The 55,417-nt window shown below is 66.4% G+C and carries 54 protein-coding genes, 1 tRNA gene and 1 pseudogene (2 of these 56 only partly in view); 30 read left to right on the top strand and 26 right to left on the bottom strand.

The features are described 5' to 3' along the window. The 3 genes in view from BMZ02_RS00570 to BMZ02_RS00560 are tightly spaced (each overlapping or abutting the next) and all read left to right on the top strand, a layout consistent with a single transcriptional unit that may run on beyond the window. Positions 1–107, top strand: partial view of a YaiO family outer membrane beta-barrel protein gene (locus tag BMZ02_RS00570; protein ID WP_091639018.1) — the end only. 1,048 nt of this gene lie to the left of the window's left edge; the window shows 107 of its 1,155 coding nt (coding positions 1,049–1,155); the start codon falls outside the window, past its left edge; it ends in the stop codon at positions 105–107. Next, positions 85–1,149 carry a HEAT repeat domain-containing protein gene (locus BMZ02_RS00565; RefSeq protein ID WP_091639017.1) on the top strand — a complete coding sequence of 355 codons (1,065 nt, stop codon included), beginning with the start codon at positions 85–87 and terminating at the stop codon, positions 1,147–1,149. The genes BMZ02_RS00570 and BMZ02_RS00565 overlap by 23 nt, the downstream gene beginning before the upstream one ends. Continuing rightward, positions 1,146–2,546, top strand: a complete 1,401-nt coding sequence (locus tag BMZ02_RS00560) for a glycosyltransferase family 2 protein (RefSeq protein ID WP_091639015.1) — start codon at positions 1,146–1,148, stop codon at positions 2,544–2,546. The genes BMZ02_RS00565 and BMZ02_RS00560 overlap by 4 nt, the downstream gene beginning before the upstream one ends. A gap of 9 nt (positions 2,547–2,555) precedes the next feature. Here the strand turns inward: BMZ02_RS00560 and BMZ02_RS00555 are convergent, their stop codons facing one another. The 6 genes from BMZ02_RS00555 to gloA form a co-directional block, all read right to left on the bottom strand. Beyond that, positions 2,556–4,040, bottom strand: coding sequence for an RsmB/NOP family class I SAM-dependent RNA methyltransferase (locus BMZ02_RS00555; RefSeq protein ID WP_171909750.1), 1,485 nt, complete (start codon positions 4,038–4,040; stop codon positions 2,556–2,558). Positions 4,041–4,093: 53 nt separating this feature from the next. Then, on the bottom strand, positions 4,094–4,918 hold the full coding sequence (locus tag BMZ02_RS00550) for a hypothetical protein (protein WP_091639012.1): 825 nt from the start codon (positions 4,916–4,918) through the stop codon (positions 4,094–4,096). Continuing rightward, the gene (locus BMZ02_RS00545; RefSeq protein WP_171909749.1) at positions 4,915–5,805 is read right to left on the bottom strand and encodes an alpha/beta hydrolase; all 891 of its coding nucleotides are present in this window, start codon (positions 5,803–5,805) and stop codon (positions 4,915–4,917) included. Before BMZ02_RS00545 ends, BMZ02_RS00550 begins: the two co-directional genes overlap by 4 nt. Next, positions 5,792–7,699 (bottom strand): Lnb N-terminal periplasmic domain-containing protein, encoded by a 1,908-nt coding sequence (locus tag BMZ02_RS00540; RefSeq protein WP_091639008.1) that lies wholly within the window; start codon positions 7,697–7,699, stop codon positions 5,792–5,794. The genes BMZ02_RS00545 and BMZ02_RS00540 overlap by 14 nt, the downstream gene beginning before the upstream one ends. Before the next feature lie 140 nt (positions 7,700–7,839). Continuing rightward, positions 7,840–8,319, bottom strand: a complete 480-nt coding sequence (locus BMZ02_RS00535) for a DUF3015 domain-containing protein (protein ID WP_091639006.1) — start codon at positions 8,317–8,319, stop codon at positions 7,840–7,842. A gap of 183 nt (positions 8,320–8,502) precedes the next feature. Then, a complete protein-coding gene (gloA, locus tag BMZ02_RS00530; protein WP_091639005.1) occupies positions 8,503–9,039 on the bottom strand; it encodes a lactoylglutathione lyase in 537 nt (178 codons plus the stop codon). Positions 9,040–9,231: 192 nt separating this feature from the next. Between gloA and BMZ02_RS00525 the strand changes: the two genes are divergently transcribed. Further along, complete coding sequence (locus BMZ02_RS00525; protein WP_091639003.1) at positions 9,232–10,311, top strand: TRAP transporter substrate-binding protein; 1,080 nt, start codon at positions 9,232–9,234, stop codon at positions 10,309–10,311. A 71-nt stretch (positions 10,312–10,382) separates the two neighbouring features. Here the strand turns inward: BMZ02_RS00525 and BMZ02_RS00520 are convergent, their stop codons facing one another. The 3 genes from BMZ02_RS00520 to BMZ02_RS00510 form a co-directional block, all read right to left on the bottom strand. After that, entirely contained in the window at positions 10,383–11,750 is a 1,368-nt protein-coding gene (locus BMZ02_RS00520) for a TRAP transporter large permease (protein WP_091639002.1), read from the bottom strand. Beyond that, complete coding sequence (locus tag BMZ02_RS00515) at positions 11,750–12,328, bottom strand: TRAP transporter small permease subunit (RefSeq protein ID WP_091639000.1); 579 nt, start codon at positions 12,326–12,328, stop codon at positions 11,750–11,752. Before BMZ02_RS00515 ends, BMZ02_RS00520 begins: the two co-directional genes overlap by 1 nt. 91 nt (positions 12,329–12,419) lie before the next feature. Further along, complete coding sequence (locus BMZ02_RS00510) at positions 12,420–12,752, bottom strand: hypothetical protein (protein WP_091638998.1); 333 nt, start codon at positions 12,750–12,752, stop codon at positions 12,420–12,422. A 316-nt stretch (positions 12,753–13,068) separates the two neighbouring features. On the opposite strand from BMZ02_RS00510, the gene BMZ02_RS00505 reads away from it, so the two are divergent. Further along, entirely contained in the window at positions 13,069–14,265 is a 1,197-nt protein-coding gene (locus BMZ02_RS00505; protein WP_091638997.1) for a lytic murein transglycosylase, read from the top strand. 15 nt (positions 14,266–14,280) lie between these two features. Next, complete coding sequence (locus BMZ02_RS00500) at positions 14,281–15,258, top strand: hypothetical protein (protein ID WP_091638995.1); 978 nt, start codon at positions 14,281–14,283, stop codon at positions 15,256–15,258. Here the strand turns inward: BMZ02_RS00500 and BMZ02_RS00495 are convergent. Further along, positions 15,228–16,001, bottom strand: coding sequence for a helix-turn-helix domain-containing protein (locus BMZ02_RS00495; protein WP_091638994.1), 774 nt, complete (start codon positions 15,999–16,001; stop codon positions 15,228–15,230). The two genes, BMZ02_RS00500 and BMZ02_RS00495, sit on opposite strands and share 31 nt — an antisense overlap. A gap of 95 nt (positions 16,002–16,096) precedes the next feature. Beyond that, the gene (locus BMZ02_RS00490) at positions 16,097–16,510 is read right to left on the bottom strand and encodes a PA2779 family protein (protein WP_091638992.1); all 414 of its coding nucleotides are present in this window, start codon (positions 16,508–16,510) and stop codon (positions 16,097–16,099) included. 221 nt (positions 16,511–16,731) lie between these two features. Here BMZ02_RS00490 and BMZ02_RS00485 point away from each other — a divergent pair, with 221 nt between their 5' ends. The 3 genes from BMZ02_RS00485 to BMZ02_RS00475 are packed head-to-tail and all read left to right on the top strand — an operon-like array spanning position 16,732 to position 18,530. After that, positions 16,732–17,487 (top strand): NUDIX hydrolase, encoded by a 756-nt coding sequence (locus BMZ02_RS00485; protein ID WP_091638990.1) that lies wholly within the window; start codon positions 16,732–16,734, stop codon positions 17,485–17,487. A 37-nt stretch (positions 17,488–17,524) separates the two neighbouring features. After that, positions 17,525–18,037 carry a cupin domain-containing protein gene (locus BMZ02_RS00480; RefSeq protein WP_091638989.1) on the top strand — a complete coding sequence of 171 codons (513 nt, stop codon included), beginning with the start codon at positions 17,525–17,527 and terminating at the stop codon, positions 18,035–18,037. 10 nt (positions 18,038–18,047) lie between these two features. Beyond that, the gene (locus tag BMZ02_RS00475) at positions 18,048–18,530 is read left to right on the top strand and encodes a CDP-archaeol synthase (protein ID WP_091638987.1); all 483 of its coding nucleotides are present in this window, start codon (positions 18,048–18,050) and stop codon (positions 18,528–18,530) included. Here the strand turns inward: BMZ02_RS00475 and BMZ02_RS00470 are convergent. Together BMZ02_RS00470 and BMZ02_RS00465 are read right to left on the bottom strand one after the other, a co-directional pair. After that, positions 18,527–19,477: a metallophosphoesterase gene (locus tag BMZ02_RS00470; RefSeq protein ID WP_091638985.1), complete on the bottom strand. Its 951-nt coding sequence runs from the start codon at positions 19,475–19,477 to the stop codon at positions 18,527–18,529. The two genes, BMZ02_RS00475 and BMZ02_RS00470, sit on opposite strands and share 4 nt — an antisense overlap. A gap of 101 nt (positions 19,478–19,578) precedes the next feature. Continuing rightward, a complete protein-coding gene (locus BMZ02_RS00465; RefSeq protein WP_091638983.1) occupies positions 19,579–20,055 on the bottom strand; it encodes a magnesium transporter MgtE N-terminal domain-containing protein in 477 nt (158 codons plus the stop codon). A gap of 302 nt (positions 20,056–20,357) precedes the next feature. Here BMZ02_RS00465 and BMZ02_RS00460 point away from each other — a divergent pair, with 302 nt between their 5' ends. The 9 genes and pseudogenes from BMZ02_RS00460 (at position 20,358) to cynS (ending at position 27,326) form a co-directional block, all read left to right on the top strand. After that, positions 20,358–21,215 (top strand): undecaprenyl-diphosphate phosphatase, encoded by an 858-nt coding sequence (locus BMZ02_RS00460; RefSeq protein WP_091638982.1) that lies wholly within the window; start codon positions 20,358–20,360, stop codon positions 21,213–21,215. A 5-nt stretch (positions 21,216–21,220) separates the two neighbouring features. Continuing rightward, positions 21,221–21,616, top strand: a complete 396-nt coding sequence (locus BMZ02_RS00455) for a fluoride efflux transporter FluC (protein WP_091638980.1) — start codon at positions 21,221–21,223, stop codon at positions 21,614–21,616. Then, positions 21,613–22,023, top strand: coding sequence for a fluoride efflux transporter FluC (locus BMZ02_RS00450; protein ID WP_091638978.1), 411 nt, complete (start codon positions 21,613–21,615; stop codon positions 22,021–22,023). Before BMZ02_RS00455 ends, BMZ02_RS00450 begins: the two co-directional genes overlap by 4 nt. A 66-nt stretch (positions 22,024–22,089) precedes the next feature. Beyond that, entirely contained in the window at positions 22,090–22,662 is a 573-nt protein-coding gene (locus BMZ02_RS00445; protein ID WP_091638977.1) for an outer membrane beta-barrel protein, read from the top strand. Positions 22,663–22,839: 177 nt separating this feature from the next. Further along, a complete protein-coding gene (locus BMZ02_RS00440) occupies positions 22,840–23,415 on the top strand; it encodes an ANTAR domain-containing response regulator (protein WP_171909748.1) in 576 nt (191 codons plus the stop codon). Between the two features lie 284 nt (positions 23,416–23,699). Continuing rightward, positions 23,700–25,121 (top strand): CmpA/NrtA family ABC transporter substrate-binding protein, encoded by a 1,422-nt coding sequence (locus tag BMZ02_RS00435; protein WP_091638974.1) that lies wholly within the window; start codon positions 23,700–23,702, stop codon positions 25,119–25,121. Between the two features lie 3 nt (positions 25,122–25,124). Further along, positions 25,125–25,964, top strand: a complete 840-nt coding sequence (gene ntrB, locus BMZ02_RS00430) for a nitrate ABC transporter permease (protein WP_091638972.1) — start codon at positions 25,125–25,127, stop codon at positions 25,962–25,964. A 10-nt stretch (positions 25,965–25,974) separates the two neighbouring features. Next, positions 25,975–26,851: pseudogene (locus tag BMZ02_RS00425) on the top strand (ABC transporter ATP-binding protein); the annotation flags it as partial. Between the two features lie 31 nt (positions 26,852–26,882). Further along, the gene (gene cynS / locus BMZ02_RS00420; RefSeq protein WP_091638971.1) at positions 26,883–27,326 is read left to right on the top strand and encodes a cyanase; all 444 of its coding nucleotides are present in this window, start codon (positions 26,883–26,885) and stop codon (positions 27,324–27,326) included. 83 nt (positions 27,327–27,409) lie between these two features. Here the strand turns inward: cynS and BMZ02_RS00415 are convergent, their stop codons facing one another. From BMZ02_RS00415 to BMZ02_RS00400, 4 genes are all read right to left on the bottom strand, one after another. Beyond that, complete coding sequence (locus BMZ02_RS00415) at positions 27,410–27,844, bottom strand: PAS domain-containing protein (RefSeq protein WP_091638969.1); 435 nt, start codon at positions 27,842–27,844, stop codon at positions 27,410–27,412. A gap of 8 nt (positions 27,845–27,852) precedes the next feature. Continuing rightward, positions 27,853–28,740, bottom strand: coding sequence for a DMT family transporter (locus tag BMZ02_RS00410; protein ID WP_216110631.1), 888 nt, complete (start codon positions 28,738–28,740; stop codon positions 27,853–27,855). Positions 28,741–28,844: 104 nt separating this feature from the next. Continuing rightward, positions 28,845–29,171, bottom strand: a complete 327-nt coding sequence (gene trxA / locus BMZ02_RS00405; RefSeq protein ID WP_091638968.1) for a thioredoxin TrxA — start codon at positions 29,169–29,171, stop codon at positions 28,845–28,847. A 96-nt stretch (positions 29,172–29,267) separates the two neighbouring features. Beyond that, positions 29,268–29,954 carry a GntR family transcriptional regulator gene (locus BMZ02_RS00400; RefSeq protein ID WP_091638966.1) on the bottom strand — a complete coding sequence of 229 codons (687 nt, stop codon included), beginning with the start codon at positions 29,952–29,954 and terminating at the stop codon, positions 29,268–29,270. 135 nt (positions 29,955–30,089) lie between these two features. On the opposite strand from BMZ02_RS00400, the gene fadI reads away from it, so the two are divergent. Both fadI and fadJ read left to right on the top strand, forming a co-directional pair. Beyond that, entirely contained in the window at positions 30,090–31,400 is a 1,311-nt protein-coding gene (fadI, locus tag BMZ02_RS00395) for an acetyl-CoA C-acyltransferase FadI (protein ID WP_091638965.1), read from the top strand. Continuing rightward, positions 31,400–33,571, top strand: a complete 2,172-nt coding sequence (fadJ, locus tag BMZ02_RS00390) for a fatty acid oxidation complex subunit alpha FadJ (RefSeq protein ID WP_091638963.1) — start codon at positions 31,400–31,402, stop codon at positions 33,569–33,571. Before fadI ends, fadJ begins: the two co-directional genes overlap by 1 nt. 52 nt (positions 33,572–33,623) lie before the next feature. On the opposite strand, the gene BMZ02_RS00385 is transcribed toward fadJ, so the two are convergent. Then, positions 33,624–34,643: a CobW family GTP-binding protein gene (locus tag BMZ02_RS00385; protein WP_091638961.1), complete on the bottom strand. Its 1,020-nt coding sequence runs from the start codon at positions 34,641–34,643 to the stop codon at positions 33,624–33,626. Positions 34,644–34,744: 101 nt separating this feature from the next. Here BMZ02_RS00385 and BMZ02_RS00380 point away from each other — a divergent pair, with 101 nt between their 5' ends. From BMZ02_RS00380 to BMZ02_RS00370, 3 genes are read left to right on the top strand one after another with little or no spacing between them, the layout of a single operon-like run. Continuing rightward, positions 34,745–35,383 (top strand): ABC transporter ATP-binding protein, encoded by a 639-nt coding sequence (locus tag BMZ02_RS00380; protein ID WP_091638959.1) that lies wholly within the window; start codon positions 34,745–34,747, stop codon positions 35,381–35,383. Next, complete coding sequence (locus BMZ02_RS00375) at positions 35,380–36,594, top strand: ABC transporter permease (protein WP_091638957.1); 1,215 nt, start codon at positions 35,380–35,382, stop codon at positions 36,592–36,594. The genes BMZ02_RS00380 and BMZ02_RS00375 overlap by 4 nt, the downstream gene beginning before the upstream one ends. A gap of 25 nt (positions 36,595–36,619) precedes the next feature. Further along, positions 36,620–37,468, top strand: coding sequence for a DUF3299 domain-containing protein (locus tag BMZ02_RS00370; RefSeq protein ID WP_091638956.1), 849 nt, complete (start codon positions 36,620–36,622; stop codon positions 37,466–37,468). Here the strand turns inward: BMZ02_RS00370 and BMZ02_RS00365 are convergent. Then, entirely contained in the window at positions 37,456–38,436 is a 981-nt protein-coding gene (locus BMZ02_RS00365) for an NAD(P)/FAD-dependent oxidoreductase (protein ID WP_091638954.1), read from the bottom strand. The genes BMZ02_RS00370 and BMZ02_RS00365 overlap by 13 nt on opposite strands. A 229-nt stretch (positions 38,437–38,665) precedes the next feature. Here BMZ02_RS00365 and BMZ02_RS00360 point away from each other — a divergent pair, with 229 nt between their 5' ends. The 3 genes from BMZ02_RS00360 to BMZ02_RS00350 all read left to right on the top strand — a co-directional run bounded on the left by BMZ02_RS00360 (position 38,666) and on the right by BMZ02_RS00350 (position 41,792). Further along, positions 38,666–39,238, top strand: a complete 573-nt coding sequence (locus tag BMZ02_RS00360) for a hypothetical protein (protein ID WP_091638953.1) — start codon at positions 38,666–38,668, stop codon at positions 39,236–39,238. 148 nt (positions 39,239–39,386) lie between these two features. Continuing rightward, a complete protein-coding gene (locus BMZ02_RS00355) occupies positions 39,387–40,457 on the top strand; it encodes an SMP-30/gluconolactonase/LRE family protein (protein ID WP_091638951.1) in 1,071 nt (356 codons plus the stop codon). 108 nt (positions 40,458–40,565) lie between these two features. Then, a complete protein-coding gene (locus tag BMZ02_RS00350) occupies positions 40,566–41,792 on the top strand; it encodes an ATP-grasp domain-containing protein (RefSeq protein ID WP_091638949.1) in 1,227 nt (408 codons plus the stop codon). A gap of 70 nt (positions 41,793–41,862) precedes the next feature. Here the strand turns inward: BMZ02_RS00350 and BMZ02_RS00345 are convergent, their stop codons facing one another. The 3 genes from BMZ02_RS00345 to BMZ02_RS00335 form a co-directional block, all read right to left on the bottom strand. Next, positions 41,863–43,848: a hypothetical protein gene (locus BMZ02_RS00345; protein WP_091638948.1), complete on the bottom strand. Its 1,986-nt coding sequence runs from the start codon at positions 43,846–43,848 to the stop codon at positions 41,863–41,865. Between the two features lie 95 nt (positions 43,849–43,943). Beyond that, entirely contained in the window at positions 43,944–45,965 is a 2,022-nt protein-coding gene (locus tag BMZ02_RS00340) for a CocE/NonD family hydrolase (protein WP_425425059.1), read from the bottom strand. Between the two features lie 75 nt (positions 45,966–46,040). Then, positions 46,041–46,610: an outer membrane beta-barrel protein gene (locus BMZ02_RS00335; protein WP_091638945.1), complete on the bottom strand. Its 570-nt coding sequence runs from the start codon at positions 46,608–46,610 to the stop codon at positions 46,041–46,043. Positions 46,611–46,778: 168 nt separating this feature from the next. On the opposite strand from BMZ02_RS00335, the gene BMZ02_RS00330 reads away from it, so the two are divergent. Beyond that, the gene (locus BMZ02_RS00330; RefSeq protein WP_091638943.1) at positions 46,779–47,666 is read left to right on the top strand and encodes an AEC family transporter; all 888 of its coding nucleotides are present in this window, start codon (positions 46,779–46,781) and stop codon (positions 47,664–47,666) included. Between the two features lie 173 nt (positions 47,667–47,839). Here BMZ02_RS00330 and BMZ02_RS00325 read toward each other — a convergent pair. Beyond that, positions 47,840–47,927, bottom strand: a tRNA-Ser gene (locus BMZ02_RS00325). 69 nt (positions 47,928–47,996) lie between these two features. Here BMZ02_RS00325 and mltF point away from each other — a divergent pair. Then, a complete protein-coding gene (mltF, locus tag BMZ02_RS00320; protein ID WP_091638941.1) occupies positions 47,997–49,475 on the top strand; it encodes a membrane-bound lytic murein transglycosylase MltF in 1,479 nt (492 codons plus the stop codon). A gap of 8 nt (positions 49,476–49,483) precedes the next feature. On the opposite strand, the gene tadA is transcribed toward mltF, so the two are convergent. From tadA to guaB, 3 genes are all read right to left on the bottom strand, one after another. Then, positions 49,484–49,972, bottom strand: coding sequence for a tRNA adenosine(34) deaminase TadA (tadA, locus tag BMZ02_RS00315; RefSeq protein ID WP_091638939.1), 489 nt, complete (start codon positions 49,970–49,972; stop codon positions 49,484–49,486). A 25-nt stretch (positions 49,973–49,997) separates the two neighbouring features. Next, on the bottom strand, positions 49,998–51,575 hold the full coding sequence (guaA, locus tag BMZ02_RS00310) for a glutamine-hydrolyzing GMP synthase (RefSeq protein ID WP_091638938.1): 1,578 nt from the start codon (positions 51,573–51,575) through the stop codon (positions 49,998–50,000). A 70-nt stretch (positions 51,576–51,645) separates the two neighbouring features. After that, a complete protein-coding gene (guaB, locus tag BMZ02_RS00305) occupies positions 51,646–53,109 on the bottom strand; it encodes an IMP dehydrogenase (protein ID WP_091638936.1) in 1,464 nt (487 codons plus the stop codon). A gap of 137 nt (positions 53,110–53,246) precedes the next feature. Between guaB and xseA the strand changes: the two genes are divergently transcribed. Further along, positions 53,247–54,626, top strand: coding sequence for an exodeoxyribonuclease VII large subunit (gene xseA, locus BMZ02_RS00300; RefSeq protein WP_091638934.1), 1,380 nt, complete (start codon positions 53,247–53,249; stop codon positions 54,624–54,626). After that, positions 54,623–55,417, top strand: the 5' portion of a protein-coding gene (locus BMZ02_RS00295) for a M23 family metallopeptidase (RefSeq protein ID WP_216110629.1). It continues 48 nt past the right edge of the window; the window shows 795 of its 843 coding nt (coding positions 1–795); its start codon is at positions 54,623–54,625; its stop codon lies beyond the right edge, outside the window. The genes xseA and BMZ02_RS00295 overlap by 4 nt, the downstream gene beginning before the upstream one ends.

The following is a 55,417-nucleotide window of genomic DNA, read 5'->3' as shown; positions in this document are numbered from 1 at the left end:
ACTGGTTCGCCCCCGCATGGGCCGTCTCCTGGGAAGCGGGCTATCACGAGGTCGACGACGCTTACGAGCGCTGGGGTGTAAGGCTTGGACTCCGTCATTCATTCTGACGCGGTCGTCCAGGCTGCCATACTGACCGGCCTGGTCCTGTTCGCGCTGACCATGGCGATCATGGCGCAGGTTCTGTGGCTGGGCATCAGTGCGCGCGCCAGTGAGAAACGCCAGGCCCGGTTCCTGGAGACATGGCGCCCGATCATGGCCGCCGCGGCACTCGGGGACGTCCAGCAGGTCCTGCCCGCCATTCACTGGAAGGACCAGCTCCGCTTTCTGCTGCTCTGGAACCGCGTCCAGCAATCGGTGCGGGGCCAGGCCCACACGGCATTGAACCAGCTGCTCTACGCCACCGGGATGCACACGGTCACCCGCCTCTATCTGGAGGCTGGCTCGCCACGGGCCCGCATGGTTGCCATTACCACCATGCGCTATCTGGCGCCACCCGGCGCCAACCGCCGACTGCTGCTCATGGCGCGCCGGGCACCGGGCCCCGTGTCCGTGGCGGCGGCGCGCACCCTCGTCACGATCGACCCGGAGCGCAACATGCCGCAGTTGCTGCCCATACTGCTGGCGCGCAGGGACTGGTCCACACCCCATTGTATCGACATCGTCAACACAGCGGGGCCGGAGGCGGCTAACGCCACCCTGCTTCCGGCGTTCCGCGAAGGGACGTTCGCGGAGCGCGAACGACTCCTGCCCCTGCTGGAAAGCACCCACATCAGTCAACGCACGCGCGCGCTCCGCGAATTCCTGGATGAGCACCCCGACGACAGCCTCACCGCGCAAGCGCTGGATCTGCTGGCCGTCGCCCGGAACCCGTACGACACCGAGCGCATGCGCGCTCTGCTCGACCACCCTCAGCCACGGGTGCGCGCCATCGCGGCACAGGCCCTCGGGCACACGGGCGCGGGCACGGATGACCTGCAACGCCTGCAGCCATTGCTCGCGGACGCCAGCTGGTATGTCCGCCAGGCGGCGGCCGGCGGGATCGTCGCATTGCACGGCCTGGCACCGGAGGCAGTCGAGGAACTGAGCCACACCTTCCCTGACGACTATGGCCGACAGGCCCTGCAGCGGGCACTGGAGGCCAGGCCATGACGGGCGACATCCTGGTGATTGCGCAACTGGTCTTCCTGGCCTACTTCATAGGCCTGAACGGGGGCTATCTCACGCTGAACCTGCTGGCCCTCGCCTCGCTGCGGCGGAGCCTGCGCTACCGGACCGATGGCGAGACCGGCGTCCCTTACCTCGGGATCGAGCCCGGCACATCCCTGCTGGTGCCTGCCTACAACGAGGAGACCACCATCGTCGCGTCGATCCGCTCCATGCTCCAGCTGGAGTATCCGGACTTCGAGATCATCGTGATCAACGACGGCTCCCGCGACGAGACCCTGGACGCCCTGAAGCGCGCCTTCGATCTCCAACCGCAGCTGGACCCGGCGCTGCGGGTCGTACCCTGCGCGCCGGTGCGCGGCGTTTTCCGTTCGCGCAACCACCCGGAGCTGACCGTGGTGGACAAGGCCAACGGCGGCAAGGCCGACGCACTCAACGCCGGCCTCAACTACGCATCGAAGCCGCTGTTCTGCGCCGTGGACGCCGACTCCATCCTGCAGCGGGACAGCCTCCTGCGGGTGGTGCAGCCATTCATGGACGATGAACGCACGATCGCCGCCGGCGGCACGGTGCGTGTCGCCAACGGCTCCGACGTCCAGGGCGGATTCCTGGTCAGCGCCGGCCTGCCCCGGAGCCTGCTGGCGCGGTTGCAGATCGTGGAGTACCTGCGTGCGTTCCTGTTCGGCCGGCTGGGGTGGTCGCCCCTGAACGCGCTGCTGATCATTTCCGGCGCCTTTGGCCTGTTCGACCGCGACCGCGTGATCGCCGCGGGGGGTTACCGCACGGACTGCGTCGGCGAAGACATGGAGCTGGTGGTCCGCCTGCATCAGTACCACCGTGAACGCCGCATTCCTTACCGTATCCGCTACGTGCCGGACCCGATCTGCTGGACCGAGGTCCCGGAGGACATGGGCACCCTCCATCGGCAGCGAACCCGCTGGCAGCGTGGCCTGGCGGAGAGTCTCACCAGCAACTGGCGGCTGGCCGCCAACCCGCGCGGCGGCATGCCGGGACGCGTCGCCTGGCCCTTCATGGCCATATTCGAGTGGCTGGGCCCACTGATCGAGCTGGCCGGCTATCTGTTCATGGTGACCGGATTCGCCATGGGCTTCGTCTCCGGCCCCGCGCTGCTGGCGTTCATGCTGGTCGCCGTGGGCTTCGGCATGGTGCTGTCGGTCACCGCCCTGCTTCTGGAGGCGCTTTCGTTCCGCGTCTACACCCGCCGCACGGACATGCTGCGGCTGTTTCTGGCGGCCCTGGTCGAGAACCTGGGTTACCGCCAGCTCAACACCCTGTGGCGCTGCCAGGGGCTCTGGCAGTGGCTGCGGGGCAAGCGCCACGAATGGGGAGAAATGCGCCGGGTCGGCACCTGGAGCTCCTGAGCGGCAGGCTCAGCCCTCCTCCGGCGTCATCAGCGCGGCCCCGTCACGCAACCAGGCCTTGGGCATCAGGCTCTCCACGTGCGCAGTCCCGGTATCACGGTCGAAGATGAGCTGCCCCAGGCCCAGGGTGTACCCGCGGTAGCGCAACACCACGTAACCGGCCGACGTGCAGGCGGCCAGCTGCTCCGTGGACAGCCCGTGAACCGGATGGCGTTCCAGGTAGCGCCGGGTCTGGGCAGTCTCCAGCGTGATCACGTTGCGGGTGGCCTCCGGCCCGTAGAGCATGGCCGCCGCCGTGGTCGGTTTCACGGGCAGACTGCGGCGCCGCACCGCCGGCAGCCCGAGCATCTCGGGTGCCGGCGCTTCCGGGTAGCGGTGGTCCACCGGCGCAAGATGCAGGTGCTTGTTGCCCCGCTTCACCGGAACCGCGCCGTCGAATGCCGCCCACGGGATGCCGAAGCGCTCGGTGAGCGGCTCAAGCCAGCTCCGGGGCTCCTCCGGGGGCGTAAACCAGCGCGGCTCCTCAACGCGGGTGGCGTCGGCACTGCGCTCGAGCACCGCCACGAAGAAACCGCCGGTGTCGTTGTGGTGTGGCCAGACTCTCAGGGTATCGGCCACGGCCGGATCGTACCGGCGCCCTTCCCATTCGGTGATACCCGGGGTGGCCTGCAATCCGGGCACGTTCGCCGGCACCACCCTCAGTTCACCCGGGTAGCGGTCCAGCAGCGTGTCAATCACCGCCTCGTTCTCCTCCGGGGCCAGGGTGCAGGTGGAGTAGACCAGCCGCCCACCCGGCCGGGTGAGCCGCATGGCCCGTTCCAGCAAGCGCACCTGGACGGCGGCCAGGCGGGAGCGGAACGCGGCCGTGCTGATGGTGGGCACGCGCACCTTGCGGAACGTCCCCTCACAGCTGCACGGGGCATCCACCAGCACCCGATCGAACTGGCCGGCGCGGGCGCCGATGGACTGCCCGTCCTGCGCCGTGATGGCCACATTCATGAGCCCGAGGCGCTTGACGGTCTGGCGCAGCGCCGCCAGCCGCCCCTTGCGCAGGTCGTTGGCCATGACCGTGCCCCGGTTGGCCATGGCCATGGCGATCTGGGCGGTCTTGTTGCCGGGGGCGGCACAGAGATCCAGAACCCGCTCACCGGGCTGCGGCTCCAGCAACGCCACCGGCAGCATGGAGACTTCCTCCTGCACCTGGAAGAGCCCGGCCATGAACCCCCAGTGCCGCCCGGGACGGGCGTCCGGATCAAGCCGCACGCCCTGGCGCGACCACGCCATGGGGGTGGCGGCGATCCCGTCGGCACGCAGCACCTCCAGGAGGTCGTCGCGGGACAGCCGCCGGGGATTCGCCCACACGGTGGTGGGCAACGGGCGCAATAACGACTGAACCAGTGCCTCGGAGTCATCGACAATCCCCTCATAGCGCGCGCAGAGCCTGCGCGCGAGGGTCTCGCGGTCGGGCGCGACGGGGTGTTCCGCGGCGGTCACGGGCAGTCCTCCAGGGCGGATGCAACGGGGCGCGTATGCTACCCGATCCACGGTCAGCCGTGCGAACCCTCGCCCAGTTCGTCGTCGACGGCAATGCCTTCCGGGGCGTCCGACTCACTGCCCAGGAACACGTCCCGGTAGCCGACGTACAACAGCGCACCGAAGAACGGCAGCAGCGCAATGAGAATCCACCCGACGGTGACCAGCAGCAGTGCCGCGGCCAGCATCAGCAGACCGGTGACTCCCATCATGGGCGCCGGATTGAGTGGATAGGCGCGCGCACTGGCCGCCATGGCGGGCGGCAGCGGCGGGTTGTGCAGGGCCATCATGGGCAGCAGAAACCACTGCCCGAACGCCAGCAGCATGAGCAGCATCCCCACCAGCGCCACGCCGAACAGCCCACCGGGAACGAGCACGGGACCCAGGAGCGTGTGCCGCAGGGGAGGTTGCGCGGGCAGCCCGTCCGCCTGCACGGGGCTCCACAGGCCCAGCTGCTGCACCATGCCCACGAAACCGTCTGCCAGCGGGGCGGTGACCGTGGCAAGGCCCCCGTGCAGCGCCATGGCAGCGGCGGCACACCCGACCGAGAGCAATAGCTCGCCGTTCCCGGGTAGCAGTTGCGACGGCCATGGACGGCGGCTGTGATCCGCGTACCACGCCAGCCGGATGAAGACCATCAACGCCAGCGGCAGGCAGAGCAGCATGAGGAAGACGCGCACGGGCCCCCACTCGACCAGATGCACGGCATAAAAGATGACCAGCACCAGCGCGAGCACCACCACTGTCAGCGCCGGCCGGTGCAGGAGCAGCCGGAGGGCTTCCCTGGCCCACTCGCCCCATGCGTCCGGCTCGACCTCGCGCGGGCCGAGGGCGCTCATTCGCCCTCCTCGCCGGCGTCATCACCACCAACGGGCCCGAGCACCCCGTCAAGCCAGGCCACCAGGCGACGGCGCACATTGTCCCGCGCCACGGCCTGGGTATGACCCACCCCCCGGTAATGCCAGGCGTCCTTCGGCGGCTGCGCGGCGGCGTAGAGGTCCTGGCTGTGGTGGGACGGCACCACCCGGTCGTCGTCACCGGCAATCAGCAGCAGCGGGATCGGGCTCACGGATGCGACGTGATCAATGGGCGCATGATCATCGTCGATGGTCAGGCTCAGGGGCCACTGAAACGGCCAGGTCAACCACAGCTCGCCGAACTTCTCCCGGGCAATGCCACGGTAACTGGAAAAGGGGCTGTCGGCGATCAGTCCGCGCACGCCGTGGGCCGCACCGTGGTTGGCGACGGTGGTAATGGCCACGGAGGCGCCCAGGCTCTGGCCGAAGACGACGATGCGCTCCGGGTCAACGCGACGGTGGCGAGCGACGCGGGCCAGCGCGGCGGCGGCGTCCATGTGAACGCCGTCGAAATCGGGTGTCCCCGCAGACAGGCCGAACCCGCGGTAGTCGAGGAGAAAGACATTGTAGCCCTGCCCGGGCAGCCAGTAGACGGCGCCGATGTGCGTACTGATGTTCTCGGCGTTGCCGTGCAGGAAGAGAATCGTGCCGCGCGGCTCGTCGGCCGGCAGGAACCAGCCGTGCAGCGGGGTGCCGTCCAGGCTGTCGAACCAGATATTCTCGTAGTCGATACCGGCCTGGGCCGGATCCCAGCGATGCCCCGGCTCGGGAAGAAAGAAAAAGCGGCTGCAACCGGCGATCAGCATCGCGGCGACCACCAGCAGGCCCAGCCACAGGCAGCGCCTGCCGCGGTGGTCAGAAATAGCCATACAGGGTCGCCTGTACCGCATTCTCGTGAACATCGAAATCGTGCTCCCGCGTCACACCCACCCGTAGCGAGACGTTCCGGAAAGCGGTGAACGACTGCTCCGCGCTCACGCGCCAGGCGGGGCGGCTGGTATCGGTCTGCCACGCGGTCTCGGCCCGCAGCCGTGTGCGCAGTGACGCGCCGGTCCAGAGCAGATCCAGGCGCGGCCCCGCGCCGGCGCGGACGCTGTCGTCCAGACGCTCGGAGCCCCACGCATCCGCCTGTACACCGGCATAGGCCCACAGTGGCGTGTCGCCGGCCTGCCAGGTGAACCCGCCGCCGCCATCAACGCCGCCCATGAGCGACCGCCTGCCGTCGGGGCGCAGCCGCTGCTCGGCCCCGGCCCGGATGTTCCAGGACCAGGGGCGGAAGAGCTGATCCCGGGGATTCAGGGACTCGATGTCGATCACCATCAGCCGCTCGAGCTCGATGCGATCGCGGCCTTCGTCGTAGCGGACCTCCACATCACCGTAGCTGATGTGGGCACCGGGGATGTAGCCCTCCGGCGGGTCGAGCATGTCATGGTAGGCGGGCCGCCAGTGCAGGCTGCCGAATGTGGCGTCACCCCGTTCGCCACCCCCGGCGCCAAGGCGCAACGTACGATGCCCCTGGTCCGGGCGTGTATCCGGTTTCGGCGGACGCTCGGCGCCGGGCACCCCCGAGAGCTGGCTCCGGGCGATCAGGAGTTCACGCATGCGCTCGCGCTGATCCCCTTCCATATCACCCGAGTGCCGGAGAAAGTTCAGGTAGTCGTAGGCCGTCTCCAGGACCAGGCCCCGCTGCTCGCGCTCGATGTCGTCCACCGCGTCGGGGCTGCGTTCGCCGCGGGCCAGGGCCACGGTGACATCGAGCAGTTCAGGCGGCATGATCGCGATCTGATGGTCAAGCCGGGTCCGCTCCGCCGGCCGGTACACCACCTCCCGCAGCATGTCCTCCTCGCGCAGTACCTCGCGCACGGTATCCGTCGGGATTGCCCACCAGTTGAAGCGGTCGGAGAGGTTCATGCCCGGGCGGGCCACATCCAGAAGCTCCAGCAGGCGGTAGGAACAGTTCTGATAGAGGAAGTAATAGGGGAACGGCGTATCGCGCAGCTCCCAGGTGTGCTGCATCAGCCGCTCCACCTCGTGGGGCTCGAGGTTGAGGCGATACTCCCAGAGATCACGGCTCTCCAGGCTGTTGTACTCACGCACCTTGTCGTAGTACGGCATGATGGAGAACAGTCCGGGGTAACCGCCGGTCAGCCCCCGCACGGCGAAGACCAGCCCGCTGCTCTCCTCCGTGGCCGCTGCGTGGTTGATCACGTAGGACAGCAGCCGCGTGTCTTCGTCCTGATCGGGCGGATCCACCCGCAGCAGCGTATGCCCGTACATGGAGGCGGGGTTGCCCAGATAGGCCGCCGCGAACACCAGGGTGATCTCGTGCGGGTCGATACCCTCGTACCACTCCTCGAACCGTTGACACGCCACTGCGGGGAAGACGTCCGGGTCCAGCTCCAGCCGCTCCTTCAACCACGCGCGGCGCGCGGGAAACCGGCACTGGGGATGCTGTTCGTCACCGTCGACCGTGTCGGGATCACGGAAGAACGCGGCAATGGTGGCGTCCAGCTCCGCTTCCGGGTCCCGCCACCCGTCGTCCGCATTGAAAAACCCGGAATCCCGGCTCTCGCTGCGCCGCCCCGGCAGAAACCGGCGTTCACGGTAGTGCAGCAGGTCCTGCCATTCACGCTCCCCGGCAAGCCCCTGTTCGCGGGCCGTCTCCTGCAGGTCGGCCATCGGCGTTTGGGTCGTCGGAGCGGCGGCAACACTGCCCGAGGCGAGGACGAAAGCAACCGGCGCCAGATAACGCGTCACATCCATGGATGCCTTACCAAGACAAGGGGACCCCGGTGGGCAAGGTCACCCATCAGCCGGGAAGCGCCCGGGCTACATTGAGCCCGGGTCCATACACAAAGAGGCCGCCTCCACCTGGAGGCAGCCTCTTGAGCAACGCGTTGCGCTCAGACCGAGTAGCCGGCCAGACGCTCGTCGTTTTCCACCGTCTGGTTGATGCCGGAGATGACATCGTCAGCGGTGACGTCACTGGAGGAGAAAATGGAACCGTAGTTCTCCTGCAGGGCAGTGAAGAAGTGATCGCGGTCCTCGGCGTCCACGCCCATGACCTCGGCCAGGCCGTGCAGGGATTCGCCGTCGCCCACGGACATGTCACGCGCCAGGGCGTCCATGTTCGAGCCGGTGTACATGCCCAGCCGCTCGGAGGACTCGATGACGCCGTCCTGTTCGCATCCCAGCGTACCGGAGGTGATACCGAAGGTCTGGTTGCCCGACGTGCCGTTGGTGGTCACTGCCAGCACCTGCGGTGCGATGCCCTGCTGGCCGTCCCACACCATGGTGCCCAGGCCACAGCCGGTGCTGTCGGCGTGCGCGGACGTGGCGTAGACGGTGCCAAGCAGTGCTGCAGCAAACAGTTTCTTCTTCATTGGTAAACTCCTATTGTGTTGGCGAAGTCTAAAGACTCCGTTGGGTGTTCGGCCTTATCCCGACCGAACTTCCGGGCGAATCCACTGCCCGACTCGGAGTAGTACCATATCCGGCCGTCGCTACGCCATGCCCGACGCGGCCTGGAGCCGAGTGGACCACCGCTGCCCCGGCCCCCGGACGGATCACAGTCCGCCCATGCGATCTGCCTGGAAAATCTCGATCCAGTAGCCATCCGGGTCCTTGATGAAGGCAATTCCCTTCATCTTGCCGTCATCGGGCCGCTTGACGAACTCCACGCCCTGCTCCTCGAAGCGGGCACACGCCGCCTCCACATCCGGCACCCCGAACCCGATGTGCCCGAACCCCTTGGGTTCCTCGTTGCCGCTGTGGTAGCTGACGTCGGGATCATTCTCGTCACCCCAGTTGTGGGTGAGCTCCAGTACCGCTTCCCGGCCGAAGGTGTACTCCGTGCGGGCGGCATCGTCCGTGGGTACTTCGTCCGCACGCTCTTCGGGCACCATGGCCAGGAAGTACAACGTAAACTCCATGGCGGGAAACTCGAGGCGGCGCAGCAACCGCATCCCCAGCACGCGGGTGTAGAAGTCCAGGCTGCGGCGTGGTTCCTTGATGCGCATCATGGTCTGGTTGAACACGAAGGCATCGGTCTGGGGATCGGGCTGCTCACAAAGCCCCTCAGCCTGATCGAAATGACGCGACATATCGCCACTCTCCTGTGGTTACCTGAAAAACCGACACGATACCCGCTTCCCGGCACGCCGGGGAAGCGCCCGGACTCGCATCACGCCGCGACGCGCGTTATCGTTAGGCGGCAACCGGCCGTCCGTCGCCGGCGGGCGCTCCGGCGCGATGAACAACTGAAGCAAACAACAAAGATCCGAGGGAGAAGCCCCATGAAACGTCGTCATTTCCTAACGGCAGGCGGCGCTGCCGCCGTCGCCGCGAGCACCGTCTATTCCCCGAACGTCATCGCCAGCAACCGGCGTTTCCGCCTGGAGATGCCCACCTCCTGGCCGGCGGCGCTGGAGAACCTCTACGGGACTGCCGAGTACTTCGCCCGGCGCATCGGCGAGATGACCGACGGCGACGTGGAGGTGCGCACCTACCCGGGCGGCGACCAGATCGGCCCGCTGGAGGTCTACGGTGCCGTGGCGAGCGGTGCGTTCCCCTGCTGCCACACGGCGCCCTACTATTTCATCGGCGAGTCTCCGGCCCACGGGTTCTTCACCGCCATTCCGTTCGGCATGACCCTGGACGAGCAGAACGCGTGGATGATGGCCGGCGGCGGCCAGGAACTCTGGGACGAGCTCAACGCCAAGGACAACATGATCGCCTTCCCCGGCGGCAACACCAGCGCCCAGACCGGCGGCTGGTTCAACAAGCGCATCGAGTCACCGGACGATCTGCGCGGCCTGCGCATGCGCTTCCCGGGCCACGGCGGGCGCGTGATGGCCAAGGCCGGCGTCAACATCCAGCAGCTGCCCGGCGGCGAGGTCTACACCGCCATGGACCGCGGGGCGCTGGATGCCGCCGAATGGGTTGGTCCCGCGGACGACAAGACCCTCGCCATGCACGAGGTCGCCCAGTACTACTACATGCCCAGTTGGGCCGAGCCCAGCGCCATGCTCGGTTTCTACTTCAACCTGGATACCTGGAACGAGTTCCCGGCCGACATCCAGGCCCAGATCAAGGCGTGCTCCCATGAAGCCAACATGTGGATGGCGGCCCAGTACCTGGCCACCAACCCGGTGGCTCTCGAGACGCTGCAGGACGAGCACGGAATCGAGGTGCTGGACTTCCCCGAGTCGGTAATGGATGCTTTCCGCGAGGGCGCACGCGAGGTGCACGAGGAAGACATGAACGACTCCGACTACGCCAGGATCCACGGCGAGTGGGAAGCCTTCATGAAGAAGGTCCGCGGCTGGAACGAGCGCACCACCTACCAGTACCAGAGCTACATCTTCGACCGCTAGGCGTTACGGCCGATGGGCGGGTTCTCCGCCCATCGGCCGGCAGTGAGGCGCCGCCGCCGGCCCTGCCGGGGTCAGTGCCTGGAGACCTCGGGCAGCCAGAGCACCAGGTCGGGGAACGCGACGATGATCCCCAGCATCAACAGTTGAATCGTGATGAAGGGAACGATCCCGCGGTAGATGTCGCGCGTGCGCACGCTGGGCGGCGCCGCTCCACGGAGGTAGAACAGCGCAAACCCGAACGGCGGCGTCAGGAACGATGCCTGGAGATTCATCGCGATCAGGACGCCGAACCACACCGGATCGAAGCCGAACATCACGGCAACCGGAGTCACCAGCGGCACCACGATGAACGTGATCTCGATGAAGTCCAGGAAGAAGCCCAGGATGAAGATCGTCAGCATCACGAACAGCAGGAAACCCCATTCCCCGCCGGGCAGATCCGCAAGAAACCCTTCCACCATCCAGTGACCGCCCAGCGCGTTGAACACCATTGCAAACGCGGTAGCCCCCACCAGGATGATGAACACCATGCTGGTCAGCCGCACGGTCTGCTCGTTGACCGCGCGGATGTTGGTCAGGGTCAGGCGCCCGTTGAGCAGCGCCAGAATGGTGGCGCCGAAAGCACCCATGGCGCCTGCTTCCGTGGGTGTGGCGATCCCCATGAAGATGGTGCCCAACACCACGCCCACGAGAATCAACGGCGGCAGCAGGCTGCGGATCACGGCGGCCGCGAGGTTCCTGGTGGCGAACTCCGCGGCGACAGCCGGCATGGCCGGCGCCTGATCCCGGTTGTAGAACGCGAACACGGCGATCCAGATCATGTACAGCCCGGCCAGAAGCAACCCCGGCAGCAGCGCCCCCATGAACAGGTCACCGACGTTCACCCCGGACATCTGATCCGCCAGGATGATGAGCACCACGCTCGGAGGGATGATCTGGCCCAGGGTGCCGCTGGCGGCGATGGTGCCCGTGGCGAGCCCCTTGTCGTAGCCATACTTGAGCATGACCGGGAGCGCCAGCACGGTCATGGTCACCACCGAGGCACCAACCACACCGGTGGAGGCGGCCAGCAGCGCCCCGACAGCCACCACCGAGATGGCAAGCCCGCCGCGCATGCGCCCGAACAGCCGGCCCATGGTCTGCAGCAGATCCTCCGCAAGCCCGGAGCGTTCGAGCATCACGCCCATGAACACGAAGAAGGGCACGGCCACCAGGGTGTAGTTGTCCATGATGGAGCCGAAGATCCGCTGCGGCAGAATCAGCAGGCGCCGCACGCCGAACGCCGGGTCCCAGGGGAACGAGAAGCCCATGCCCGGCAGCAGGTCGCTGAACAGCAGGGTGAAGATGACGGCCGTGCCACCCAGGGCAAACGCCACCGGATAACCCGTCAGCAGCAGCACCAGCAGCACCGCAAACATCCAGAAGGCGAGGTACTCCATTACGCCTCCCCTTCCGCGAGCTTGCGACGCATGTCGTCATCCCCCGGGCCGGGCACCCCCGGAATGCCACGCAGCCAGGCGATACGCTTGATCAGCTCACTGACTCCCTGCGCCAGCAGCATCGAGAAGCCGGCCAGAATAACCGCCTTGATGGGGTAGCGGGGCAGCCCACCGGGGTTGGGGCTGGACTCCAGGATCCGCCAGGAGCGGGCAACGTAGTCAACACTGAAGTACAGGGCGAAAATGCAAAAGGGAATGAGGAGAAACAGCGTGCCGAACACGTCGATCCAGGCCTGGGTCCGCTGCGTTCTGCCCCCGTAGATGACGTCCACGCGAATATGGCCGTTGCGGCGCAGCACGTAGGCCGCCGCCAGCAGGAAGATCATGGAATAGGCGTAGGTCTGCGCTTCCAGCAGCGCATTGGAGCTGAGCTGCATGCCCAGCGACGCACCAAGATAGCGCCCCACCACGTTGATGACGCCGATGGCGACCATGGCCACTGCCACCCAGCCCATGGCCCTGCCGATAAAGCCGTTCAGCGCGTCGATCCCCCGCGCGAACAGTAATAGGCCCCGCATGCCCCAACCCCCGAAACTCACCTGAGCCGGGGATCATAACGGCCGGGCCAGAACGCTGCAAAAAAACCCGCCCCGGGGTGTGACGCCGATGTCAGTCTTCCACGATCTGCCCCCGGTAAACCCGCTTCCGGCGGCGCTCCGTCGCCTGACGTTTCCCCTCGGGCAGCAGGCGGGCATACGCGTCCGGCAGCACAACCCCCTGGGCTGACAGGTGGGCCAGCTCGTCCTCGCCCATGAGATACAGGAGCTCGTCGAACAATGACTGGATCTCGGGGCGCTGATGCTGTGCCGCATGCGCAATCAGCGCCATGACTTCCTGCTCGCTGGACAACGCGGTCCGGCCACCGTCGAACTTGCAGACCAGTCGCGCCAGGCGCGCGATCACCAACCGCACCTCGAAAGAGAACTCTGTATGGTCGTCCATCCCACCTCCGTCGGTCTGCCTGCCATGACGAACCGCCATTCCTGCACTGTCGGGGCGCACTCCACGCCCCCATTGCACCACGCTGGTGCGCCGGCGCCCGTCACCGCGCCGGGAAAACGGGACACCGGGGAACCCTGGCTGGTGCCGCAGGTCCACGAACAGGGAGCAGCAAGAACCGAACCACGATTGTCCGTAACCCGTCTGCGCCACCCGGACCACGGAGGCGGCTCCGGGGTTTCGGGACAGTGCCGGCTGCGGCTCTGGACTATCATTGGCCGGGCCCGAACCCGCCACACCATCACACGGAGACCTGACCATGACCCGCGCACGCCACGTCGCCCCGTTTCTGTTGCTGACAGCTTCGGGACTGGTCCATGCCGATTTCGAGGCCTGTCGTGATCACCTGAAACAGGAGGCAGAAGCAGCGGGGATCACCTCCTCCGAGGCCATGGACGCCATTGCCGCGGTCGAGCAGCGAGAGCGCATCATCGAGCTTGACCGCAGCCAGCCGGAGTTCGTGCAGACATTCCGGCAGTATCTGGACGCGCGGGTCACGCCCGCCCATGTGGAACGGGGGCGGGAGCTGGTGGACGAACACGACACCCTGTTACGGCGCGTGCAGTCGGATTTCGGCGTGCCTCCCGCCTATATCGTCGCCTTCTGGGGGCTGGAGACACACTTTGGCCGCCATTTTGGCCGCGTCCCCGTGATGGACGCCCTGGCGACTCTGGCCTGCGACCAGCGCCGCTCGGAGTTCTTTACGGCGGAGTTCCTGGACGCGCTGCGCATCGTCGATGACGGCAATATGGCCGCGGGTGACATGCAGGGCTCCTGGGCAGGTGCCATGGGCCACATGCAGTTCATGCCCTCCACCTTCAACGCCCACGCCGTGGACTACGACGACTCGGGCCGGATCGATATCTGGAACAGCCTGGACGATGCGTTCGGCTCGGCCGGCAGTTACCTCCAGGCCATGGGCTGGCAGCCCGGCCAGCGCTGGGGCCGGGAGGTCACCCTGCCCGACGACTTCGATTACAGCGAAGCGAGCCTGGACACCCGCCGCAGTGTCGACGACTGGGCGGACATGGGCGTGCGCACGGCCACCGGAGACCCGCTGCCCAGCGCGGACATGGAGGGGAGCATCATCGTGCCCTCCGGGGCCAACGGGCCGGCGTTCCTTGTGTACGACAATTTCCGTGTCATCATGCGCTGGAACCGATCCATCTCCTACGCCATCAGCGTGGGCTATCTCGCGGATCGCGTGGCCGGGCTCGGGGAGATCCGTGCCGACTGGGATGAAGAGCCGCTCGCCATTGAAGAGGTGGAAGAGATCCAGCGTCACCTCAATGACCTGGGGCACGACAGCGGTGAGCCGGACGGCATGCCCGGCCCCCGCACGCGCGCGGCCATCCGCGAGTTTCAGACCGCGGCCGGCCACACCGCCGATGGCCACCCCGACCATGACCTTCTGGAGGCACTGCGGCGCGCAGTGGAGGACAGCAACACGCAATGACACGACAACCAGTGCATGGATAGCAACCAGCCGGAGCGCTGGCAGATCCCGGCTGCCATGGCCGCGCTCGGGCTCGGCGGCGGGTTCGCGGCGCTGGCGCCGGAGCCCGCCGAAACGCTGGAGCCGGTCGTCTGGCCCGTGCTTGCGCTGCTGCTCTACGCAACCTTCTGCCAGATCCGCTGGCGCGATCTGCGCCCCGCCGCGGACGGCATCCGGTTCCTGAAGGCCCTGGCGCTCAGCCAGGCCGTGTTCGTGCCGCTGCTGGTGGCGGTGCTGACACTGCCGCTGCCCGGCTCGCCGACACTGAAGCTGGCCATTCTCCTGGTGCTGCTCGCCCCCTGCACCGACTGGTTTGTCACCTTCACCCATCTGGGCGGCGGCAGCACCCAGCAGGCTACCGTGGCAACGCCGGTCCTGCTGGCCGGTCAGCTCGTGCTGCTGCCCCTGTGGCTGCTACTGCTGGCAGGGCCGACCGCGGTTGAAGCAATCGCCGTCGACCGCTTTCTGGTGGTGTTTGCGGGATTGATCGCACTGCCGCTCGGGCTCGCCCTGATTCTGGAGATGGGCACCCGACGCTGGCGCCCACTGCAGCGCGTCGCGCACATCAGCCGCCAATCCATGACGCCGTTCCTGTTACTGCTGCTGTTCATGCTCACGGCCAGTCATGTGCCACAACTGGCCGGCACCGGTAGCGTCCTGATGGGCGTCGCGCTGCTCTACATTGCTTACCTGCTCGCCGTCCCGGCCCTGGGCGTCGTGGTGGGCCAGCGACTGCAACTGAGCCCGGTCGCAACGCGGACTCTGATCTTCAGCCTGGCTGCGCGGAACTCGTTCGTGGTGCTGCCGTTCGCGCTGACACTGCCGGAGCCGGCCCTGGCGGCAGGGGTGATCGTACTGCAGAGCCTGGTGGAAGTGGCCGGGTTGATCCTGTATACCCGGCTGGTCCCGGCCCTGGTCCCGCTTCAGGCTTCGACGCCGTCAAACAGCGGATGAATGGCAACCGGCTGGGCGTTACGCAGAATGCCCGAGGGCTTGAGCCCGAACAGCATGCGAAAGTCACGCGCCAGCTGGGAGGGATCCCTGAACCCGGCGTTCAGCGCCGCCTCGGTGATGCTGCCACTGACACCAATGGCCATCGCCAGGCGCTGGATGCGCGTCCACAGGCGAAAACGGCCGATGGACATGCCGATCTCCTGGCGAAACAGATGGCCAAGCCGGCTGGGTGACAGCCCTACATGCAGGGCGAGCTGCTCCTGATCGTTGGGCGGCCGGGAATCCTCCAGCAAGGCGTGAATGGCCCGCCTGACCCGCGGATCCAGGGCCTCGGGCTGCGGCCCGGGAAGCTGGTCATCCAGGCGTTGCAACACGCGCTCCGGAACCACATCTCCCGACGCGGCCCGCGCCAGGGTACCGGGGAGCTCCGCAGCGAGCACCGCCGGCAACCCGTCGCTCACGATGGGCACATCGCTCAGATGCCACGCACGCCGGGCGACGGGGTGATGGGGCCCGAGCAGCAGGTGGCCGATGCGTGTGCCACGGTAGTCGAGCTTCGGCACCGTCGCCCCGGGGTACACCCAGGCACTGCGTACCAGCTTCCCCTCCGCGCCACCCATGCGGAACGGCCCGTCGATCCCCATGATCAGGGTATGCGCCGGGTTGCGGTGCTCCTCCACCGTATCCACGCGACCGGTGAACAGCGTCCAGTCATACCCGATGAAAAGCTGCGCGGATTCCATGGCCAACCCCGCGTCAATGACATCCTGTGCTGTCAGTATAGGCCGGTACACCCGCCCTCTGCCCGAAGGCGGGTCACCGAGGACCCGACCCGCCCCTATTGGGCGGTCTTCTGCACGAACGGGAAGACGTTCGTGAACCCAAGGATATCGGTGATCAGCAGCACGAGGAAGACGATCAGCGCCGCACTGACCACGGATCCCACGCCAGCGCCGGCCGGTTCATCGGCCATACGCTCGTTGAGCATTTCCAGCTCGGCAGCGGTGAGCGCATTGACTCTGCTTTCAGCCTGGTCGGGGTCCACGCCCCAGGCAACCAGCTGCTCACGGACCTCATCTTCCGCCAGCAGGTCAAGCACCTCATCACGGGTCTGCTCAAGCTCCGCCTCGCCGGCGACGGCATGGGTGTCGATCATGTTCGCCTGGGCGACGGGAATCCAGACCGAAACGGCCAGGAACAGCGCGGCCCAGAAGGCCGAAAGGGCCCGGAAGCCGGTTCGTTGCTGCATCATTGCTAGTCTCCTTCCATTACGGTCCACTGATTGCCGGCTCTCCGCCAACTCCGAAAATGCCGGCCCCAGGGGCAGCACTATTCATTTCCGCGCAGTGCAATGCAAGCGCACCACGCCACCACACAACAATCGTCGCCCACCGACGACGCCATGACGCATGGCGTGAGAAGACAAAACAGGTATTCTTGAGTCATCGTCCACCCCAGCGTTGAGGTGTGCCCATGCCCGTCACCCCGAAGCCGGCCTCCACCGTGATCGTGCTCCGTGACGGCCCGCCAGGGCTTGAAGTGCTCCTCCTCAAACGCAATGCGCGCACCCGGTTCGGCCCCGGCGCCTCGGTCTTCCCCGGTGGCGCGGTCGACGCCGACGACACCGGCCCCACGGCGCCGCCCTGCCCTGTTGATGAAACCGCCGCCAGTACAGAGCTGGGCGTGCGGCGCGGGGGGCTCGCCTACCGGATCGCCGCGATCCGCGAATGCTTCGAAGAGGCGGGCATTCTGCTGGCTCGCCGGACCGACGGCACACCGCTACGGCTGGATGACCCGGCGGCGATGCAGCGATTTCAGGCGTACCGCGAGGCGCTGCGCCACCAGCAGACCACGCTGGCCGACATCTGTGGACGGGAACAGCTCAGGCTGTTCGGCGATGAACTGCTGTATGTGAGCCACTGGGTCACGCCGGCATACGTGCCGAAACGCTTCGACACACGCTTCTTCCTGGCGGTCGCGCCCGCCGGACAGGAAGCCACCTGCTGCGGGCAGGAAACCGTTGACCAGTGCTGGGTCACCCCGGAAGCCGGGCTCGACGCCGAAACCCGGGGGGCGCTGCAGCTCATGACACCCACGCGCGACACGCTGGAGCGTCTGGCGCGCTACGATAGCGCGGAGGCGGTCATCGCCGGTGTCCGCCAGCAACGGCTGGGCGCAAGAATCCCCGGGCACGGGCTGATGGAACAGCGCTTCCCGGACCCTGCATGACCTGCTGCCACGCACACCCGCGAGGGGCACCACGCCGATGACCGATCCCCACCACGACACGCCCCTGCCCGACGATGCGCTCCGGCGCATCGAGACACTCGGCCTGGCACCGCACCCCGAAGGCGGATGGTACCGGCGCATTCATACCGGCACCGTTCCCGTACACCGCCCGGACGGCTCGGAGCGGCCGGGCATCACCCTGATTCATTACCTGCTACCGGCGGGCATGCACAGTGCCTGGCACCGGGTCGACGGTGACGAGATCTGGCACTATCTGGATGGCGACCCGCTCACACTCTGGCACATGGGCGCGCAGGGAACGCCTGCCCGCATCACACTCGGCCCGGCGGCCCGGGGCAGCCAGGCCAACCCTGTCGCCGTCATTCCGGCAGGGGACTGGCAGGCTGCGACGCCGGACGGCCGCTGGACGCTGACCGCCTGCGCGGTGGGCCCCGGTTTCGACTTCGCCGGCTTCACCCTGTTGCGGGAACGGGAGGGCGGTCGTGCCTGGCTCGGCCGGCACGCCCCCGACCTCCTGCACCTGTTATGACCATCCCGCCATGATCGCGACGCTGCAGGTTCTGATCATTATCACGGTCGCCAATGCGGCGCCGGTCGTGCTGAGCTATGTGCTGGGCCGGCGCAGCGGCCGGCCGGTGGACGGCGGCAGCCGCTGGCGCGACGGTCGCCGGGTATTCGGCCCCTCGAAAACGGTCCGCGGCGTCATTGCCGCGGTCATCGCCACAACAGGGGTCACCGCCCTGCTTGGTCTGCCGCTGCTGGTGGGCGCAGCTGCCGGCGCCCTGGCCATGGCCGGCGATCTGGCATCGAGTTTCGCCAAGCGCCGCATGGGGCTGATGCCCAGCAGCCGCTTCATCGGGCTCGACCAGGTACCGGAGGCGTTTCTGCCGCTGCTGGTGCTCATCCCCCTGCCGATGATCAGCACCACCAGCGGCGTCGCGGCCGCGGCCCTGTTCGTCCTGCTGGGGCCGCCCGCGTCCTGGATGCTCTACCGCGCCGGCATTCGCCGGGAACCACACTAATTTGGTGTCAGCGTGTGCAGCACCACTTCCGGCGGGCAGTTATAACGCACGTCCAGCACGGACGCCCCCGCCCCCACGGACGTATACCCCGTCATCCCCTGCCATTCCCACGCGCCGCTGGCGAGGGCGCGGGGGCAGTCGGCGTTGGTGGTCAGGGCGAAACCTCCGGGCAACCGGATCTGCCCGCCGTGGGTGTGCCCGCACAGCATGGCACTCACACCGGCTGCCGCGGCGTCACGATAGGCCTCGGGCGAGTGAGCGAGCAGAATGGCCGGCATGCGGTCCGGGCGCGCTCTGAGGGCACGCACGATGTCGTGCTGGCGGTAGTAGTGCGGATCGTCAACACCGGCCAGCCAGACACCGGTGTTGCTCGCGGGACCGAGCACCAGCCCTTCGTTCAGCAGGACACGAATCCCCAGCGCCTCCACGCGCGGCACCATGCGGATGCTGTCGTGGTTGCCCAGTACGGCGTATACGGGACCATCCAGCGCCGACCGGACGGTCTCGAGCCCGGTAAGCGCAGGCTCGGCATTACCGTTGGTGCGGTAGCGGAAATCGCCGGTGATCACGCACGCGTCCCACTGCAGACCGCTGAGCTGATCCGCCAACCCCTCGGCAAAGCCGGGATCCACATCCAGATGGGGATCGCTCACGTGGAGAAGGCGGTAACCGCGCATTGCCTCCGTCAGACCGGGCACCGGCAGATCGTGCTCCCGCACGCACAGGCGGCGGGCATTACGCTGGCCACGGCGGTACAGGCCCGTGATGCGTAACGCGTACTCCAGGCAAATGCGGCTGAGAGGCAGGTTCTCGATATGGATGGAGCCGGAATCCGGGTCGATTACCGGCTCTCCGCCAGGAATCTCCCGCTTGAGGCGGGACTCCAGGTGGCCGTCGAACACACGGCCATCCAGATATTGCCTGAGCCCGTCATCGCTGTGATCCATGCCGCCCCCCGACTCGTGGAGCCGCACTCCGGGCGCGCGGCAGCACCCGAAGCACTGCTGCTACCGTAGGCGGCACGGGACGACGGGGCAAGCTGTCCCGCTCAGGAGACAGGCTCGCGCCGACGTCCGCCGCGACGCGCCATCACCCGCGCCAGCGCTGCCCGCCAGCGAGGACGGGACTCCCGCGCGGATACGGCGGCCGCGGATGCCATCTGCGCTTTCAGTGCGCCTTCAACCGCCGTGCGCCGGGACTCGGGCAGATCGCTCAGAATCAGCTCTCTGGTGGCCTCGTCAGCGTGCTTCAGGGCATCCACCAGAAGGTCATTGCCGGAGAGCCCCACCAGGCGGCGCCGGTTATCGCTGTTCAACGCGCCCAGCAACACGGCCCGCTCCGCAGGCGCCATGGCCAGGTAACCAATGGCGCCCCGGTTGAACGGCAGGGCGCGGAAGGCCTGCACGCGCTCTTCAACCGACAGCATGGAGAGCCATTCCGCCAATTCAGGCGCAGCCCAGTCGGCGATATCCCGGGGCAGCTGCAGGCGGCCACGGCGGTAAATGAGCTGTTTTCTGTCGGTCATGGCCCCCTCCTTTGCTGGTTGGCGAATTGGCGTGCGAACCGGTCACGATCAAAGGCGGAATGCTACGCCGCACAACGCCATAAGTCAATGACTTTGCAGTTATTTCCCAGACATCCCCAGGGTTGTTCCCCGGGGGCCACAATCGCCCTCCGCCACCCCCCGCGACGGCACTGCCCTGCCGTGGGGGTTCCCCCGCCTGTACGGCTCCGGTAGGCTCCGGCCGGTACTCGCTTTCCGGGGCCGGTCGCGCACGCCGCGGCCATGCGCCCGAATCATTCCGACCGCTGCGGAGGACGGCCCAGATGGCCCTTTACATCGTCGTGCTGCTCGGCATCGTCCAGGGCGCGTTCATGTTCCTGCCGGTCAGCTCCACGGCCCATCTGGTTCTCACCCAGCACTGGCTCATCGCCCAGGGCGCGGACATCCCGCCCCCCGACAGCGCCGAAATGATCCTGTTCGACCTGGTCGTGCACGTGGGCACTCTCATCTCCATTGTTATCGTCTTCCGGCGCAGTCTCTTTAGGCTAATTCGTGACGGTCTGCTGGGGCTGGCACGCATGCGCCACCAGTACCGCCCGTTACCACTGACCATCCGCCTGGCCCTGCTGTGTGCCCTGTCGGTGCTCGCAACGGGCGTTATCGGCATTACCTTCAAGCTTTTCTTCGAGGCGGTGTTCGCCCGCCCGGCGATGATCGCCGGCACGCTGACACTGACCGGGGTATTGCTCTGGATCACCGACCGGCTCCCTCCCCGGCCCCGCGGCCTGCGGGATATCCGTGTCGGCACGGCCCTCGGTATCGGCGCCGCTCAGGGCCTGGCGCTGGTCCCCGGCATCAGCAGGAGCGGCATTACCATTGCCGCATCGCTCCTGTTCGGGCTGAAGCGGCGGTGGGCCGCGGAGTACAGCTTCTTTCTCGCCATCCCGACCATTCTCGCCGCGACGCTTGTCCAGGCCGTGGAGCTGCAGGCCGCGGGCGGGACCACCCAGCTCGGCTGGATGGACATGCTGGTCGGGCTGATCGTGGCAGCCGCAGTGGGCACGGGGGCGCTCTATCTGGTGGTGCGCCTGCTGTACAAGGCAAAGCTGCGGATCTTTTCCTGGTATCTCTGGCTGCTCGCCATACTGGTAGGCTTCGGACTCATTCCTCTGGGATACTGAACGTCATGGGAACACTGATCACCTATGCTGCCATTGCCGCGGGTGGAGCCGCTGGAGGCGCACTGCGCTACCTGGTCGGTACCGCGGTGGATCTGCGTTCCGGGAGCACGTTTCCCTGGGGCACCTGGATCGTCAACGTCAGCGGCTCGTTGCTGCTGGGCGTCCTGGCCGGGCTTGTTCTCCGCCTCGGATGGCCCGGCGAGACGTGGGCTGCCGCCCTGATGATCGGCCTGTGCGGCAGCTACACCACCGTGTCGTCATTCAGCCTGCAGAGCATCGGACTGGTCCGGGACCGGCAAGGGCTCAAGGGGGCCGTCTACGTGATCTCGTCACTGCTGGCCTGTCTGCTTGCCGCAGCGCTCGGCCTTGCGCTGGTCACCGGCGGAGTCCCTGCGCCATGACCCTGCGGGACTGTCTCGCCGTCGCCATCGGCAGCGCCTTGGGCGCCATGCTCCGGCATGGCGTGTCCGACCTCTACGGCCTGCTCGGAACCCTGGACTTTCCGTGGGACACGCTCCTGGCGAACACGCTCGGGTCGTTACTGATCGGCTGGCTCGCGGCCCTTACCGCCCCGGAAGGGCCGCGCCCGCTGGGCCCAAGGGCCCGGTTGTTCCTGATGGGAGGCATCTGCGGGGGGTTCACGACCTTCTCGGTGTTCAGCCTGGAGACCGTTGCATTAATGGCGAGCGGTGCGTGGGCACCCGCGGCCATGAACATCTCGGTCACTCTCACCCTGTGCCTGCTACTGACATGGGCGGGCTACGGCCTGGCCCAACGCATGGCCCGGCGGGACGTCGCCAGACGGTGACAACGATACGCCACCGGTGGAACATGCGATCCTTGCTCTCGACATATTCCCAACAGGAGTCACGTGATGAAACGGCTATCTGCGCTGACGGCTGCAGCCATTCTGTTGCCCGCCACAGCCGGCGCAGCGAACCTCAGCTACAACCACATCGAGGGCGGACTGAACTGGGCGGATCCGCCGAACCGCTTCGGGGATAGCGACTTCGGCCTGCTGATCCGTGGTCAGGGTCACCTCAACGACACCATCTTCGCGCGGGGGCAGTTCCAGAGCCACCGCTTTGACATAGGCAGCGGCCCCGACTCCACCACCATCAGCCGCGACGTCCTCTGGGGCGGTGTCGGGTTCCGGCTGCCCACGCAGCAGCGCGACCTCGACATCTACGGTGCCCTGGACCTGGGCTACGACTTCGGCGATCAGGATGACCCGGGGTTCCGGCTCGAGGGCGGTGCCCGGGCCTATCTCGACCCGGGCTGGGACACCACCGCCGGGGTCCGGCTTTGGCGCTTCAACGATGCGAGCAGCAACGTCCAGGTCTTCGGCAGCGGTTACTACGAGGTGGCACCACAACTCTCCCTCGGTGGCGAACTTGCCGTCGGCGATTTCGATGAGATCCTGTTCGGCGCACGCTACACGTTCTGACCCGGCTCCGGCGCCATGTTGGTGCACACACACCATGCGTGCACCAACATGGCACGGCTTCTCCCCCCTCCTGCCTGCAACTCCCTGATTCAACTCTACCGCAGTCAAGGCACGGTGCTTGCTTCCTGCTTACCGACGTGTTCCCGGAAATCCGAGGTACAACCTCAGGAGCAAGCAATGGCAACACGAGTCATGCTCGTTGACGAATCCCCAGACCGGGCCGTCTGGCTCGGCGACGCCCTGAACGACGCCGGCTACGAAGTGGCCTGCACCGTAAAGGCCGACGAAGACCTCTACCAGCGCGTGCTGGATATCCAACCCGATGTGATCATTGTTGAGGCCCGCTCGGGACGGCGGGACATTCTGGAAGGCCTTGGGACGCGGCATTCACCCTACCCTAAACCGGTGGTGCTGTTCACCGAACACAGCGACCCGGAGCTGATGCAGGCGGCCACCGCCGCGGGGGTGAGTCCCTACGTGGTGGGAGGCCTCTCCGCCGAGGGCGTGCGCTCCATCATCAACGTGGCCATCAACCAGTTCCATCAGTACGAACAGCTGCGGCATGAACTGGTGGACGCGCGCACGCGGCTGGAGCACCAGCGCCAGATGGAACAGGCCAAGTGCTTTCTCATGGAGCGCGACGGCATCAGCGAGAATGACGCCTACCACATGCTGCGGCGAACGGCCATGGAGCGCGGCCGGCCCATCAGCGACATTGCCCGCGCCTTCCTGCGCGCCAACGGACGTGCCTGACTGACCACCAACCGCGCCGTGCCGGTGCATACCGCCCCACAACAGTGCACCGGCACCGCCAGACCGCCCGTAAAGAACGACTAAAAAACCTGAAATCAGTTCCTTACAAACATGGCATGCGCCATGCATCACTTGATCTGACACGCGCAAATCCGGCTCAACCGCGAGCAGCGGTTCCCAACGGCGGGACGTCAGCCGGATTCGCCAACCTGAACCTGGCAAGGGCGCCTACCACCGACAGCGGTGGGGCGCCCTTTTTTTGTTGCGACAACGAGGGCGATGCGATGACCAACAAATCACTCGGCGATCCGTTCGACCCGAACAGCGACCTGCGCCACGGCGCGGGTTGCACGTGCAGTACGTGTCATGACCACGGCCATGACGCCACCGCTGGCGGCGACCAGCACGCGCTGGCGTCACCCCACGACCAAAGCGGTGCCCCCGGAGATCGCGAGGCGCTCATGGACCGCCTGATCGAGAGTGCGGTGGTCCGGGCATTGTTCGGCCACCACGACCCCAGCCGGCGGCAGGTTCTGCAGATGATGGGGGCCGGCACCTTCGCCGCTGCCCTCGGATCCATGTTCCCGCTCGAGGCGGCGAAAGCCCTGCTCAAGGACGATCTGGGGACGCCGGAGAAGCGCGACCTGAGCATCGGCTTCATCCCGATCACCTGTGCTACCCCGATCATCATGGCGCACCCCATGGGCTTCTACGAGCGCTACGGACTGAATGTGGACGTCCGGCGTGAAGCGGGTTGGGCCGTCGTTCGTGACAACTCCATGAACATGGAGCACGACGCCGCGCACATGCTGACCCCAATGCCGCTGGCCATCACCATGGGGGCCGGTTCCAGTTCCATGCCCTTCCTGATGCCGGCAGTGGAGAACATCAACGGCCAGGCCATCACGCTGCGCATGGACCACAAGGACAAGCGCGACCCGAGCCAGTGGAAGGGGTTCACCTTCGCCGTGCCGTTCGAGTACTCCATGCACAACTTCCTGCTGCGCTACTACGTGGCCGAGCATGGCCTGGACCCGGACAACGACATTTCCATCCGCGTGCTGCCGCCACCGGAGATGGTCGCCAACCTGCAGGCGGGCAACGTGGACGGCTACCTGGCGCCGGACCCGTTCAACCAGCGCGCGGTCTGGGACGAGGTGGGCTTCATTCACATGCTCACCAAGGAGATCTGGGACGGCCACCCGTGCTGCGCCTTCAGCACCAGCCGGCAGTTCGCCGAAGAAGCGCCCAACAGCTTCGGTGCCCTGTTCAAGGCCATCGTCGACGCAACCCACTACTCGTCGGACCATGACAACCGGGTGGAAATCGCTGAGGCGATCTCGGGGCGCAACTATCTGAACCAGCCCACCTCGGTGGTGGAACAGGTGCTCACCGGCCGCTATGCCGACGGTCTTGGCGAGGTCAAGAACGAGCCCGACCGCATCGACTTCGACCCCTTCCCCTGGCATTCCATGGGTGTGTGGATCCTGACGCAGATGAAGCGCTGGGGCTACATCGACGGCGACGTGGACTACAAGGGCGTGGCCGAGGACGTCTATCTGGCCACGGACTGCGGCAAGATCATGCGCGAGCTTGGTTACGACGCCCCGGAGGTGACCTACAAATCCCACACCATCATGGGCAAGGACTTCGATCCCGAAGAGCCGGAAGCCTATGTGGACAGCTTCGAGATCCGGAGGTCATAAGCCATGCTGACCAGCGAGAACCTGAAGGCGGCGCTATTGAGCGTCGCCCTGCTGGTGGTCCTCCTTGGCGCCTGGGAGTGGAGTATCGAGGGGGCCATCCTTCCCGTCGGCGACCAGGAACTGAGCGAGTACGAGCAGCTCACCGGCGGCAGTGGCGGTGGTTCCCGCATACCGGCACCGTCGGCGATCATCAGCCACGCCGTCACCGAGCTCAGTGACCCGTTCTACGTGGCCGGCAGTAACGACATGGGCATCGGCGTTCAGCTGGCCCATTCAGTGGGCCGCGTGTTCGCGGGCTACTCCCTGGCACTGCTGGTGGCGATCCCTCTGGGCTTTCTCATCGGCATGTCGCCGATCATGTACAAGGCTCTCAACCCGTACATCCAGATCCTGCGGCCCATTTCGCCGCTGGCCTGGATGCCGCTGGCACTGTTCCTGATTCGCGACTCCGGGGCATCGTCGATCTTCGTGATCTTCATCTGCTCCATCTGGCCGGTGTTGCTGAATACCGCCTTCGGTGTCGCCGGGGTGTCGAAGGATCTGCGCAACGTTGCCAGAACCCTGGAGCTGTCATCGCTGAAAACGGCGTTCGCCGTGATTCTGCCGGCAGCGGCACCCACCATTCTCACCGGCATGCGCATCGCCATCGGCATTTCCTGGCTGGTGATCGTTGCCGCCGAGATGCTCGTGGGCGGCAGTGGCATCGGCTACTACATCTGGAACGAGTGGAACAATCTGGACATCACCGCCGTCATCTTCTCGATCCTCATGATCGGCGTTGTCGGGATGATCCTGGACAGCATCCTGGCCGCGGCCACCCGCATGGTCCAGTACGACACCTGAGGAGCCTGTCATGAGCAAACCGTTTCTGTACGTGGAAAACCTCAAGAAGACCTTTCCCGGCGCGCGCGGCAAAGACGACCTGACCGTGTTCGAGAACGTCAACTTCGGCATCGAGAAAGGCGAGTTCGTCTGTGTCATCGGCCATTCGGGCTGCGGCAAGTCGACCATTCTCAACGTCATGGCGGGACTGGATGAATCCAGCGACGGCTACGTGTTCATGGACGGCAAGGAGGTGCAGGGCACCAGCCTCGACCGTGGCGTGGTCTTCCAGAACCACAGCCTGCTGCCGTGGAAATCGGCGCTGGCCAACGTCACCTTTGCCGTCAAGTCGAAATGGCCGGGCTGGTCGAAGGAGAAGGTCCGCGACCACGCCATGCAGTACATCGAACTCGTCGGCCTCAAGGGCTCCGAGGACAAACGGCCGTCCCAGCTCTCGGGCGGGATGAAGCAACGGGTGGGTATCGCCCGCGCGTTCGCCATCGAACCGAAGATGCTGCTGATGGACGAACCCTTCGGCGCGCTGGACGCCCTCACCCGCGGCAGCATCCAGGACGAACTGCTCAAGATCTGCGCCGAGACGAAACAGACGGTGTTCATGATCACCCACGACGTGGACGAGGCCATTCTGCTCTCGGACCGCATTCTGCTCATGACCAACGGCCCCCATGCGCAGGTTGCCGAGTCCGTCACCGTTCCCATCGACCGTCCGCGCAAGCGCGAGACGCTGGTGCGTCAGGACGGCTACTACGAGACCCGGAACCACCTGGTGGACTTCCTGGTACGCCGATCCAAGGAGCTCCAGGGCGAGTACGTCCAGGATGACGGCACCACGGAAACCGAGACCGAGACAGCGCCGGCCAGAGCGGCCGCCGGCAGCAACTGAACCCATCCATAGATCACAAACCACAGGAGAGCATGATGGACAAGCACCTGATGCGCGAGACAATACTGGAGGCCAAGCGCCAGAAAGGCGTGAGCTGGGAGTCACTGGGCAAGGCCACCGGCATGTCACCGGTCTTCATCTGTTCCGCCTGCCTCGGCGAGAACAGTATGGAGCTGGAGCAGGCAAAAGCGCTCGCAGGCGCACTCGACCTGGGCGATGACATCGCCAGCATCCTCACCGAGTACCCCAACAAGGGGCAGCGCGCCGCGGAGATGATCACCGACCCGCTCGTCTACCGCCTGAACGAGGTGGTGATGGTCTACGGCGAGACGCTCAAGGAAGTGATTCAGGAGAAGTTCGGCGACGGCATCATGAGCGCCATCGACTTCACCATGGACGTGGACAAGCAGGAAGACCCCAAGGGCGATCGGGTCATCCTGACCCTGAACGGCAAATTCCTGCCCTACAAGCGCTGGTGATCCGGCGTGGCTCTCCGGGCACCGGATGTCGCCCGGAGAGCCCCACCTGGCGACGTCTCAGGCAATCCGGCGGCAGCAGGCGATCAACCGTTACCTGTGGACTTCTCCAGGGCGGCGACCCTCTGCTCCAGCTCCTTCTGCGCGGTCACGTCCTTCTGGATGCCGATGTAATAGGTGAGCTGATCGCGCTCGTTATACACCGGCGTAATACTGAGCTCGTTCCAGAACATGGAACCATCCTTGCGATAGTTCCGAAGCACCTGCCGCGTCGCCCGCCCGTCCATGATTGCCGCGCGGATTTCGTCCAGCGCGTCCTGGTCGCGGTCGTCGGCCTGCAGAAAGCGGCAGTCCTGATAGAGGATCTCGTCCGCACTGAAGCCCGTGAGGCGTTCAAACGCCGGATTGACGTAGATCAGCACATTATCATCGCCTTCCTGCTCGGCAATCACGATGCCGTCGTTCGATGCATTCACCAGCATCCTGAGCAGGTCCGCCGGAATGGTCTCCAGATCATTCATGATGACGCTTATTGTTCCCTGGTTGTCTGGCTCTGTGCCTGCGCCGAGCGTACCGATTCGTAAGCGGCGGCACCGACAATGAGTGCTCCACCAATGATTGTGCTGGAGCCGGGCAGTTCCGACAAGACGAGCGCCGCCAGAACGGTGGCGTAAACCACCTGAAGACAGTTGATGAGACTCACGGATACGGCACTGTGGTGGACCAGCGCGTTGGCGAACAGCGTATGCGGCAGCGCCGTGAAGACAACGCCCAGCAGCACGATCAGCGCCCACTGCCCCGCGCCCAGCTCGAACGAGCCGCCCCCGAGGAACGGCGCGGTCAGGGCCAGCACCACCAGCACCTGGTAGAACATGGCCGTCTTGCCTGGGTAGTGCCGGAACCGGTGGCGCTGGATCACGTTGCGCAGGGCATAGGTAAACGCCGACAGCAGCCCCCAGAGCACGCCCTGGGTGGTGGTGTTGTCCAGCGAGAACTCCGGCACCATGAGGTACACCCCGGCCACCACTGCCAGCGCTCCGGCAAGATCCGCGAGCCTCGGCGGCTGACCATGGAAGAACGGCTCGATGAACACGGTGATCACCGGGAACGTGAACAGCGCCACGATCCCCACCGCCACGGTCGAAACCTGCATGGCGTGGAAATAGGTGAGCCAGTGCACGGCAAACAGGACCCCGAGCCCCAGCACGATCGCGTAGTCACGGGAACGGTCCAGCCGGAAATCGAACCGCGTCAGCAGGAACAGCCCCAGCAGCGCCAGGCCGGCGAACAGACTGCGCCACACGGTGATATCCAGCGCCGGCAACGCGATGAGCTTGGAGAACAGCGCCGTTCCGCCCAGTAGCAGTATGCCGATATGGAGCTGAATCAGACTGGTCTGCCGGGTATCAAGCCGCACACCCCTCTCCCCCGGAAAAGCGAAGGCCGGCGGTGGGCCGGCCTCGCGGAAACCGATCAGTCACCCCCGCGGCACCCGGTGGGCCGCGGGAGGCGATCGACAGATCAGAGGTTCTGATCAATAAACGCGGTGAGCTCGCTCTTCGACAGCGCCCCGACCTTGGTGGCCTGCACGTCGCCGTCCTTGAACAGCATGAGCGTGGGAATGCCCCGCACGCCGTACTTTGGCGCGGTTTCCTGATTCTCGTCGATGTCGACCTTCACCACCTTCAAGCGGTCGGCGTAATCCTCCGCCACCTGGTCCAGAACCGGCGCGATCATCTTGCACGGGCCGCACCACTCCGCCCAGTAATCGACGAGCACCGGCCCGCTGGCCTTCAGCACTTCGCTGTCGAACGTACCGTCGGTGGCGTGAACGATTCGGTCTGACATGACCCCTCCATAGAAACCGGAATAAAGAACCCTAATGGTACAAATTCCAGCGCAGCGGCGCCAACGCATCAGCAGTGATCGCAGTGATAGACCGGGTCAATCCATACGCTCGAAGCTCGCCATGGCGAGCCTGAGCTCAAGGGCGGCCAGCTCGCCGATCGCCCCCGATGCCCTCACGCCGTCCCGGTCCATGACACAGCGCATCATGCGCCGCATGACGTCCAGATGGGACCCGACCGCCGCCGCCCGCGCCTCCCGGGAATGATACAGCACCCGGCGCAGCCCCGGCTCCAGATCGGTAAGCAGCTCATCGAGCAGGGGGTTGCCCACAATCGGCGCGCACGCCCTGGCAAAGGTGAAGTTGTGCTCGTAGTAGCCCTCGACGTCCCCCTGTTCCGCACAGTTGATCATGCGCTCCACCACCGTGTAGAGCGCTGGCAGGCTCTCCGGTGTCCATCGCTCGGCAACGGCACGGGTGAGGGTCTGGTAGAGCGGCGTCACCACCTCGTACAGGCAGCGGACATCGTCCGGCCCCATGTCGCTGACCAGGGCACCCCGGCGCGGCAGGATCCGCACCAGCCGCCGCTTCTCGAGGACCCGCAGCGCCTCACGCAGCGGCCCGCGGCTGACCCCCATGTCCGCGGCAAGCTGCATCTCCAGCAGCCGGCTCCCGGGCGGCAGCTCGCCCTTGATGATGCGCTCACCCAGCGCTTCGGCAAGGGTGACAGACAGATTGCCCTCGCCGCCTGACGGCGAGGGGTCGACAATCGTACTGACCGGCATCCGGTAACCTCTGGATTCAACCCTGAAATTGTCGACAATAATAAACCAACAAGCATTCTTGTTGACAAGGAATGATTACTTTGCAGAATTGTCGACAACAACGTATCGCCGATCCCCTCGGCTCAGGAGGACGACGTGGCAAAGACGACCCAACCGACACAATCCAGTGACCGCATCGCCGTGGTGGACGGGCTGCGCACGCCCTTCGCGCGGCAACTCACCGCCTTCAGCGATCTCAACGCGATCCAGCTTGGCACCATGACGACCACCGAGCTGCTGGCGCGGATGGATCTGGATCCGGCGCTGGTGGATCGCATCGTCTACGGCCAGGTCGGCATCCAGCCGGAGGCCCCCAACATTGCGCGCGAAGTGATGCTCGCCTCGGGCATGCTGCCCTCCACGGACGCTTACAGCGTCTCACGGGCCTGCGCCACCAGTTTCCAGTCCACCGCGGACATCGCCCAGGCGATCCAGCTCGGGGACATCGAGATCGGCATGGCGGGTGGGGCCGACTCCACGTCAGTCCTTCCGATCCAGTTCAGCAAGAAACTCTCGCGGGCATTCATCCGCACCACCAAGGCGAAGACGCTCGGCGAGAAGCTGAAGCTGTTCAAGGGCATTCGCCTGAAAGACCTGGCCCCGAACCCGCCGGCGGTGAAGGACTACTCCACAAATCTCGGCATGGGCGATATCGCCGAACAGATGGCGAAGAATCACGGCATCTCCCGGGAGGAGCAGGATCAGTTCGCCCTGCGCTCCCATCAGCTCGCCGCCAAGGCGTGGGCCGACGGCAAGCTGAGCACGGAGGTCATGCCCGCATTCGTACCGCCCTACAAGGGTGCAGCGCTGGAGCAGGACAACAACGTGCGCGGCGATTCGAGTATGGAAAAGCTCGGCAAACTGCGACCGGCCTTCGACCGCAACCACGGCACGGTGACCGCGGCCAACAGCACGCCGCTCACCGACGGCGCGTCGACTCTGGTGCTCATGAAGGAGAGCCGCGCCCGGGAACTGGGCTATGAGCCGCTGGGTTACATTCGCTCCTGGGCCTTTGCCGCCACCAACCCGTTCAACGACGCGCTCATGGGCCCCTCCTATGCGACGCCCATTGCGCTGGAGCGCGCCGGGCTCAAGCTCGCGGACCTGGAGCTGGTGGACATGCACGAGGCGTTCGCCTCCCAGACCCTGGCGAACATCAAGAACTGGCCGTCGAAGCAGTTCGCCAAGGACGTGCTCGGCCGGGACGAGGCCATCGGCGAGATCGACTGGGACCGCTTCAACGTCCTGGGCGGCTCCATCGCCTACGGCCACCCGTTCGCCGCCACCGGCGGCCGGATGATCATTCAGACCCTGCACGAACTGCGCCGTCGCGGCGGCGGCACGGCATTGAACACGGCCTGCGCCGCCGGCGGCCTGGGCGCGGCCATGATCCTGGAGGTGGCGTAATGGCAACGGCGAAGGAACAACCGGGCAACGAAACGACAATTTTCCACGTCAATCGGCGCGAGGACGGCATCGCGGTGGTCACCATCGATCTGCCAGGCGAGAGCCAGAACGTGCTCAGCCGGGCCCTCATGGAAGAGGCCACGGCCTCCATGGATGCGCTGGAGAGTGACCAGTCCGTCAAGGGCATCGTCTTCATCAGTGGCAAGCCCGGCTCATTCATCGCCGGCGCCGACATCGAGATGCTGCAGGCGTGCCGTAGCGCGGAGGAGGTCACGGAGCTCTCCCGCGCCGGCCAGGCCTTCTTCGACCGCATCGCCAACCTGAACGTCCCGGTGGTGGCGGCGATCAACGGCATGTGCCTGGGCGGTGGTCTGGAGCTGGCACTGGCCTGTCACGGCCGCGTGTGCACCGACGCCGACAAGACCGCTCTGGGCGTGCCGGAAGTCATGCTCGGCCTGCTGCCGGGCAGCGGCGGCACCCAGCGGCTGCCCCGTCTCGTGGGCATCCAGGCGGCCCTGGGCATGGCACTCACCGGCAAGCAGATCCGCCCCGCCAAGGCCAAACGCATGGGCCTGGTGGACGACGTGGTGCCCGAACCCATCCTGGAAGACGCGGCCATCCGCATGGTGCAGAAACTCCAGGGCGGCAAGAGCGGCAGCAAGCGCCGCCGCACCTGGATGGAATCCGCCCTGGAAGGCAACCCCCTCGGCCGGCGGATCGTCTTTGATCAGGCCCGCAAGCAGGCCCAGAGCAAGACCCGGGGCAACTACCCCGCCCTGCCCCGGATCATCGAGTGCATCGAGACGGGCATCAACCGCGGCATGAAGAGTGGGCTGGAACTGGAGGCCAAGCGCTTCGGCGAGCTGGCCATGACGCCCCAGGCGCGTCAGCTCATGAACATCTACTTCGCCACCACGGCGATGAAGAAGGACACCGGCACGGATGACGCCTCCGCCGCCCCGCGGCAGGTCGAACGGACCGCCGTCCTCGGCGCCGGCCTCATGGGCGCCGGTATCGCCTTTGTCACCACGAACAAGGCGGGCCTGCCGGTGCGGCTGAAGGACATCGCCGTGGAGGGCCTGAACAAGGGCATGCAGCACCTCAACGATCAGCTCCAGGAGAAGGTCAAGCGGCGCAGCATGACGGCGTTCGAGGCCGACGTGCAGCGCAACCGCGTCACTCCCACCCTGGATTACAGCGGTTTCAGCGGCGTCGACATCGCCATCGAAGCGGTGTTCGAGGACCTGGATCTCAAGCACCGCATGGTGCAGGACATCGAGTCCAACGCCGGCGAGACCACGATCTTTGCCACCAACACGTCGTCCATCCCGATCACCCGGATCGCCCAGGGCGCCAAGCGGCCGCAGAACGTCATCGGCATGCACTACTTCTCGCCGGTGGAGAAGATGCCGCTGCTGGAGGTGATCGCCACCGACCGGACCGACCCGGAGGTGATCGCCACCACCGTGGACGTGGGGCGCAAACAGGGCAAGACAGTGATCGTGGTCAAGGATGGCGCCGGCTTCTACGTCAACCGCATCCTGGCGCCCTACATCAACGAGGCGTGCCACATGCTGAGCGAGGGTGTCGCCATCGACCGCATCGACGAGACCATGCTCAACTTCGGTTTCCCTGTGGGGCCATTCGCCCTGCTCGACGAGGTGGGCCTGGACGTGACCGCCAAGGTCGCGCCGATTCTCCACGATGCGTTCGGCGATCGCATGAAACCGGTGGCCGCTGCAGATGCCATGCTGTCGGACGGACGCTACGGCAAGAAGAGCCAGAAAGGGTTCTACCAGTATGGCGGCAAGAAAAAGAAGGGCAAGAAGGCGGTGGACGAAAGCGTCTACAGCCTGCTCAGCATCGACCCGAGCAACAAGGCGCGGGAGTCGGACATCATCGACCGTACGCTGTTGATGATGCTCAACGAGGCCGCCCGCTGCTACGACGAGGGCGTCATCCGCAGCCTGCGGGACGGCGACATCGGCGCGGTCTACGGCATCGGCTTCCCGCCCTTCCGCGGCGGCCCGTTCCGCTACATGGACGAGCGCGGCATTCCCGAGATCGTGCAGCGTCTCAAGGAGCTCCAGCAGCAGCACGGGGAGCGTTTCGCCCCGGCGGAGATCCTGGAGCGCATGGCCGCAGGCGGCGAACGATTCCACGGGGATTGATCGGTATCCCGAGCAATGGGTGGTGGACCTGAAGGTCCACCCTACCCCGCTTCTACCCCTTGGCGGGAGCCAGTCGGGCACCCTGCAGGGCGGCTTCGACCGCGTCCCAGTGGGGTGGCGTGTGTTCGTCGGCGATGCATTCCACGCGACTGTCCGTCCGCCAGGACGCGGCGCGGACGGATAGGGCTCCATCGGCCCGGTCGAACAGGAACCAGCCGTTATCGCAGTGGAACACGCCCTTGACCCGGGCTCCGGGGGCGCAGCTTCGCAGGACTTCCGCCACGTGATCCTGGTCGAAACAGTCCCCGGGATGAAACCGCCAGCCACAGGCCGTAAGCCCCTGGCCACTGTTCTCCTGTCGGACGGGCCTGCCTGGCTCGGGCTCGGCAACCGGCGTCTCCCCCCGGTCGTGGTGATGATCGTGCGCGTCCGGGAACAGCGCCCTGCGCCCGGGGTGGACACCGACATCCAGCCAGGCCGGGTCGATCCGGCCGTCCCGAACCAATTCGACCCGCGCCTTCGGCGGGAAGTGCGCGTGCGCCCATTCCCGGAACCGCTCAAGATCGGCTGGTTCGCACACATCGATCTTGTTGGCCACCAGCACGTCGGCCAGCTCCACCTGATCACGGAACACCTCACTGGCCATGACCCTGTCCTCGGCCAGCCGGCGCGGATCCACCAGACAGACCGTGGCGCGCACATCCAGCGCCTCGCCAAGGCTGTCGCCGCGCAGGGTATCCAGCACCCTCGCCGGGTGGCCCACTCCCGTTGGCTCGATCAGCAGCCGGTCCGGCCGCGCTTCCCGCAGCAACCGCGCCAGCGTCACCTCCAGCGGCGCACCCATGGTGCAGCACATGCAGCCGCCCGGGAGCTCGCGGATCACCGCTTCACCTTCCCCTGAACCCAGTGCAGCCCCGTCCACCGCAACCTCCCCGAACTCATTCACGAGCACGGCCCACCGCTCACCACCGGGGGCACGCGCCAGCAGGTTGCGCACGGCCGTGCTCTTGCCCACACCGAGGAAACCGGTTATCACGTTGGTCGGGACATGGGATACTCTGCGCCGCACCATTCGAAAGGGACTCCCTGGGTCAGGACCGGGCGACGACTGGTGACGCCCGCCGCAAAAACGATATACTATAACACTTTATCAGATAACGGTCCGGAGGCCGGATGCTCGGGATTCAGGATGTTGCCTACCGTTACAGGGACAGTACCACTGTCACGCTCCCTGACTGGCACGCGCAAACCGGTGAACACTGGGCACTGCTGGGTCCGTCCGGCAGCGGCAAGAGTACCCTGCTGAACGTCCTCGGCGGCCTTCTGCGGCCTGCCAGCGGCCAGGTCACCATCGGCGACCAGCAACTGAACACGCTGGACGAGCGCGCGCTGGACCGCTTCCGGGGCCGGCATATCGGCATTGTCTTTCAGACGCTGCACCTGGTGGACGCACTGAACGTGCGGGACAACCTCCTCCTGGCCCGCTACTTTGCCGGCCTGCCGCAGGATCGTGACCAGGTGGCCCGGGTACTGGACACCCTGGGCATCGGCGACCTGGCAAAACAGGCGCCCAACCGGCTCAGCCAGGGTCAGGCACAGCGGGTGGCCCTGGCGCGGGCCGTGATCAACGAACCCTCGGTGATTCTCGCCGACGAACCCACGTCCGCCCTGGACGAGGCCAACTGCAGCCAGGTGATGGCGTTGCTGGGCAACCAGGCCCGCGCATGCGGTGCGACCCTGGTCGTGGCAACCCACGACCCGCGCGTCCGGGACTACATGGATCACACGCTGGAACTGGAGGCCGCCGGATGAACCTGTTTCGCCTGAGCCTCGCCTATCTGCGCCGCAACGCTCTGTCCGCGCTGCTCAACCTGCTGCTGCTGGCACTGGGCATCGCCACCATCACCGTGCTGTTGCTGTTCAGCCACCAGATGGAGCAGCGCCTCACCCGGGACGCCGGCGGCATCGACATGGTTGTCGGCGCCCAGGGGAGCCCGATGCAGCTGATCCTCTCCAGCATCTTCCACATCGACGCACCCACCGGCAACATTCCGCTGGAGGATGCACGCTGGGTGCAGGAGCACCCACTGGTTGCCGATACCATCCCGCTCGCGCTCGGCGACAGCTACCGCGGCTTCCGTATCGTCGGCAGTGAACACAGCTACATTGGCCACTACGGCGGCACCCTGGCGGACGGTGCGCTCTGGGAGGACGACATGGAAGCGGTGCTGGGCGCCCGGGTTGCCGAACGTACCGGGCTCGGCGTCGGTGATACCTTCGTGGGCGTTCACGGCATCACCGCGGAGGGCGCCGTGGGCGGAGAGGTCCACGATGACCACCCCTACACGATCACCGGCGTGCTGGAGCCGACCGGCAGCGTGGCGGACCGGCTGATCCACGTGAGCGTCCCGAGCGTCTGGAAGGTGCATGATCACGATCATGAAGCCGACCATGAACACGACCATGGCGACGACGAGCGGGAGCTGACGGCCCTGCTGGTGCAGTACCAGTCGCCCCTCGCTGCCGTGACCCTGCCCCGTGCCATCAATAGCCGTGGCCAGTTGCAGGCGGCGGCCCCGGCCTACCAGACCGCAAGACTGATGCAGCTCATGGGCGTGGGGATGGATACGCTGCGCGCCTTTGGCTGGATTCTCGTGGCTGCCGCCGGTCTGGGCGTGTTCATCGGCCTCTACAACGCCCTCAAGTACCGCCGCTACGACCTTGCCCTGATGCGTGCACTCGGGGCCTCGCGTGGCAGACTGGTCAGCCATGTGCTGATCGAGGCGACCCTCCTGGCCCTGCTGGGCGCACTGCTCGGTCTGGCCCTCGGGCATGTGGCGGCGGAGATCATTGGCCAGGCGTTCCGCCAGACCCAGCAACTCAACATTACCGGTGCGGTCTTCCTGATCCAGGAACTCTGGCTGGTGGCGCTGGCCGTGGGCGTGGGCATAATGGCGGCGTTGATTCCCGCCATCCAGGCTTACCGGACCGATATCGCCGAGACCCTGGGTCGCGGTCGGTAACCGCAACGTGAGAGGACTGACCACCATGACAGTGCGTTTGCCGATACTAACCCTGATCGCGGCGGTGGCCGTCGCTCTGGCCGCCTGCGGCGGCGACGAGCCGGAGGTGGATACCGGCAGTGACGCCCCGGCGGTTACCTCGGGCGAAGAGGACAACATCCGGGTCTACATGTCGGGCATGGACGAGTTCGGCGAGGTCGCGGGGCTGACCACCTCCAGCGACGACGTGCTCGAACTGACCCTGGCACTCCATGATGACGACGGCGCGCCGATGGCCGACGAAACGCTGGAGGTCAGCTCGCTGGTGGGCAACGAGCTCAGCGACAGCACACTGCTCACCAACGACGAAGGACAGGCCGAGCTGCGCCTGCGGCCCGCCCTGCCCGGTCAGGACACGCTCACCATCACCGGCGGTGGCTCCAGCCGCCAGCTCTCGGTCTACGTCTCCGACGAGTCCTACGGGCACCCGCTGGAACCCATGGAAGAACGCGCCCAGGAGCTGCCCGAAGTGGACGGGGCGGTCTCCTGGGACCTCATCAGCAGCGTCGAAACCCGGGAAGGCGCCAGCGGCATGCTGGAGCCCCTGTTCGACGATGACATCCGCGCCCTGGACGGTGAGGAAGTGAAGCTGCAGGGCTTCATGATGCCCCTGGACAACAGCGAGCGGCAGCGGCATTTCCTGGTCAGCCGGACACCGCCCAGCTGCTTTTTCTGCCTGCCCGGCGGGCCCGAGACCGTGGTGGAAGTGGAGCTCGAGGAGTCGCTGGCGTTCACCTTCGACCCCATTCTGCTCTCGGGGCGCATGCGCCTGATGGAGAACAGTGACATGGGATTGTTCTATCGCCTGGATGACGCCGAGCTTCAGGAGAACTGAGCCGGGTCGGACAGCGCCCGCGCCAGTTTCTGCCCGCTGAGATAGGCACCCTCCACCCGGTCGCCGTTGCACCAGTCGCCGCAGGCAGCGATACCGGATGCGGCATCCAGCAGATACCCGTCTGCCAATGGTTCAATGCACTGGCTGTACCGCCAGCGGTGGACGCTGAGCACCTCCGGAGGCGTGCGCAGCCCGGCCGCGCTCTGAAACGCGGCGGCCAGCTCTCCGGCCACCTCTCCGGGTTGCTGCTCGATCCGCGCCGCCGACCACGCTCCGCTGCCGTGGGCCACCCAGATCGGGGTATTGCCCCGCCCGGGTTTGCTGCCGTCGCGGGCAATCCAGCGCAGGGGATGCTCCACCACGAACGCCGCATCGAATGCCGGCGCCGGCTCCAGCCCCCGGACGATCGCCGCCCAGCAGCCCTGCATGCGTGCATGGCCGGCAGCGGCCGCCAGAGACGGTGCGTGCGGGCGCAGCAGCGGCTCCGCCTGGGGCGCCGGCACCGCCAGGACGACCTGCTCGACGCCGTCCAGGCTGCTACCGTCGTCGATATCCAGCACCCAGCCGCCACCGTGCCGACGCAGCCCGGTCACCCGCACCGACGCACGCACATCCAGCCCCTGGGCAAGCCAGCGGGTGATCGCACTCATCCGCGGTGCACCCACCCACCGCTGCTGGCCATCGGCCACGTCCGTGACCCGGGCGTCCTGTAGCCGGACCAGCCGCCCGTGCCAGGGCGCCGCCACACCGGCTGCTTCCCACCGGGCAACGGTGTCCACGAACTCGGGGTCGCGGGCGGTGAAATACTGGGCACCAAGATCACCCTGCCAGTCATCCCGGCGGCGGGTGCTCATTCGCCCACCCGGGCCACGCGCCTTCTCCAGCACGGTGACATCATGTCCAGCCGCTTGCAGAGCACCGGCGCAGGACAAACCGGCAAGGCCGGCACCAACGACAACAACACGCATGTGCAGACTCCCGTCCGTAATTGGATCGCGGCGGCGCCTCGCGACGAACGGATTCACTCCGCGGGGCCCGGACCGCCCGGGCATGATACTTTCGTGAACCCCATCTCAGCAGCCCCGTATCCGATTGTTTACCGTCAACAGTCGAAATCGCTGCTTTACGGGGCGTGTCGGAGCAGTGGCCGGGGCGCGCGCGTCCACCCCCCTCTTATCCGCAGAGCAGGACAACGTCATGACACCTATCGCCACGTTTCTCGCTGCCACCTCCGCCATGTTGCTGGTGAGCCTGATTGCGATCCTCGTCTGGAGCCTGGGCCGTGAACAGCACTACGAGAAGCAGCTGCGGGAGAAACAGAACGAATACGCCGAAGCGCTGCGGCGCCAGGGCGAGCTGACGGCGGAAGTCTCCAAGCTGCAGGGCGAACAGAGCAAGGCGGCCCAGCGCGCGAAGCGCATGGAAGGCCTGTACAAGGAGCGCGGCGAGCTGATCCGGGAGCTGGGCCTGGACCCGGCGGCACTCGAGCGCGGGCTGGCCGGCCTGCACGGCATCAACGCGTTCAGCCGCATCCGGGTGGGCGTCTCCCTTTCCGCGACGCTCAACCGGCTTACCCTGCAGGAGTACTGCCTCGCCACCGGGGGGCAGCCGGAGAAGCTGTTCCAGCAGATGAATACCCGCCTTGCGCAGGGGCACGGCGGTTACCAGCAGGACCACCACTCCCGCGAGCTGGTCGCCGACATGATCGATGACAACCGCATCATGCAGCCGGTGAACCCGATCACCGAAGACGAACAGATGGTGACCTGACCCCGTCATCCGAGAACCGCCGGTCACGGGCCGGCACCCCGCCCTGCCCCCTCCGCGCCGGCAACGGCCGGTGACCAGCCGTGCCTCGCCCCACCGCCACGGCCTGCTAGACTCTCCGGCTGCTTACACACCAACAACCGGGGCCCTCATGAAACGGATTCTGCTCGCCACCACTGTCGCCGTGCTTGCCTACCTGCTGTTCTGGCCGGTTCCCATTGACCCGGTTGCCTGGGACGCCCCCGAGGCACCGGAGCTCGCCGGCCCGTACGCCACCAACGACCGGCTCGCCGACGTGGAGCGCGTTGGTGAAACGGTGGGCGTTGGCCCGGAGGAAGTCATTGCCGATGACGACGGATACCTCTACACCGGCTACGAGGACGGCCGTATCGTTCGCCTGGACGCCGACGGCGATAACCCGGAGGTCATCGCCGACACGGGCGGGCGGCCCTTCGGCATGGCGTTCGACGCGAACGACGACCTGATCGTTGCCGACGGCTACGAGGGGTTGCTCCGCGTCACCCTTGACGGCGATATCGAGGTGCTCACCACCGAGGCCGGCGGGGTCCCGTTCAGGTTCACCAATAACCTCGACATCGCATCCGACGGCACCATCTACTTCAGCGACGCGTCCAGCAAGTTCGGCCCCGCGATGAAAGCGCGGGACGACGTGTTCGAGCACGGGGGCCACGGGCGCCTGCTGGCCTTCGACCCGGACACCGGCGATACCACGGTGCTCCTGGACGGTCTCCAGTTCGCCAACGGTGTCGCGCTGGCACCGGACGAAGCCTCCGTGCTGGTGGCGGAAACGGGCCGCTACACCATCGTGCGCTACTGGCTCGAGGGCGAGCGTGCGGGCGAGGATGAGCTGTTCTACGAGAACCTGCCCGGCATTCCCGACAATCTCAGCAGCAACGGCGAGGACACCTACTGGCTGGCCCTGTTCGCCCCCCGCAACGCGGCACTGGACGCCATGTCCGAGTACCCCTTCCTGCGCCGGGTGGCCTTCCGGCTGCCCGAGGTCCTCCAGCCTCAGCCGGCGGCCCACGCGTTCGTGCTCGGCCTGTCTCTGGACGGTGAAGTCACGCACAACCTCCAGGACACCGGCGACGACAGCTTTCACCCGGTCACCGGCGCCGTGGAAGCCGACGGCAGACTCTATCTGGGCAGCCTCGAGGAAGGGGCGATCGGGGTCATCGACGTTCCCGAACCCACGGAATGAGCCCCGGCACCGAGGCGGAAACCGGTCTCTCGCGCCCTGCATGCTACGCTTACTAGTCCGGGGGCACGTTCCTGCCCACAACTCACCACCTTGCGAGAGCGACCGTTCATGACTGAAAAAGATCCCAACAAGGGCTACGTCGCCATCCTTGGATGGAGCATCAACTGCATCGACGCCCTTGAGCGCTTCGACCGCCGCTACGTCATTGTCGCCCCGGAATGGGCGGCCGATTACGCCAAGGAGCACAATATCCCGTTCATACCCTGGGATTTTGAACGGCTGAACGACCGATCCATGGAGATCGCGGAACGCCTGAAAGAGGAAGGCGTCGACGTCGCGATTCCCCTGTTCGAGGAGACGGTGGAATGGGCCGGCGCCGTCAATGCCGTGCTCATGGGCAATCCGCGCCTGCACGGCCAGGCCGTGCTGTTCCGCGACAAGGCCCTGATGAAGCGCCGCGCACAGCTTGGCGGCATCCGCGTCGGCATTTTCGAGGAGGCGCACGACAAGGAGGACGTGGTGCGGTTCCTGAAGCGGGTCAACCAGACCCTGTTGAAGCTCGACGGCGACCCGGATGACCCCATCCACCTGAAAGCCTTCGACAAGGCGGGCTGCCTGGGCCATCGGGTGATCCGGCACCCGGACGAGATCGACACCATCCCGGATGAAGAGTATCCGCTGCTCATGGAGAGCCACCTGGATGGCTGGGAGTTTGCGGTTGAGGCCTGGATCCACAACGGCAAGATCCGCTTTCTGAACATCTCCGAGTACGTCACGCTCGGGTATTCGGTGTTCGTGCCGGCCACACCGGAGCTGGAGAGCTGGCGTAACCTGATCACCAAGGAAATCGAGAAGCTGATCAAGACCTTCGATATCGAGTTCGGGTTCATTCACCCGGAGTACTTCGTCACCAGCGACGGCACCATGTACTTCGGGGAGGTGGCTTACCGGCCGCCGGGCTTCAAGGTGTTCGAGCTGCTGGAGCGCGCCTACGGCTTCAACGCCTACCAGGCCATGGTGCTGTGCTTCGACCCGAACACCACCGAGGACGAAATCGAGGCGTTCTTCCCGAAGGAAGTGGTGGACGCCAAGGGCCACGCCGGGTGCTTCGGCGTGTATCCGCGGCGGCGCGTGGTCTCCAAGCTGGAGATCCCGGAAGAGACGGAGAACCACGAGTACTTCGAGTACCACGAGCTCACCCCGCCCCTGGAGGAGACGGTGACCAAGCGCACGGCCTTCGGCACGCACTGGGGCCTGGTGTACTTCTTCGGGGACAACCCGCACAAGCTGCGGGACCTCCTCAGGCACCAGGAAGAGCTGGACTTCTACGTCTGACCTTCGGGCTGCATGGTCTCCCCCGCCGGGGGGAGACCTGCACACCTGTACAACAATCCCCTCCGGAGGATCAGCAGCGCCCCGCCGCCCAGCTGTTGCGGGCCATGGAGGCGATCCGCTCCAGGGCGCCGTCCGGCAGCTCGGCATCCGCCGCTTCGTCCCGCGGATCATAGTGGAAGATGTACAGCCGCGAGACGAACTGCTCGAACGGCAGTGATGATTCACCGTGGCGCTCGCCCGCACCCTCCGTGGAGACGGCAACGCCCTGCCCCCAATCCTGGGTGCTGTCGTTGTTGGGATTGAAGAAATACACCCGCATCTCGCCTTCCGGATCGAACCCCACACGCTCGATGGCAATCGCATGCCACCCCACGAACCGGCCCGTGGTGTCGGTCACTGCAACGCCGGCGGGCTGCGAATGGATCACCGGGTTATTGCCGTTGCACAGGGGGTGATAGCAGGCGTAGAAGCGGCGCACGAAGCCGTCGAAGTTCACCAGCATGCCCGTGGCCACATCCACCACGATGGCAAACCCCCGGCCGACCCACCAGCCGTGGAACTCCGGGTTCACCCACTTGTGGAAGTCCTCCCCGCGCGCGGCGCACAACCGCCCCATCTCGTTGTAGAGCGCGTCGAGGTGGGGGACGGTCACCGCGGAGACGGGATCCACGTCGAACAGCGGCACCAGGGGCTGTTCGGCGTTCAGGGCCGCCGACGACAGGGCCCTGCCCTCAAAGTGGGCGGTGACGTCGTTATCGCGCGCCGCCCACGCCACCACCTGCAGCAGGTAATCGGGATCATTGCTGGACCACATGGACAGCGCACGGGCCGACTGGCAGGTGGGATTGTTGCCCTGGCCGATCCCCCTGGGGCAGCCCAGGACGTTGATCACTCCCGCCAGCAGCCGCACCCGGGCCGTGGGATGCGACTCAACATCGAACACCCCCAGCAGCCGCCTGGCTTCCGGCGAGACCTCAAGATGGATCTGCCGCCACAATGCCGGCGGCACCGGACCACTGTAGAGCACGCCACGCTCCAGCAACCCCGACAGCCCGTAGACGACCTGCGCGGTCTCCGGCCAGACCGCCTCGCGAATCAACTCGTGGACCAGCTCGCTGTAACAGGTCAGCGCATCGATGCCGGTACTGCTCAGGCCCAGCGTCGAGGGCAGCAGATCGGGCGCCTGATCCAGTGCATAGCGCAGGAAAACCGGGTGGTAGGGTGACACGAGCCCGGTGTCATGCATGGCGCGGCCGAAGCCCAGCGCCTCGTTGCGCAACGCCTGCTCGTCCATGCCGGCCAGCCGCTCGCGATAGACATCGACCCCCGGATCCTCCTGGCACCCGCGGGTCGGGCCGTACAGAGCGCTGATCAGCCGCTCCGCACCGCGGGTGTTGGCCGCCGGCACCCCCGGCTCATCGCTGTGCAGATAGGCGGCCACGCTGTTGATCATCTGCTGGACCGGCCCGGTTTCGATGGGGCGCTGTGCGAGAATGCGCCAGATCTCGTTGATCAACTCCTCGATGATCTCACCGAAGCCGATATGCTCGGCAACGAACCGCTGATGCCACTGAACCAGGTCGGCACCGCGCCCCATGCGCACGCGCTCGGCCTCGTCGAGCTGACCGAAGACCAGCCGCAGATTCAGCGCCAGCACCCGCGCGAGGAACTGCCGCGCCTCCTCCGGGGACATGCCCGTGGCCGGAATCTCTTCCCGTGCGACGGCAACAAGACGCAGTTCACTGAGACACTCCAGCACCAGTGTGTGGTCCTGGCTGAGCTTGAGCGTATTGGCCGCCATGGCGGGCTGGAGGCTCTCGGGGAACTCCCAGTCACTGCCGGTGAATATGCCCGCCGATTCCAGGGCGGCGATGCGTTCGTAGACCACCTCCACCCCGCCGGGCGCGGCCAGCAGCTTGCGTGCGGCCTCCAGAACACTGGAGCTCTGGGTGAACTTGGCAAAGGTGTTCGCCTGCGCCAGCCGGGCGGCGGCATCATCCAGCCGTTGACCCAGTCGCTCCAGCTTGGCGGTGAGTTCGGCGGTTTCTTCAGTCATGGTCACTCCATCGCGGGCCCGGTCACGGCTCGGCGCGCCAACCTACCGTCATGGTGGTGTCTGGCCCCGCGGTTGTCTACGCGTTGCAGGGGCGGTTACAGAAGATTGCGGCGGATTGAGCGCACCACGTTATGGGAGTGCACACGCTGATCCCCCTCGTAGCCGTCCATCTCGGCACGCAGATGAAAGTAATCCCTATCCGAAGTCAGAACCGTGCGCGTTCGCACGGAAACGACCCAGTCTCCACGATGCATGCCACGCACGGATTCCGTTTCACCGCGCACGGAGTCGTAGTCATTCCCCGTATGGCTGTACCACTCCGTGGTGCGGATGTGCATCCCGAGCTGCAGCTGATCAAAAATGAACGCCCCCTCGTCCTTCTTCACTTCCAGGGTCGAACGGTTGGCGGCCAGGTCCCGGGTGACCGTCCAGCCGTAGTCCCTCGGCCGGATCAGCGTCGTCGGCGATGCGGGCGCACCACGTGGGGGGCCGGGGTCACGGATGGCGTCGTCACTCGCCCGCGCGGCGCGCACCGGAAGCTCCAGCGCGCTCTCGCCGGTGTCCACGGTAATACGGGGCGACTCCGGTGATGGCCACACCACGGGCCAGTAGGACGTGGACACGGACACCCGCAGGCGGTGGCCGGCGGGGAATCGCTCGGCCACGTCGTTGAGCTGCACCCGCACGGTGTAGAACGTGCCCGGTTCAAGCGGCTGCGGGTCGTCGTGACCGTCGCGATGGGTGAGGTTCAGCAGGCCGTAGGTCACGCGGGTGGCCTCGTCGTTCCGGGCCACGTCGGACAGCCGCACCGCCACCATGGCGACCGGGCGGTCCGCCGCGACGCGCAGGGTGACCACCGGAGCACCGAGAATCTCCAGCGGCTCCTCCAGCGGGTCGCTGTCGAAGACCATGGACCCGCCGTCCTCTTCACGCTGGTCGTGGGGCAGATCCGGCGTTGCGGTGAACGAACACCAGCGCCCGGCGAACAGCCCGACGGACAGGGGTGACTGCACGGACAACCGCCCGCTCTCCTCGGCGCTGCCGGGGCCGCCCACCTGACCTTTCTGCAGGGGGCGTGTCCGGGTGGAGACTCCCGGCGACGGCCACGACGGCTCCCCGACCCAGCGCCCCGGGCGTGTGTGCAGATTGGTGTCCGGGCGCACGCTCTCCTGCATCCAGGCACGCAGCATGGGCTCGGCCTCGACGCCGGTCTCGATGTCCTTCAACCAGCGATCCCACCAGCGCAGCGCCTCGGTGAGAAAGTCGATGGCCGGCCCCGGCTGCCCCTGGTGCGGATATTTGTGCCCCCAGGGGCCGATCAGCCCCATCCGCGGGCCACTGAGGTTCTCCAGCAGCCGGAACACGGCGTTGGAGTAGCCGTCCGCCCACCCGGACACGGCCATGACCGGGATCTGCACGCGGTCGTAGTGCTCGTTGATGGAGCCGTGGCGCCAGTAGTCGTCCCGGTGCTGATGACTGAGCCACTCCTCCAGCCAGTAGCCGCTGCCCTCCATGCGGGCATGCCACATCGCCCGCCACCGGTCTCCCACAATGGCCGGATCCGGCGGCAACGCGGTGTGGCTGTACATGGTGGAGGCCCAGGAGAGATTGTCCGCCAGCAGGCAGCCCCCCATGTAGTGGATGTCGTCGGTGTAGCGGTCGTCCGTGGAGCACACGGTGATCACCGCGCCCAGCTCGGGCGGACGGCGGGCCGCCAGCTGCAGCCCGTTGAAGCCGCCCCAGGAGATGCCGATCATGCCGATACGGCCGTTGCACCACGCCTGCTCGCCAATCCAGCGCAGCATGTGCTCGCCGTCTTCCAGCTCCCGGGGCAGGTACTCGTCCACCAGCAGCCCGTCGGACTCGCCACTGCCGCGCAGATCCACCCGCAGACACGCGTAGCCGTGGCCGGCAAACCAGGCGTGGGTCACGTCGTCCCGGAGGCGTGTGAACTCCCGTTTGCGGTAGGGGATGTACTCGACAATGGCAGGCACCGGATCGTTCTCCGCGCCCTCCGGAATCCAGGCCCGCGCCGCCAGGCGCGTGCCGTCCGGCATTGGAATCCAGAGATTCTCGATACTGCGAACCCGATAGGGAAACGTCGTGACTGTCTGCAACCCACCCCCTCCATGCCGACTGGCGCGCCAGGCACCATCATAGCGCAGGCGCGGGGCGGGAGCGCAGCCGGTGACTCAGAACAGCAGGTTGACGCCCACGTAGCCGGCCCCGAACTCCTGGCTCACGGTCCGGGTGCTGCCACCGTCCGGCCCCCGGAGCTGGGGCTCCATGGAGTAGACATCCACGCCGCCACGCAGGGCAAAGGTGGGTGTAACGTGCACCTTGGCGCCGACACCCGCCTGGCCGATGACCTTGCGGGTCGAATCCGAACGGCTGTCGTTCTCGCTAACGCGCCCGATGCCGCCGCCGAGACGGCCGTACAGATCGAAGGTATTGCTGACCGGCAGATACAGGACGCCGGAGAGCACCGTGGCGGAGTAGCTGACGCGATAGTCGTCCTGCCGGTACCGGCCCAGGTCGTGGAATCCGATCTCGACCCCGAACCAGTCGTTGGCGCGGTAGCCACCGAACAGGCGCACCCCCGCACTTTCGTCGTCGAACCCGCTGCCAAAGGCGCCACCGTCATCGAGGATGGAGGTGCCCGCCATGTCCACACCAATGTAACCGTAGGGCGGATACGCCAGAGCCACGCCCGGCACCAACGCCAGTGCAAGCCACAGACCCCGCAAGCCATTCCGTCGCATTCCGCTCTCTCCCGCACTGATTCGTGGACGACGCACTGGTTGAGACAACGGCCCCCGTGACCGGTTCCCGCAGGCACCGCACCCTGGCCGCCAGGAACAGGACAATACCCTCCGGCGGATGACTCTGGGTATAGTACGGCGTTTCGCACACGACTGGAGTGACTGGCCGTGATCGCTGACGTCCTGTCCACGGTCGTCGGCGTCATTCTGCCGGTATTTGCACTGGTCGCCGTGGGCTACGGCTACACGCGCCGCTACCGGCCGGATTTCGCCGAGACCAATCAGCTCAACATGACGGTGTTTCTGCCGGCGCTGATCCTCTACGCGATCCTGGACCGCGCCGCGGACTTCTCCGGCCAGCTGCCGCTGGCATTTGCCGGGGCACTCATCATCGCCGGCTCCGGACTGCTGGCGCTGCCGTTGTGCCGATTCCTTAAGGAGGACTGGCGCACGGTCCTGCCGCCCACCATGTTCAACAACGCAGGCAACCTGGCCATCCCGCTGATGGTGCTTACCTTTGGCGAGGAGGCCCTGCCGGCCGCGGTGGTGCTGTTCCTGGTGCAGACGGTGGGACAGTTCGTGGTCAGCCCCCTGCTGATCGGGGGCCGCCTCAGTGTGGTGGAACTACTGCGGATGCCGATGCTGCTGGCCGCCCTGCTCGGTGCGGTACTGGCAACCAGCGGCGTGACGCTGCCCGCCCCCGTGATGACCACACTGGAGATGGCCGCCGCCGTCGGGATCCCCCTGCTGCTGGTCTCCCTGGGCGCCCGCCTCGCAACCACGTCGTTGCGCCACTGGCGCCTGGGCGCGGCCGTCGGCCTGCTCTGCCCGGCCACCAGCGTGGTGGTCATGATTGCCGTGGCGCCCCTGTTCGCGCTCGACCCCTTGCAGCAAGGGGTGCTGTTCATCTTCGCGGCGCTGCCGCCCGCAGTGATGAGCTATGTGATCGCGGAGCAGTTCCGCCAGGAGCCGGAGAAAGTGGCGTCCATCGTCATTGTGGGAACCCTGATGAGCGCGCTGATACTGCCGCTGGCCGTGGCGTACGTGGTGATGTGACAGGGAGGGATGACTGCGGCGCTTCGCGCCTTGCCCTGCGGGGCGTTGCCGCTGCCCGGCAACGCACGGCGCCGATAGCGCCGTCGAACCGAATGGTCTTTCCGGGGGTTCGAATCCCCCGTGTCTGTCGGATTCTCTCCTGAGCAGTACCTGCGGCACTGCTCAGGAGAGAATGGCGGAGAGGGAGGGATTCGAACCCCCGGATCCCGTAGGATCAACGCATTTCGAGTGCGCCCCGTTCGGCCGCTCCGGCACCTCTCCGAATCATCGCTCGTGGGCGATGAGGCGCGTAGTCTACAATAGAGCCCCCAACGACTCCAACGGTTGTCTATGGCCCATCATGTGCTCCGCGTCCTCATTGTCGGCATGGCGCTCCTCCTCGGCGGACTGGCCATCACCGGCCAGCTGCAGAAGCAGTCGCTCCTGGAGCAGGTGCAGGACGCCGGTGAGCTGGTGGTGGTCACGCGGCTGGGGCCGTCGACGCTCTACAAGACCGACGACGGGTTCGCGGGCATGGATTACCACCTGGCCCGGGCGTTTGCAGACCACCTGGGCGTGGAGCTGCGACTGATCATCGCCAAGAACAAGACCCAGATGTATCAGGCCCTGGCTTCCCGCTCGGCTCACGTGGCCGCGGGCGGCCTCAGTGTCTCCGATGGCGGCCAGGAGCGTTTCCGCTTCAGCACCTCCTACGCCGAGGTGGATCAGCACCTCATTTACCGCAACGGTGAGCCACACCCGGAATCCCCGGACGAGCTGGCCGACTTCCGCGATGCGTCATTCCAGGTACTGGCCCACAGCCAGTCGGCCGAACGGCTCCGGGCGCTCGGCAGCAACGGGCTGGACGTCAACTGGTCCGCAACCCAGGACCTCGGCGTGCAGGATCTGCTCTACGGCGTGTGGCGGCGGGACATCGACTTCACCATCGTCGACTCCAACGAACTCGCCCTCAACCAGAGCTACTACCCCGAGCTGCGGGTCGCATTCACCTTCGACGATCCGCAAAACCTGGCGTGGGCCTTTCTGCGCTCCGACGACCGCAGCCTCTACGACGCCGGCCAGGCCTTCTTCGCCGAGGCCGAGGAAACCGGACAGCTTGCCTTCGTCCGCGAGCGCTATCACGGCTATCTGACCGGTTTCGACTACGTGGGTGCCCGGGTCTTTCTGCGCGAGGTCACGGAGCGCCTGCCCGAGTACCGGGCCACGTTCGAGGAGGCGGCGGAGCAATACGACCTGGACTGGCGCATGCTCGCCGCCATCAGTTACCAGGAGTCCCACTGGCGGCCCGAGGCCGTCTCCGCCACCGGCGTCCGCGGCATGATGATGCTCACCCAGCCCACCGCCCGGCAGATGGGTGTGGACAATCGCCTGGACCCCACGGAGAGCATCATGGGCGGCGCGCAGTATTTCCGCTCGCTACTGGACCGCCTGCCGGATGACATCGAGGACCCCACCCGCACGTGGATGGCACTGGCCGCCTACAACGTCGGCATGGGCCACCTGCGCGATGCACGCAGTATCACCGAATCCCAGGGCGGCGACCCGAACAGCTGGCCGGACGTTCGTGACCATCTGCCGCTTCTGGCCGATCCGGAGTGGTACCAGCACACGCGATTCGGCTACGCCCGGGGCTGGGAGCCGGTTCACTACGTGCGCGGCGTCCGGGGCTACTACGCCATGCTTACCCGCATCACCAATCCGGCACTGTTCCGCCTGAGCGACGATGCCGACCCCCGGGAGCTGCGCGCCTTCCGGGGCAGCGACGCCGGCAGACTCGAGCTGCCGGGCATGGCTGAAATGCTGTACTGAGTGACCCGTCACCCCCGCCGGGAACGGAAGAAATCCCGCAGCAGGGTCGCGCTCTCCTCCGCCAGCACACCGCCGAGGCAGGCGACATTGTGGTTGTGCAGTCCGGGCTGCAGCAGTTCGAAGCAGCTCTCCACCGCACCGGTACGGGGCTCCGTCGCACCGTAGACCAATCGCCCCACGCGGGCGTGCACCATGGCCCCGACACACATCACGCACGGTTCCAGGGTCACGTAGAGGGTGGTCCCCGAAAGCCGGTAGTTCTGCTCCGCCTCCGCGGCGGCGCGCAGGGCATGGATCTCGGCATGCACGGTCGGGTCCGACGCGGCGATGGGGTGATTCCAGCCTCGGGCCAGGCACTCGCCATCGCGAACCAGCACCGCGCCCACGGGCACCTCCCCCGCGGCTGCGGCCTGATGCGCCAGCGCCAGCGCCTCGCGCATCCAGTGAATGTCTTCAGGGGCATGCGCCCCGCAGGCCTCATCGGGCACCGTGGTCATGTCCAGCCCCGTACCGGCTCCCCGGTCATTCCCACTCGATAGTCGCCGGCGGCTTGCCGGAGATGTCGTAGACGACCCGGGAAATGCCCTCGATCTCGTTGATGATGCGTCGGCTCACGTGATCCAGGAAGTCATACGGCAGGCGTGCCCAGCGGGCGGTCATGAAGTCGATGGTCTCGACGGCGCGCAGGGCGATCACGTGCTCGTAGCGGCGGCCGTCGCCAGTCACACCCACCGATTTCACGGGCATGTACACGGCGAAGGCCTGACTGGTCTGGCTATAGAGTTCGTTCTTCCAGAGTTCCTCGATGAAGATGGCGTCGGCCTTGCGGAGCTTGTCCGCGTATTCCTTGCGCACCTCGCCGAGAATACGCACACCCAGCCCCGGCCCCGGGAACGGGTGGCGGTGGACCATGTTGGACGGTAGTCCCAGCTCGATGCCGATGCGGCGCACCTCGTCCTTGAACAGTTCACGCAGGGGCTCGATGAGCTTGAGGTTCATGCGGTCCGGCAGACCGCCCACGTTGTGGTGGGACTTGATCACGTGGGCCTTGCCGGTCGCTGCCCCCGCGGACTCGATCACATCCGGGTAGATGGTGCCCTGGGCCAGCCAGTCCACGTTCTGCAGCCGCTCCGCTTCGTCGTCGAAGACGTCGATGAACATGTTGCCAATGATCTTGCGCTTCTGCTCCGGATCCGTGACCCCGGCAAGCGCCTTGAGGAACCGGTTCTCCGCATCCACGCGGATGACGTTGACACCCATGTGCCGTGCAAAGGTGGCCATGACCTGGTCGGCCTCGCCGAGGCGCAGCAGCCCGTTATCCACGAACACGCAGGTGAGCTGATCGCCGATGGCGCGATGGAGCAGCGCCGCCACCACGGAGGAGTCCACGCCGCCGGAGAGCGCCAGCAGTACCTTGCCGTCACCCACCTGTTCGCGGACGCGGGCGATGTGGTCATTGATAATGTTGCCGGGCGTCCAGCTGCCGCTGCAGCCACACAGCTCGCGCACGAACCGCGTGAGAATGCGCTGGCCCTGCAGCGTGTGGGTGACCTCCGGGTGGAACTGCACGCCGTACCAGCAACGTTCGTCGTCGCCGATGCCGGCCACCGGCGCGCTGTCGTTGCTGGCGATGCGCTTGAACCCGGGGGGCGGTTCCGTGACGCGGTCACCGTGGCTCATCCACACGTCCAGCATGCCGTAACCTTCCGGCGTGGTGTGATCCTCGATGTCGCGCAGCAGCCGGGAGTGGCCCCGCGCGCGCACCCGGGCATAGCCGAACTCCTTGTGCGACGACGGCTCCACCGTGCCACCCAGCTGCGCGGCCATGGCCTGCATGCCGTAGCAGATGCCCAGCAGCGGCACGTCGAGGGCAAACACCGCATCGGGGATGCGCGGCGTCTCGCCGAAGGTCACCGATTCCGGGCCACCGGAGAGAATCACGCCGTTGGGAGCAAAGGCGGTGATGGCCGCCGGATCACAGTCACAGGCATAGATCTCGCAGTAGACGCCGGCCTCGCGCACGCGACGGGCGATGAGCTGGGTGTACTGGGATCCGAAGTCGAGGATCAGAATGCGTTCGGCGTGAATATCCTGGGGCATGTCGGGTTCCAACGGCAGTGTTGCAAACAAAAGCGCCGCCCTCGGGCGGCGGCGCGCGGGTGTTGTGTGTTCAGTCCGTCCGGTAGTTCGGCGCTTCCTTGGTGATCGTCACGTCGTGGACGTGGGACTCGCGCACCCCGGCATTGGTAATGCGCACGAACTGGGGTTTGGTACGCATCTCGTGAATGTCGTGGCAGCCGGTGTAACCCATGCTCGCGCGCAGCCCCCCCAGGAGCTGGTGGACGATGGCAACCAGGGAGCCCTTGTAGGGAACGCGCCCTTCAATACCCTCGGGGACAAGCTTCTCCACCTCTTCGGACGGATCCTGGAAGTAGCGGTCGCTGGACCCCTGCGCCATGGCCCCCAGCGAGCCCATGCCCCGGTAGGACTTGTAGGACCGCCCCTGGAACAGCTCGACCTCGCCCGGCGCTTCCTCGGTGCCGGCAAACAGCCCCCCGACCATCACGGCGTGCGCACCGGCAACGATGGCCTTGGAGAGATCGCCGGAGAAGCGCACCCCGCCGTCGGCGATCAGCGGGACGCCGGAGCCTTCCAGTGCCTCGGCCACGTTGGCCACGGCGGAGATCTGCGGCACCCCCACACCGGCAACGACCCGCGTGGTGCAGATGGATCCCGGGCCGATGCCGACTTTGACAGCATCGACACCGGCGTCCACCAGTGCCCGGGCGGCAGCGCCGGTGGCGATATTGCCACCGATCACCTGGACCTCCGGGTAGTGCTGCTTGACCCAGCTCACACGCTGCAGCACGCCCTGGGAGTGCCCGTGCGCGGTATCCACCACGACCACGTCCGCCCCGGCCCGGCACAGCGCGTCGACGCGCTCCTCCGTATCACCGCCGGTACCCACGGCAGCCCCGACACGCAGGCGCCCGTGTTCGTCCTTGCACGCGTTGGGGTAATCCTTGGCCTTCTGGATGTCCTTGACAGTGATCAGGCCCCGCAGCCGGAAGTTGTCGTCCACCACCAGCACCTTCTCGATGCGGTGGCGATGCATGCGGTCGAGGACCTCCTCCCGGGACGCACCCTCACGCACGGTGACCAGGCGTTCACGGCCCGTCATGATCTCGCTGACGGGGGCATCCGTGCGTGTCTCGAACCGCAGGTCACGGCTGGTCACGATGCCACTGAGGCGGTCGTTGCTGTCGACCACCGGCACCCCGGAGATGGTGTGCTGGCGGGTCAGCGCGAGCACGTCGGCGATCGAGGTGTCCGGCGTCACGCTGATGGGTTCCTTGATCACCCCGCTTTCGAACTTCTTCACGCGACGGACATGATCCGCCTGCTGTTCCACGGACATGTTCTTGTGGACGATGCCAAGCCCGCCCTGTTCCGCAAGCGTAATGGCCAGCCCCGCCTCGGTGACGGTATCCATGGCCGCGGAGACGATGGGGATGTTGACCCGGATACTCCGGGTCAATTGCGACGATAGATCCGCATCCCGGGGCATGACGTCCGAGTACGCCGGGAGAAGAAGGACATCGTCAAAAGTCAGGGCTTCCTGGGCGATTCGCATGGGCGGATACCTTGTCGCGGAGGTGGAGCTTGCGCGGAATAGCCGAGTATTATAGGAAGCGCTGCGGTGCACCGTAAAGCGGCATATCCGCATGCCGCACCATGACCCGATGCCGTGCGCCGGTTAGACTGTGCGGCATGAATGCGTCCACCTCCACGACCAGCACCGCCGACCGCCCTGTCATTACCGTCTCGCGTCTCAATCGCGAGGTGCGGGAACTGCTGGAGCAGGGGCTGCCGCCCGTCTGGGTCGAGGGCGAGCTCTCCAACCTCGCCCGTCCCGCCTCGGGTCACCTCTACTTCAGCCTCAAGGATGACCGGGCGCAGATCCGCTGCGCCATGTTCCGGTCCCGCAACCAGCTGGTGCGCTTCCGCCCCGAGAACGGCCAGCAGGTCGTCGTGCGCGGCCGCATCGGCCTCTACGAGCCGCGCGGGGACTACCAGCTCATCGTGGAGAGCATGGAAGAAGCGGGCGATGGTGCACTGCGCCGGCAATTCGAAGCCCTGCGGCAGAAGCTCGAAGCCGAGGGCCTGTTCGCGGCGGACCGCAAGCGTGCGCTCCCCACCCTGCCCCGGCGGATCGGCGTGATCACCTCGCCCAGCGGCGCCGCCGTCCGTGACGTGCTCCAGGTGCTGCAGCGCCGTTTCCCTGCCATTCCGGTGCTGATCTACCCGGTGCCCGTGCAGGGGAAAGAAGCCGCCCAGGCGATCCGCGCCATGCTCGCCCACGCCGTGGAGCGCGCCGAGGTGGATGTGCTGCTGCTCACCCGTGGTGGCGGATCGCTGGAGGATCTGTGGTCATTCAACGATGAAGCGCTTGCCCGTGCGATTGCCGATTGCCCCCTTCCGGTGGTCAGTGCCGTGGGCCACGAGGTCGACGTGACCATTGCCGACCTGGTTGCGGACCGGCGGGCACCGACGCCCTCGGCCGCCGCGGAACTGCTGAGCCCTGACAGCGCAGCCTGGATGCGCCAGTTCGAAACCGCGGCCGAGCGGCTGCAGTTCGTGCAGGAGCGACGTCAGCAGCAGGAGGCGCAGCGTCTGGACCACCTGCTCAAGCGCTTGCAGCAACAGCACCCGGGCAGGCGGCTGCGCGAGCACGGGCAGCGGCTGAAGGAGCTCGGAGTACGCCTGGACCAGGCCTGGCGCACCGGCCAACGCCTGCGTTTCACGGCTCTGGAGCAGGCCCGCAGCCGGCTCGGCTCGGCCAGTCCGGGCCGGGACATCATCCGGGGACGGGAGCGGACCGATGACCTGAAGCGGCGCCTCAACGCCGCGCAGCACCATCTGCTGGAGCGCTCCCGCGAGCGTCTGGGCGCGGTGACGCGAACCCTGGAGACGGTCAGCCCGTTGGCGACGGTCAGCCGCGGATACGCCATCGTGCAACGGCCTGACGATGGCGCTGTCATACGCAACGCAAAGGATCTGAACCCTGGCGACCCGTTCACCGCCCGCCTGGCCCAGGGCCGAATTCACGGCCGCGTGGAGCGCGTGCACGACGAGGAGAACTGGACATGATGCGCGCAGCAACGACCCTGGCGCTGATGCTTGCCTGCAGCGTGGCACTGGCGGACCTGCCGGATCACCGGCCGGTCCCCGGCGGAGTGGCCGTCGTGGACCTGGGCCCGGCAGGAAGCAATCGGCCGGACGCGACGTTTCAGGACCGCCCCGTGGCGGTCAGGGAACATGACGGACGCTGGAAGGCGGTGGTCGGGATCGGCCTGGATGCGACCCCGGGCGAAGCCAGCGTGCGCTCCGGCGGCGACGCGTTCGCGTTCGAGATCACTGATCGTGACTACGCCGAGCAGCGCATCACCCTGGATGACGATGAGCAGGTCTCCCCCGGTGAAGAGACCCTGAAGCGAATCCGCCGGGAGCAGGAGGAAATCCACGCTGCGCGGGATACCTTCAGCGACGGCACCCCCGAGACCATGGCGCTCACACTGCCCGCCGAAGGCCGCTTCTCCAGCCCCTTCGGACTGCGCCGTTACTTCAATGACCAGCCCCGCAACCCGCACAGCGGCCTGGATATCGCCAACGAGACGGGCACGCCCATCGCCGCGCCACTCGGGGGCGAGGTGGTTGAAACGGGGGACTACTTCTTCAACGGCAAGACCGTTTTCGTGGATCATGGCAACGGCTTCGTCACCATGTACTGCCACCTGGACGAAATCCAGGTGAGCACGGGGGATCGCGTCGCCAGGGGCGACACCCTCGGGACCATCGGCGCCACGGGGCGTGTCACCGGCCCCCACCTGCACTGGACCGTCTACCTGAACGGCCAAGCGGTGGATCCCCTCCTGTTCGTG

The sequence above is a fragment of the Aquisalimonas asiatica genome (genome assembly GCF_900110585.1).
Taxonomy (GTDB): domain Bacteria; phylum Pseudomonadota; class Gammaproteobacteria; order Nitrococcales; family Aquisalimonadaceae; genus Aquisalimonas; species Aquisalimonas asiatica.
This window is presented reverse-complemented; position numbering and strand designations above follow the sequence as displayed.

What these genes read in the sequence shown, in the direction of transcription:
- BMZ02_RS00560 (WP_091639015.1), top strand. Translation starts at nt 1,146, where the DNA reads ATGACGGGCGACATCCTGGTGATTGCGCAACTGGTCTTCCTGGCCTAC.
- BMZ02_RS00550 (WP_091639012.1), bottom strand. Translation starts at nt 4,918, where the DNA reads ATGAGCGCCCTCGGCCCGCGCGAGGTCGAGCCGGACGCATGGGGCGAG.
- BMZ02_RS00545 (WP_171909749.1), bottom strand. Translation starts at nt 5,805, where the DNA reads ATGGCTATTTCTGACCACCGCGGCAGGCGCTGCCTGTGGCTGGGCCTG.
- BMZ02_RS00540 (WP_091639008.1), bottom strand. Translation starts at nt 7,699, where the DNA reads ATGGATGTGACGCGTTATCTGGCGCCGGTTGCTTTCGTCCTCGCCTCG.
- BMZ02_RS00535 (WP_091639006.1), bottom strand. Translation starts at nt 8,319, where the DNA reads ATGAAGAAGAAACTGTTTGCTGCAGCACTGCTTGGCACCGTCTACGCC.
- gloA (WP_091639005.1), bottom strand. Translation starts at nt 9,039, where the DNA reads ATGTCGCGTCATTTCGATCAGGCTGAGGGGCTTTGTGAGCAGCCCGAT.
- BMZ02_RS00525 (WP_091639003.1), top strand. Translation starts at nt 9,232, where the DNA reads ATGAAACGTCGTCATTTCCTAACGGCAGGCGGCGCTGCCGCCGTCGCC.
- BMZ02_RS00520 (WP_091639002.1), bottom strand. Translation starts at nt 11,750, where the DNA reads ATGGAGTACCTCGCCTTCTGGATGTTTGCGGTGCTGCTGGTGCTGCTG.
- BMZ02_RS00515 (WP_091639000.1), bottom strand. Translation starts at nt 12,328, where the DNA reads ATGCGGGGCCTATTACTGTTCGCGCGGGGGATCGACGCGCTGAACGGC.
- BMZ02_RS00510 (WP_091638998.1), bottom strand. Translation starts at nt 12,752, where the DNA reads ATGGACGACCATACAGAGTTCTCTTTCGAGGTGCGGTTGGTGATCGCG.
- BMZ02_RS00505 (WP_091638997.1), top strand. Translation starts at nt 13,069, where the DNA reads ATGACCCGCGCACGCCACGTCGCCCCGTTTCTGTTGCTGACAGCTTCG.
- BMZ02_RS00500 (WP_091638995.1), top strand. Translation starts at nt 14,281, where the DNA reads ATGGATAGCAACCAGCCGGAGCGCTGGCAGATCCCGGCTGCCATGGCC.
- BMZ02_RS00495 (WP_091638994.1), bottom strand. Translation starts at nt 16,001, where the DNA reads ATGGAATCCGCGCAGCTTTTCATCGGGTATGACTGGACGCTGTTCACC.
- BMZ02_RS00490 (WP_091638992.1), bottom strand. Translation starts at nt 16,510, where the DNA reads ATGATGCAGCAACGAACCGGCTTCCGGGCCCTTTCGGCCTTCTGGGCC.
- BMZ02_RS00485 (WP_091638990.1), top strand. Translation starts at nt 16,732, where the DNA reads ATGCCCGTCACCCCGAAGCCGGCCTCCACCGTGATCGTGCTCCGTGAC.
- BMZ02_RS00480 (WP_091638989.1), top strand. Translation starts at nt 17,525, where the DNA reads ATGACCGATCCCCACCACGACACGCCCCTGCCCGACGATGCGCTCCGG.
- BMZ02_RS00475 (WP_091638987.1), top strand. Translation starts at nt 18,048, where the DNA reads ATGATCGCGACGCTGCAGGTTCTGATCATTATCACGGTCGCCAATGCG.
- BMZ02_RS00470 (WP_091638985.1), bottom strand. Translation starts at nt 19,477, where the DNA reads ATGGATCACAGCGATGACGGGCTCAGGCAATATCTGGATGGCCGTGTG.
- BMZ02_RS00465 (WP_091638983.1), bottom strand. Translation starts at nt 20,055, where the DNA reads ATGACCGACAGAAAACAGCTCATTTACCGCCGTGGCCGCCTGCAGCTG.
- BMZ02_RS00460 (WP_091638982.1), top strand. Translation starts at nt 20,358, where the DNA reads ATGGCCCTTTACATCGTCGTGCTGCTCGGCATCGTCCAGGGCGCGTTC.
- BMZ02_RS00455 (WP_091638980.1), top strand. Translation starts at nt 21,221, where the DNA reads ATGGGAACACTGATCACCTATGCTGCCATTGCCGCGGGTGGAGCCGCT.
- BMZ02_RS00450 (WP_091638978.1), top strand. Translation starts at nt 21,613, where the DNA reads ATGACCCTGCGGGACTGTCTCGCCGTCGCCATCGGCAGCGCCTTGGGC.
- BMZ02_RS00445 (WP_091638977.1), top strand. Translation starts at nt 22,090, where the DNA reads ATGAAACGGCTATCTGCGCTGACGGCTGCAGCCATTCTGTTGCCCGCC.
- BMZ02_RS00440 (WP_171909748.1), top strand. Translation starts at nt 22,840, where the DNA reads ATGGCAACACGAGTCATGCTCGTTGACGAATCCCCAGACCGGGCCGTC.
- BMZ02_RS00435 (WP_091638974.1), top strand. Translation starts at nt 23,700, where the DNA reads ATGACCAACAAATCACTCGGCGATCCGTTCGACCCGAACAGCGACCTG.
- ntrB (WP_091638972.1), top strand. Translation starts at nt 25,125, where the DNA reads ATGCTGACCAGCGAGAACCTGAAGGCGGCGCTATTGAGCGTCGCCCTG.
- cynS (WP_091638971.1), top strand. Translation starts at nt 26,883, where the DNA reads ATGGACAAGCACCTGATGCGCGAGACAATACTGGAGGCCAAGCGCCAG.
- BMZ02_RS00415 (WP_091638969.1), bottom strand. Translation starts at nt 27,844, where the DNA reads ATGAATGATCTGGAGACCATTCCGGCGGACCTGCTCAGGATGCTGGTG.
- trxA (WP_091638968.1), bottom strand. Translation starts at nt 29,171, where the DNA reads ATGTCAGACCGAATCGTTCACGCCACCGACGGTACGTTCGACAGCGAA.
- BMZ02_RS00400 (WP_091638966.1), bottom strand. Translation starts at nt 29,954, where the DNA reads ATGCCGGTCAGTACGATTGTCGACCCCTCGCCGTCAGGCGGCGAGGGC.
- fadJ (WP_091638963.1), top strand. Translation starts at nt 31,400, where the DNA reads ATGGCAACGGCGAAGGAACAACCGGGCAACGAAACGACAATTTTCCAC.
- BMZ02_RS00385 (WP_091638961.1), bottom strand. Translation starts at nt 34,643, where the DNA reads ATGGTGCGGCGCAGAGTATCCCATGTCCCGACCAACGTGATAACCGGT.
- BMZ02_RS00380 (WP_091638959.1), top strand. Translation starts at nt 34,745, where the DNA reads ATGCTCGGGATTCAGGATGTTGCCTACCGTTACAGGGACAGTACCACT.
- BMZ02_RS00375 (WP_091638957.1), top strand. Translation starts at nt 35,380, where the DNA reads ATGAACCTGTTTCGCCTGAGCCTCGCCTATCTGCGCCGCAACGCTCTG.
- BMZ02_RS00370 (WP_091638956.1), top strand. Translation starts at nt 36,620, where the DNA reads ATGACAGTGCGTTTGCCGATACTAACCCTGATCGCGGCGGTGGCCGTC.
- BMZ02_RS00365 (WP_091638954.1), bottom strand. Translation starts at nt 38,436, where the DNA reads ATGCGTGTTGTTGTCGTTGGTGCCGGCCTTGCCGGTTTGTCCTGCGCC.
- BMZ02_RS00360 (WP_091638953.1), top strand. Translation starts at nt 38,666, where the DNA reads ATGACACCTATCGCCACGTTTCTCGCTGCCACCTCCGCCATGTTGCTG.
- BMZ02_RS00355 (WP_091638951.1), top strand. Translation starts at nt 39,387, where the DNA reads ATGAAACGGATTCTGCTCGCCACCACTGTCGCCGTGCTTGCCTACCTG.
- BMZ02_RS00350 (WP_091638949.1), top strand. Translation starts at nt 40,566, where the DNA reads ATGACTGAAAAAGATCCCAACAAGGGCTACGTCGCCATCCTTGGATGG.
- BMZ02_RS00345 (WP_091638948.1), bottom strand. Translation starts at nt 43,848, where the DNA reads ATGACTGAAGAAACCGCCGAACTCACCGCCAAGCTGGAGCGACTGGGT.
- BMZ02_RS00335 (WP_091638945.1), bottom strand. Translation starts at nt 46,610, where the DNA reads ATGCGACGGAATGGCTTGCGGGGTCTGTGGCTTGCACTGGCGTTGGTG.
- mltF (WP_091638941.1), top strand. Translation starts at nt 47,997, where the DNA reads ATGGCCCATCATGTGCTCCGCGTCCTCATTGTCGGCATGGCGCTCCTC.
- tadA (WP_091638939.1), bottom strand. Translation starts at nt 49,972, where the DNA reads ATGACCACGGTGCCCGATGAGGCCTGCGGGGCGCATGCCCCTGAAGAC.
- guaA (WP_091638938.1), bottom strand. Translation starts at nt 51,575, where the DNA reads ATGCCCCAGGATATTCACGCCGAACGCATTCTGATCCTCGACTTCGGA.
- guaB (WP_091638936.1), bottom strand. Translation starts at nt 53,109, where the DNA reads ATGCGAATCGCCCAGGAAGCCCTGACTTTTGACGATGTCCTTCTTCTC.
- xseA (WP_091638934.1), top strand. Translation starts at nt 53,247, where the DNA reads ATGAATGCGTCCACCTCCACGACCAGCACCGCCGACCGCCCTGTCATT.